This window comes from uncultured Kluyvera sp. (genome assembly GCF_902485085.1).
Taxonomy (GTDB): Bacteria; Pseudomonadota; Gammaproteobacteria; order Enterobacterales; family Enterobacteriaceae; genus Kluyvera; species Kluyvera ascorbata.
Map to the genome: position 1 here is coordinate 1 of NZ_CABTJS010000171.1, position 57,671 is coordinate 57,671.

Annotated in this window: 52 protein-coding genes and 1 other annotated feature (1 of these 53 running past the window's edge); of the genes, 40 read left to right on the top strand and 12 right to left on the bottom strand. The window is 50.5% G+C overall.

Features of this window, described 5'->3' with window-relative positions; genetic code table 11:
- Positions 1-174: 174 nt before the first annotated feature.
- On the bottom strand, positions 175-1,758 hold the full coding sequence (locus RDN66_RS20950) for a TerC family protein (protein ID WP_308538161.1): 1,584 nt from the start codon (positions 1,756-1,758) through the stop codon (positions 175-177).
- Positions 1,759-2,415: 657 nt separating this feature from the next.
- Here RDN66_RS20950 and RDN66_RS20955 point away from each other — a divergent pair.
- From RDN66_RS20955 to ugd, 35 genes are all read left to right on the top strand, one after another.
- Positions 2,416-3,549, top strand: a complete 1,134-nt coding sequence (locus RDN66_RS20955) for a polysaccharide export protein (RefSeq protein WP_035893757.1) — start codon at positions 2,416-2,418, stop codon at positions 3,547-3,549.
- Positions 3,550-3,554: 5 nt separating this feature from the next.
- Positions 3,555-3,998, top strand: coding sequence for a low molecular weight protein-tyrosine-phosphatase Wzb (gene wzb, locus RDN66_RS20960; protein ID WP_035893755.1), 444 nt, complete (start codon positions 3,555-3,557; stop codon positions 3,996-3,998).
- A gap of 2 nt (positions 3,999-4,000) precedes the next feature.
- Complete coding sequence (wzc, locus tag RDN66_RS20965) at positions 4,001-6,163, top strand: tyrosine-protein kinase Wzc (RefSeq protein WP_035893753.1); 2,163 nt, start codon at positions 4,001-4,003, stop codon at positions 6,161-6,163.
- Between the two features lie 103 nt (positions 6,164-6,266).
- Positions 6,267-7,109 carry a colanic acid biosynthesis glycosyltransferase WcaA gene (gene wcaA / locus RDN66_RS20970; RefSeq protein ID WP_308538162.1) on the top strand — a complete coding sequence of 281 codons (843 nt, stop codon included), beginning with the start codon at positions 6,267-6,269 and terminating at the stop codon, positions 7,107-7,109.
- On the top strand, positions 7,109-7,600 hold the full coding sequence (wcaB, locus tag RDN66_RS20975; protein WP_035893749.1) for a colanic acid biosynthesis acetyltransferase WcaB: 492 nt from the start codon (positions 7,109-7,111) through the stop codon (positions 7,598-7,600). Before wcaA ends, wcaB begins: the two co-directional genes overlap by 1 nt.
- Positions 7,597-8,814, top strand: coding sequence for a colanic acid biosynthesis glycosyltransferase WcaC (gene wcaC / locus RDN66_RS20980; protein ID WP_308538163.1), 1,218 nt, complete (start codon positions 7,597-7,599; stop codon positions 8,812-8,814). Before wcaB ends, wcaC begins: the two co-directional genes overlap by 4 nt.
- Positions 8,789-10,012, top strand: a complete 1,224-nt coding sequence (gene wcaD, locus RDN66_RS20985; RefSeq protein ID WP_202217631.1) for a colanic acid polymerase WcaD — start codon at positions 8,789-8,791, stop codon at positions 10,010-10,012. Before wcaC ends, wcaD begins: the two co-directional genes overlap by 26 nt.
- Positions 10,013-10,020: 8 nt before the next feature.
- The gene (gene wcaE / locus RDN66_RS20990; protein WP_202217632.1) at positions 10,021-10,767 is read left to right on the top strand and encodes a colanic acid biosynthesis glycosyltransferase WcaE; all 747 of its coding nucleotides are present in this window, start codon (positions 10,021-10,023) and stop codon (positions 10,765-10,767) included.
- Positions 10,768-10,776: 9 nt separating this feature from the next.
- On the top strand, positions 10,777-11,331 hold the full coding sequence (gene wcaF, locus RDN66_RS20995; protein ID WP_202217633.1) for a colanic acid biosynthesis acetyltransferase WcaF: 555 nt from the start codon (positions 10,777-10,779) through the stop codon (positions 11,329-11,331).
- Positions 11,332-11,355: 24 nt separating this feature from the next.
- Positions 11,356-12,477 (top strand): GDP-mannose 4,6-dehydratase, encoded by a 1,122-nt coding sequence (gmd, locus tag RDN66_RS21000; RefSeq protein ID WP_035893738.1) that lies wholly within the window; start codon positions 11,356-11,358, stop codon positions 12,475-12,477.
- A 2-nt stretch (positions 12,478-12,479) separates the two neighbouring features.
- Positions 12,480-13,445 carry a GDP-L-fucose synthase gene (locus RDN66_RS21005; protein ID WP_035893736.1) on the top strand — a complete coding sequence of 322 codons (966 nt, stop codon included), beginning with the start codon at positions 12,480-12,482 and terminating at the stop codon, positions 13,443-13,445.
- 3 nt (positions 13,446-13,448) lie between these two features.
- Positions 13,449-13,928 carry a GDP-mannose mannosyl hydrolase gene (locus RDN66_RS21010; protein WP_202217634.1) on the top strand — a complete coding sequence of 160 codons (480 nt, stop codon included), beginning with the start codon at positions 13,449-13,451 and terminating at the stop codon, positions 13,926-13,928.
- Complete coding sequence (wcaI, locus tag RDN66_RS21015; RefSeq protein WP_202217635.1) at positions 13,925-15,148, top strand: colanic acid biosynthesis fucosyltransferase WcaI; 1,224 nt, start codon at positions 13,925-13,927, stop codon at positions 15,146-15,148. Before RDN66_RS21010 ends, wcaI begins: the two co-directional genes overlap by 4 nt.
- Before the next feature lie 3 nt (positions 15,149-15,151).
- Positions 15,152-16,588 (top strand): mannose-1-phosphate guanyltransferase, encoded by a 1,437-nt coding sequence (gene cpsB, locus RDN66_RS21020; RefSeq protein WP_202217636.1) that lies wholly within the window; start codon positions 15,152-15,154, stop codon positions 16,586-16,588.
- A 103-nt stretch (positions 16,589-16,691) separates the two neighbouring features.
- Positions 16,692-18,062 carry a colanic acid biosynthesis phosphomannomutase CpsG gene (cpsG, locus tag RDN66_RS21025; protein ID WP_123651813.1) on the top strand — a complete coding sequence of 457 codons (1,371 nt, stop codon included), beginning with the start codon at positions 16,692-16,694 and terminating at the stop codon, positions 18,060-18,062.
- A gap of 102 nt (positions 18,063-18,164) precedes the next feature.
- Positions 18,165-19,559, top strand: coding sequence for an undecaprenyl-phosphate glucose phosphotransferase (wcaJ, locus tag RDN66_RS21030; RefSeq protein ID WP_202217637.1), 1,395 nt, complete (start codon positions 18,165-18,167; stop codon positions 19,557-19,559).
- A 9-nt stretch (positions 19,560-19,568) separates the two neighbouring features.
- On the top strand, positions 19,569-21,050 hold the full coding sequence (locus RDN66_RS21035) for an MOP flippase family protein (protein WP_308538164.1): 1,482 nt from the start codon (positions 19,569-19,571) through the stop codon (positions 21,048-21,050).
- Between the two features lie 30 nt (positions 21,051-21,080).
- The gene (gene wcaK / locus RDN66_RS21040; RefSeq protein WP_035897736.1) at positions 21,081-22,361 is read left to right on the top strand and encodes a colanic acid biosynthesis pyruvyl transferase WcaK; all 1,281 of its coding nucleotides are present in this window, start codon (positions 21,081-21,083) and stop codon (positions 22,359-22,361) included.
- Entirely contained in the window at positions 22,358-23,581 is a 1,224-nt protein-coding gene (wcaL, locus tag RDN66_RS21045) for a colanic acid biosynthesis glycosyltransferase WcaL (protein ID WP_202217639.1), read from the top strand. The genes wcaK and wcaL overlap by 4 nt, the downstream gene beginning before the upstream one ends.
- 9 nt (positions 23,582-23,590) lie before the next feature.
- Complete coding sequence (wcaM, locus tag RDN66_RS21050) at positions 23,591-24,985, top strand: colanic acid biosynthesis protein WcaM (RefSeq protein ID WP_202217640.1); 1,395 nt, start codon at positions 23,591-23,593, stop codon at positions 24,983-24,985.
- 133 nt (positions 24,986-25,118) lie between these two features.
- Entirely contained in the window at positions 25,119-26,009 is an 891-nt protein-coding gene (gene galF / locus RDN66_RS21055) for a UTP--glucose-1-phosphate uridylyltransferase GalF (RefSeq protein WP_202217641.1), read from the top strand.
- A gap of 966 nt (positions 26,010-26,975) precedes the next feature.
- A complete protein-coding gene (gene rfbD, locus RDN66_RS21060) occupies positions 26,976-27,875 on the top strand; it encodes a dTDP-4-dehydrorhamnose reductase (protein WP_202217642.1) in 900 nt (299 codons plus the stop codon).
- Positions 27,876-27,926: 51 nt separating this feature from the next.
- On the top strand, positions 27,927-28,805 hold the full coding sequence (gene rfbA / locus RDN66_RS21065) for a glucose-1-phosphate thymidylyltransferase RfbA (RefSeq protein WP_202217643.1): 879 nt from the start codon (positions 27,927-27,929) through the stop codon (positions 28,803-28,805).
- Between the two features lie 3 nt (positions 28,806-28,808).
- Positions 28,809-29,366 carry a dTDP-4-dehydrorhamnose 3,5-epimerase gene (rfbC, locus tag RDN66_RS21070; RefSeq protein WP_202217644.1) on the top strand — a complete coding sequence of 186 codons (558 nt, stop codon included), beginning with the start codon at positions 28,809-28,811 and terminating at the stop codon, positions 29,364-29,366.
- Positions 29,363-30,634, top strand: coding sequence for a flippase (locus tag RDN66_RS21075; RefSeq protein WP_202217645.1), 1,272 nt, complete (start codon positions 29,363-29,365; stop codon positions 30,632-30,634). The genes rfbC and RDN66_RS21075 overlap by 4 nt, the downstream gene beginning before the upstream one ends.
- 56 nt (positions 30,635-30,690) lie before the next feature.
- Positions 30,691-31,497: a hypothetical protein gene (locus tag RDN66_RS21080; RefSeq protein ID WP_202217646.1), complete on the top strand. Its 807-nt coding sequence runs from the start codon at positions 30,691-30,693 to the stop codon at positions 31,495-31,497.
- 421 nt (positions 31,498-31,918) lie between these two features.
- The gene (locus tag RDN66_RS21085; protein ID WP_202217647.1) at positions 31,919-32,833 is read left to right on the top strand and encodes a hypothetical protein; all 915 of its coding nucleotides are present in this window, start codon (positions 31,919-31,921) and stop codon (positions 32,831-32,833) included.
- A gap of 16 nt (positions 32,834-32,849) precedes the next feature.
- Positions 32,850-33,977, top strand: a complete 1,128-nt coding sequence (locus tag RDN66_RS21090; RefSeq protein ID WP_202217648.1) for a glycosyltransferase family 4 protein — start codon at positions 32,850-32,852, stop codon at positions 33,975-33,977.
- A 39-nt stretch (positions 33,978-34,016) separates the two neighbouring features.
- Complete coding sequence (locus tag RDN66_RS21095; RefSeq protein ID WP_202217649.1) at positions 34,017-35,123, top strand: glycosyltransferase; 1,107 nt, start codon at positions 34,017-34,019, stop codon at positions 35,121-35,123.
- A 1-nt stretch (position 35,124) separates the two neighbouring features.
- Positions 35,125-36,546 carry a mannose-1-phosphate guanylyltransferase/mannose-6-phosphate isomerase gene (locus RDN66_RS21100; protein WP_202217650.1) on the top strand — a complete coding sequence of 474 codons (1,422 nt, stop codon included), beginning with the start codon at positions 35,125-35,127 and terminating at the stop codon, positions 36,544-36,546.
- Positions 36,546-37,973, top strand: coding sequence for a phosphomannomutase (locus RDN66_RS21105; RefSeq protein WP_202217651.1), 1,428 nt, complete (start codon positions 36,546-36,548; stop codon positions 37,971-37,973). Before RDN66_RS21100 ends, RDN66_RS21105 begins: the two co-directional genes overlap by 1 nt.
- 80 nt (positions 37,974-38,053) lie before the next feature.
- On the top strand, positions 38,054-39,013 hold the full coding sequence (locus RDN66_RS21110) for an acyltransferase family protein (protein WP_308538165.1): 960 nt from the start codon (positions 38,054-38,056) through the stop codon (positions 39,011-39,013).
- Positions 39,014-39,263: 250 nt separating this feature from the next.
- Positions 39,264-40,670, top strand: a complete 1,407-nt coding sequence (gndA, locus tag RDN66_RS21115) for an NADP-dependent phosphogluconate dehydrogenase (RefSeq protein WP_202217653.1) — start codon at positions 39,264-39,266, stop codon at positions 40,668-40,670.
- A gap of 206 nt (positions 40,671-40,876) precedes the next feature.
- The gene (locus RDN66_RS21120) at positions 40,877-41,896 is read left to right on the top strand and encodes a Wzz/FepE/Etk N-terminal domain-containing protein (RefSeq protein WP_248538571.1); all 1,020 of its coding nucleotides are present in this window, start codon (positions 40,877-40,879) and stop codon (positions 41,894-41,896) included.
- Positions 41,897-42,198: 302 nt separating this feature from the next.
- Positions 42,199-43,365 carry a UDP-glucose 6-dehydrogenase gene (ugd, locus tag RDN66_RS21125; protein WP_202217654.1) on the top strand — a complete coding sequence of 389 codons (1,167 nt, stop codon included), beginning with the start codon at positions 42,199-42,201 and terminating at the stop codon, positions 43,363-43,365.
- Between the two features lie 52 nt (positions 43,366-43,417).
- On the opposite strand, the gene hisIE is transcribed toward ugd, so the two are convergent.
- The 9 genes from hisIE to hisL all read right to left on the bottom strand — a co-directional run bounded on the left by hisIE (position 43,418) and on the right by hisL (position 50,609).
- Positions 43,418-44,017 (bottom strand): bifunctional phosphoribosyl-AMP cyclohydrolase/phosphoribosyl-ATP diphosphatase HisIE, encoded by a 600-nt coding sequence (gene hisIE, locus RDN66_RS21130; RefSeq protein ID WP_202217655.1) that lies wholly within the window; start codon positions 44,015-44,017, stop codon positions 43,418-43,420.
- Positions 44,011-44,787 (bottom strand): imidazole glycerol phosphate synthase subunit HisF, encoded by a 777-nt coding sequence (gene hisF, locus RDN66_RS21135; RefSeq protein WP_123652586.1) that lies wholly within the window; start codon positions 44,785-44,787, stop codon positions 44,011-44,013. The genes hisIE and hisF overlap by 7 nt, the downstream gene beginning before the upstream one ends.
- The gene (gene hisA / locus RDN66_RS21140) at positions 44,769-45,506 is read right to left on the bottom strand and encodes a 1-(5-phosphoribosyl)-5-[(5-phosphoribosylamino)methylideneamino]imidazole-4-carboxamide isomerase (RefSeq protein ID WP_202217656.1); all 738 of its coding nucleotides are present in this window, start codon (positions 45,504-45,506) and stop codon (positions 44,769-44,771) included. The genes hisF and hisA overlap by 19 nt, the downstream gene beginning before the upstream one ends.
- Entirely contained in the window at positions 45,506-46,096 is a 591-nt protein-coding gene (hisH, locus tag RDN66_RS21145; protein WP_035894867.1) for an imidazole glycerol phosphate synthase subunit HisH, read from the bottom strand. Before hisH ends, hisA begins: the two co-directional genes overlap by 1 nt.
- Complete coding sequence (gene hisB, locus RDN66_RS21150) at positions 46,096-47,163, bottom strand: bifunctional histidinol-phosphatase/imidazoleglycerol-phosphate dehydratase HisB (protein WP_202217657.1); 1,068 nt, start codon at positions 47,161-47,163, stop codon at positions 46,096-46,098. Before hisB ends, hisH begins: the two co-directional genes overlap by 1 nt.
- The gene (gene hisC / locus RDN66_RS21155) at positions 47,160-48,221 is read right to left on the bottom strand and encodes a histidinol-phosphate transaminase (protein ID WP_202217658.1); all 1,062 of its coding nucleotides are present in this window, start codon (positions 48,219-48,221) and stop codon (positions 47,160-47,162) included. Before hisC ends, hisB begins: the two co-directional genes overlap by 4 nt.
- Positions 48,218-49,522: a histidinol dehydrogenase gene (gene hisD, locus RDN66_RS21160; RefSeq protein WP_202217659.1), complete on the bottom strand. Its 1,305-nt coding sequence runs from the start codon at positions 49,520-49,522 to the stop codon at positions 48,218-48,220. The genes hisC and hisD overlap by 4 nt, the downstream gene beginning before the upstream one ends.
- 5 nt (positions 49,523-49,527) lie before the next feature.
- Complete coding sequence (hisG, locus tag RDN66_RS21165; protein WP_035894861.1) at positions 49,528-50,427, bottom strand: ATP phosphoribosyltransferase; 900 nt, start codon at positions 50,425-50,427, stop codon at positions 49,528-49,530.
- A gap of 35 nt (positions 50,428-50,462) precedes the next feature.
- Positions 50,463-50,583 (bottom strand) — a sequence feature (His leader region).
- Positions 50,559-50,609, bottom strand: coding sequence for a his operon leader peptide (gene hisL / locus RDN66_RS21170; RefSeq protein WP_071594744.1), 51 nt, complete (start codon positions 50,607-50,609; stop codon positions 50,559-50,561). It overlaps the preceding feature by 25 nt.
- Positions 50,610-50,787: 178 nt before the next feature.
- Between hisL and RDN66_RS21175 the strand changes: the two genes are divergently transcribed.
- The 4 genes from RDN66_RS21175 to tsuB all read left to right on the top strand — a co-directional run bounded on the left by RDN66_RS21175 (position 50,788) and on the right by tsuB (position 54,848).
- Complete coding sequence (locus tag RDN66_RS21175; protein ID WP_035894860.1) at positions 50,788-51,609, top strand: SDR family oxidoreductase; 822 nt, start codon at positions 50,788-50,790, stop codon at positions 51,607-51,609.
- A 418-nt stretch (positions 51,610-52,027) separates the two neighbouring features.
- Positions 52,028-53,386 (top strand): APC family permease, encoded by a 1,359-nt coding sequence (locus tag RDN66_RS21180; RefSeq protein ID WP_035894859.1) that lies wholly within the window; start codon positions 52,028-52,030, stop codon positions 53,384-53,386.
- Positions 53,387-53,557: 171 nt separating this feature from the next.
- The gene (gene tsuA / locus RDN66_RS21185; protein ID WP_202217660.1) at positions 53,558-54,613 is read left to right on the top strand and encodes a thiosulfate utilization transporter TsuA/YeeE; all 1,056 of its coding nucleotides are present in this window, start codon (positions 53,558-53,560) and stop codon (positions 54,611-54,613) included.
- Between the two features lie 10 nt (positions 54,614-54,623).
- Positions 54,624-54,848, top strand: a complete 225-nt coding sequence (tsuB, locus tag RDN66_RS21190; RefSeq protein WP_035894857.1) for a thiosulfate utilization sulfurtransferase TsuB/YeeD — start codon at positions 54,624-54,626, stop codon at positions 54,846-54,848.
- An 84-nt stretch (positions 54,849-54,932) separates the two neighbouring features.
- Here tsuB and sbcB read toward each other — a convergent pair whose 3' ends face one another.
- Together sbcB and RDN66_RS21200 are read right to left on the bottom strand one after the other, a co-directional pair.
- Entirely contained in the window at positions 54,933-56,357 is a 1,425-nt protein-coding gene (sbcB, locus tag RDN66_RS21195; RefSeq protein ID WP_202217661.1) for an exodeoxyribonuclease I, read from the bottom strand.
- A 47-nt stretch (positions 56,358-56,404) separates the two neighbouring features.
- A complete protein-coding gene (locus RDN66_RS21200) occupies positions 56,405-56,659 on the bottom strand; it encodes a hypothetical protein (protein ID WP_167540418.1) in 255 nt (84 codons plus the stop codon).
- Between RDN66_RS21200 and dacD the strand changes: the two genes are divergently transcribed.
- Positions 56,571-57,671 carry the 5' portion of a serine-type D-Ala-D-Ala carboxypeptidase DacD gene (gene dacD, locus RDN66_RS21205; RefSeq protein ID WP_035894855.1) on the top strand. 66 nt of this gene lie beyond the right edge of the window, so the window shows 1,101 of its 1,167 coding nt (coding positions 1-1,101); its start codon is at positions 56,571-56,573; its stop codon lies off the right edge, out of view. The two genes, RDN66_RS21200 and dacD, sit on opposite strands and share 89 nt — an antisense overlap.

Genomic DNA, 57,671 nt, shown 5'->3' on the forward strand with positions numbered 1-57,671 from the left:
ACGGAACAAACACATGAACAACAGATGGAATTGCTAGAGTAGTAAGCGGAAGGTGAAAGTAGCCCCCCTTACAGGGGGCATTCTCAAAAGCCACCTTCTAAGAAGGTGGTCTTTTACTTATTCATGATATTCAGTAGCCCGGCTAAGCGAAGCGCCGCCGGGACAGACTTCTCACTACACCTCGTAATCCCACTCATCATTCTGCGGCGGCGGAATGATCTGCACTTTCTGCACGCGGTGGCTTTCTACCTGCAGCGTTTTGAGTGCCCACAAACCAATCTGCACTTCCTCACCGGCTTTAGGAATACGCTGCAGATGTTCCATCAACAGCCCGGCGATGGTGTGGTATTCGCGCTTCTCGTCCAGCGGCAGCGGGATGTACTGCACCAAATCTTCCAGCGGCATATGCCCATTCGCGGTCCACGTACCGTCGGCATTCTTCTGAATGTCGTGGCGCGCATCAATCTCTTCTGCTTCATTAGGCAGGTTACCGGCGATGGTCTCCGTCACGTCACTCAGCGTCACAATCCCCTCAACCGAACCAAACTCATCCACCACGAAGGCGAAGTGGGTTCGTGCGTTGCGGAACTGTTCCAGCGCCGACAACAGCGGCAGCGCTTCCGGGAAGACCAATGGCTGGCGGATTAACACGCGCAGATCCAGCGGCTCACCGCGCAGCGACTGCTGCAGCAGGTCGATAACGTGTACGACGCCGAGTAAATCCTCTTCATCATTACCGCCGGTCACCACCAGGCGGGTATGCTGGTTTTTCTCCAGCAGCGCGCGCACTTCGCTTTCCGGCGCGCTGAGATCGATGTGCTCGATATCATGACGGGAAGTCATGATGCTGCTTACCGTACGCTGATTGAGATTCAGCACGCGCTCGATCATCCGCCGTTCCTGCGGGTCGAAGATTTGCTGACTGTCCTGGTCTACCAGCAATGAAGCTGTGCCGGCATCAAGTTCTGCATCCTCTTTTTTACCGCTCAGCAGGCGCATCACCGCCTCGGTGGTACGGCTTCTCAGCGACTGATTAGCGGTGAGGAAGCGACGACGGTTGAAGATAGCCAGCTGGTTCAGGAACTCAATCATCACCGAGAAGCCAATAGCGGCGTACAGATAACCTTTCGGAATGACGAGGCCAAAGCCTTCCGCCACCAGGCTGAAGCCAATCATCAGCAGGAAGCTCAGACACAGAATGACAATCGTTGGGTGACTGTTCACAAAACGGGTGAGCGCCCGGCTGGCCATTAGCATCAGGCTGATGGCAATAATAACCGCCGCCATCATGACGGCGAGATGGTCGACCATGCCGACCGCGGTGATGACCGAGTCGAGCGAGAAGACGGCATCCAGCACCACGATTTGCGCCACAACGCCCCAGAAACGCGCGCCGCGCCGTTGTGTTGGGTTGTCGTTATCTTTTCCTTCTAACCGCTCGTTGAGCTCTACCGTCGCTTTAAACAGCAGGAAGAAGCCGCCGACCAGCATAATCAGGTCGCGAGCGCTGAAGGTAAAATCACGAATGCTAAACAGCGGTTTCGTCAGGGTGACCAGCCACGAGATAGAGGCCAGCAGAAGCAGACGCATAAGCATCGCCAGAATCAGGCCGGTGACGCGCGCGCGGTCACGTTGGGCTGGTGGCAGCTTTTCTGCGAGGATGGCGATAAACACCAGATTATCAATTCCGAGAACCAGCTCGATGACGACCAGCGTCACGAGTCCCGCCCAAATAGACGGATCGGCAATCCATTCCATACGTTGGTTAAAACCTTATGTTACTTGACGAATTGATCATGGATAAAGCGACGGCAAATTGCAACGTTTGGCTGCGATTTCTCGCGGCAAAAAACCAATGTACGTCAGGAAATAATAGCGAGAAATGGCCTTAGGTTTATTATTGAGAATATATTTTCAGTGGCGCGGTACTAAAGTTGTCAATATAAAGAAAATCCTAAAAAGTCATACGATATTGATCTTAATCTTATTCTTAAAATTATTTTTTAAGCGGGGCTAACCTTGCCTGCTATTCGCTTAGCTGCAACAATTCTCCCGGTACTGAATGGAATAGCCATTGAGGTACGTCATGAAATAGTCATGCAGGAATGAAAAATCTCTGCATTATATATCCAGGAATATTCTCCATGTTTATTTTTAGCGTGGCTGAATTCCTCATAACAACATGATTTTTAGGTGAATTGGTAGCTGATAGCCAAGGGCGGTAGCGTGCCTGAAAGCGTGAAGCAAAGCCTCGATTATTCTGTCAATAGCCTGCGGACGAATCCAAACTTTTTTCAGATATATGCCAGTTATATTCACCGGAAAATAAATGCATGGTGAGTGTTAGGGTAATCAAATGGTACGGATTAATTTAATTCGCACAGGATAATTTTCTGCCAAAGTGATAAATAATCAATGATGAAATCCAAACTAAAATTGATGCCATTATTGGTGTCGGTAACCTTGATGAGTGGTTGCACCATACTTCCAGGCAGCAATATGTCTACCTACGGAAAAGATGTGATTAAGCAGCAGGATGCTGATTATGACATTGGCCGAATGGTGAATGTTTATCCGCTGACCCCGCGACTGATTGAACAATTACGCCCGCGTCCTAACGTCGCGCAGCCCAACATGTCGCTGGATCAGGAGTTAAGCAATTACCAGTACCGCGTGGGCTCGGGCGATGTTCTGAACGTCACCGTCTGGGACCACCCGGAGCTGACGACTCCGGCGGGGCAATATCGTAGCTCCAGCGATACCGGCAACTGGGTCCAGCCTGACGGCACCATTTTTTATCCCTACATCGGCAAAGTGCAGGTTAAAGGCCGCACGCTGGCGGAAATCCGCCAGACCATCACCCAGCGGCTGGCAGCCTATATTACCGACCCGCAGGTTGACGTGAACGTCGCCGCCTTCCGCTCGCAGAAAGTCTATGTCTCCGGCCAGGTGAATAAATCTGGCCAGCAGGCGATCACCAACGTACCGCTGACCGTACTGGATGCGATTAACGCTGCCGGTGGGCTGGGCGAACTGGCCGACTGGCGCAACGTGGTGCTGACGCACGATGGCCGCGAACAGCGTATTTCCGTTCAGGCGTTGATGCAGAACGGCGATCTGAGCCAGAACCGTCTGCTTTATCCGGGCGACATTCTGTTTGTGCCGCGCAACGACGACCTGAAAGTGTTCGTGATGGGCGAAGTGAAGAAACAGAGTACGCTCAAAATGGACTTCAGCGGCATGACGCTGACCGAAGCGCTCGGCCAGGCGGAAGGTATCGACCTGACCACCTCGGATGCGAGCGGTATCTTCGTGATTCGTCCGACCAAAGAGGGCAACAACGGCAAGATGGCTAACATTTACCAGTTGGATATGTCCGATGCGACCTCGCTGGTGATGGCGACCAACTTTGTTCTGCAGCCTTACGACGTTGTCTACGTCACTACCGCACCGGTTGCCCGCTGGAACCGTCTGATCAACCAACTGTTGCCGACCATCAGTGGCGTTCGCTACATGACCGATACGGCAAAAGACATTCACGACTGGTAACCGACATGTTTAACAAAATTCTCGTGGTATGCGTGGGGAACATCTGCCGTTCCCCGACGGCGGAACGTCTGTTACGCCGTCATCTCCCGGCGGTCACCGTCGAGTCGGCAGGGCTGGGGGCGTTGGTCGGGAAAGCGGCGGATGAGCGCGCCGCCAGCGTCGCAGCGGTGCATGACATTTCCCTTGAAGGGCACTGCGCACGGCAAATCTCCGGACGTATGTGCCGGGAGTACGATCTGATTCTGGCGATGGAGAGGCGACACGTTGCCACCCTGCATGAAATGGCGCCGGAGATGCGCGGCAAAGTGATGCTTTTTGGGCATTGGGATAACGAACGAGAAATCCCCGATCCGTATCGCAAAAGCCGCGAAGCATTTGAAGCGGTGTACCAGTTACTCGACAGGTCTGCCAGCCAGTGGGCGCAGGCATTGAAAGCTCAGCAGGGATAACCATGACTGATAAAGTAAAACAAATAAGCCCGGCGGCCTCGGGCGGTGATGAGATTGATATTGGCCGCCTAGTGGGGACCGTTATTGAAGCGAAGTGGTGGGTGGTTGGCATTACCGCGCTGTTCGCCGCCGCCGCGATTGTCTACGCCATCTTTGCTACACCGATTTATAGCGCCGATGCGCTGGTACGTATTGAGCAGAATCAGGGCAGTGCGCTGGTGCAGGACATCAGCAACGCATTAACCAGCAAGCCACCTGCCTCTGAGGCAGAGATCCAGATGATCACTTCGCGTCTGGTACTGGGCAAAACCGTCGATGACCTGGACCTCGATATTGCGGTCAGCAAAAACACCTTCCCGATCCTCGGGGCAGGCTGGGATCGCTTAATGGGGCGTCAGAACCAGACCGTCAAAGTCACCACCTTCGAGCGTCCGGCCTCGATGGCCGATAGCACCTTTACGCTTGATGTCCTGAGTCCAACCACCTTCCGTTTTAGCAACGATAGCGGTTTCAGCGTTGATGGCAAAGTGGGTGAGCCTGTCAACAAAGGCGGCGTATCGCTAATGGTTGCGGGGATTGCCGCCGATGAAGGGGCCAGCTTTACGGTCACCAAATACTCGACCCTGGGGATGATCAATACCCTGCAAAATAGCCTGAGCGTTACCGAAGATGGTAAAGACTCCGGCGTGCTGACGCTGACCATGGTGGGGGAAGACAAAGACCAGATCCGCGAAATCCTCAACAGCATTGCCCGCAACTACGTGGCGCAGAACGTGGCGCGTAAATCCGAAGAGGCGGCAAAGAGCCTGGAGTTTCTTGAGGTTCAGCTCCCGCAGGTACGTAGCCAGCTTGATATCGCTGAAAACAAACTGAACGCCTACCGTCAACAGAAAGACTCCGTCGACCTGCCGCTGGAAGCAAAATCGGTACTCGACTCGATGGTGAACATCGATGCCCAGTTGAATGAACTGACCTTCCGCGAAGCTGAAATCTCCAAGCTCTACACCAAAATTCACCCGGCGTACCGCACGCTGCTGGAGAAACGTCGTGCGCTGGAAGAAGAGAAGGCGAAGCTGAGCCAACGCGTCACCGCGATGCCAAAAACCCAGCAGGAAATTGTGCGCCTGACCCGTGACGTGGAGTCCGGCCAGCAGGTGTATATGCAGCTGCTGAACAAACAGCAGGAGCTGAAAATCACCAAGGCTAGCACCGTGGGCGACGTGCGTATCGTTGACCCGGCGATTACCCAGCCGGGCGTGGTAAAACCGAAGAAAGCGCTAATTGTGCTTGGCAGCATTATTCTTGGCCTGATGTTGTCGATTGTCGGCGTACTGCTGCGCTCGCTGTTTAATCGCGGTATCGAAAGCCCGCAGGTGCTGGAAGAACATGGTATTAACGTTTACGCCAGCATTCCACTTTCTGAATGGCAGAAATCCCGCGATAGCGTGAAGAGCGTCAACGGCGTGAAGCGCTATAAGCAAAGTCAGCTGCTGGCGGTGGGTAACCCTACTGACCTCGCCATTGAGGCGATTCGTAGCCTGCGCACCAGTCTGCACTTCGCCATGATGCAGGCGCAAAACAACGTGCTGATGATGACCGGCGTGAGTCCTTCTATCGGTAAAACCTTCGTCTGCGCCAACCTCGCGGCGGTGATTAGCCAGACCAACAAGCGCGTGCTGATGATTGACTGCGATATGCGTAAGGGCTACTCCCACGAACTGCTCGGCACCACCAACGATAACGGCCTGTCGGATGTGCTGGTGGGCAAAACGCCGATTGAACAGTGTGCGAAGAAAACGTCGGTTGCCAACTTTGACCTCGTTCCTCGCGGACAAATCCCGCCGAACCCGTCTGAACTGCTGATGGGGGAGCGCTTTAGCGAACTGCTGAAGTGGGGGAGTGCGAACTACGACCTGGTGTTGATCGATACGCCGCCAATTCTTGCGGTGACCGATGCCGCGATTGTGGGACGCCATGCCGGTACCACGCTGATGGTCACACGCTATGCGGTGAACACGCTCAAAGAAGTAGAGACCAGCTTGAGCCGCTTCGAACAGAACGGCATCGCGGTGAAAGGGGTGATCCTCAACTCTATCTTCCGTCGTGCCACCGGTTATCAGGATTACGGCTACTACGAATACGAGTATCAGTCGGACTCAAAATAATTTTTGCACCTCACCTGTAACCCGGACGAGGCGCGCGAGCGCCGACTCCGGGGCATTCCCGGCGTCGTTTCGCTCGGCCGGGCTACTCCATAAGGGATATCGTATGACAACAGACTACCCGTTGATCTCCATCTATATGCCGACCTGGAACCGACAGCAGTTGGCGATTCGCGCCATCAAGTCGGTTCTGCGCCAGGACTATCCCCATTGGGAAATGATTATCGTCGATGATTGTTCCCGCAGCTTCGAGCAGCTCCAGCAGTACATCGACGAACTGAACGATAGCCGCGTGCAGTATACCCGCAACGATTTTAATTCCGGCGCCTGTGCAGTGCGCAATCAGGCGATTTTACAGGCCAAAGGCGAGTTTATTACCGGCATCGACGACGACGACGAGTGGACGCCAACGCGGCTCTCGACCTTTTTGGCGGATAAACAGCAGCTCACTAGCCACGCGTTTCTCTACGCCAACGACTACGTCTGTGAAGGGGAGGTGTATTCGCAGCCAGCGAGCCTGCCGCTGTACCCGAAATCACCGTTCTCTCGCGAGCTGTTCTACAAACGCAACATCATTGGCAACCAGGTCTTTAGCTGGGCGTGGCGTTTTAAAGAGAGCCTGTTTGATACCGAACTAAAGGCGGCGCAGGACTACGACATCTTCCTGCGTATGGTGATGGCCTACGGTGAACCGTGGAAAATTGAGGCGGCGACGCAAATCCTGCACATCAACCACGGGGAAATGCAGATAACCTCCTCGCCGAAAAAATTCTCCGGCAATTTCAGCTTCTATCGCAAGCATAAAGAGAAGTTTGACCGTGCCAGCAAGAAGTACCAGCTGTTCACCCTGTACCAGATCCGCAATAAGCGTATGACCTGGAAGACGTTTCTGACCCTGCTGTCAGTGCGCAACGGCAAGCGTTGGGTTGATGGATTACGGAGCAAATAATGCTACTGGAAGATTTACGTGCCAATAGCTGGAGCCTGCGTCCGTGCTGCATGGTGACTGCCTATCGTATTGCCCATTTCTGTTCGGTGTGGCGCAAAAAAAACGTCCTCAATAATCTGTGGGCCGCGCCGGTGCTGGTGCTCTATCGCATTATCACCGAATGCTTCTTTGGCTATGAAATTCAGGCGGCGGCAACCATTGGCCGACGCTTCACCATTCACCACGGTTATGCGGTGGTCATCAATAAAAACGTCGTCGCGGGGGATGATTTAACCATCCGCCACGGGATTACGCTCGGCAACCGCGGCCCGAATAGCCTGGCGTGCCCAACGCTTGGCAACGGCGTGGAACTAGGGGCGAATGTGGTGATTATTGGCGGCATCACCATCGGCAACCATGTGACTATCGGCGCGGGCAGCGTGGTGCTGGACGATATTCCCGACCACGCGCTTGTCGTGGGGGAGAAGGCGAGAGTGAAGGTCATTAAATGAATATTATGCAATTTAACGTGCGCCTGGCCGAAGGCGGCGCGGCGGGCGTTGCGCTGGACCTGCATCAGCGTGCGCTGCGTCAGGGATTGTCATCGCAGTTTGTCTATGGCTACGGTAAAGGTGGCAAAAAAAGCGTCAGCCACGACAGCTACCCGCAGGTGATGAAGCAGACCACACGCCTGACCTCGATGGCGAATCTTGCGCTGTTCCGTCTGTTTAACCGCGACCTGTTTGGCAATCTGAATAACCTCTACCGTCAGGTGACCCGCACCGAGGGTCCGGTGGTACTGCATTTTCATGTGATGCACAGCTACTGGCTGAATCTCACCGAGGTGATTGATTTTTGCGAGCGCGTCAAAGCGCACAAAGCGGACGTCACGTTGGTCTGGACGCTGCACGACCACTGGAGCGTGACCGGACGCTGTGCGTTTCTCGACGGTTGCGATGGTTGGAAAAGTGGCTGCCAGAAGTGCCCGACGCTGGAGAACTATCCGCCGGTAAAGGTAGACCGCGCGCATCAGCAGGTGGAAGAAAAGCGCCAACTCTTCCGTCGCATGCTGGCACTTGGCTGCCAGTTTATCTCCCCCAGCCAGCACGTGGCAGACGCCTTTAATAGCCTTTATGGCCCGGGGCGCTGCCTGATTATCAATAACGGTATTGATGTGGCGACGGAGGCAATTCTGGCGGATCTGAAGCCGATGACGATGACTACGCCTCGACCAAAAATTGCCGTGGTTGCGCACGACCTGCGCTACGACGGCAAAACCAACCAGCGCCTGGTGCGCGAGATGATGGCGCTTGGCGATAACGTGGAAATTCATACCTTCGGTAAGTTTTCGCCGTTTGAAGGCACCAACGTGGTGAACCACGGTTTTCTGACCGATAAGCGCCAACTGATGAGCGAGCTAAACCAGCTTGACGCGCTGCTGTTTAGCTCCCGCGTTGATAACTATCCGCTCATTCTCTGTGAAGCGCTGTCGATTGGTGTCCCGGTCATTGCTACCCATAGCGATGCGGCAAAAGAGGTGCTGGAAAAATCCGGCGGCCATACGGTGGATGAAAGTGCGGTCATTTCGCTGGTGCAGCGAACGAAAGCGGAGATAGCCCAGGCGGTGTTTGGCACCACGCTTGGTGAATTTAGCGCCCGCAGCCGCAAGGCCTATAGCGGACAACAGATGCTGGAGGAATATGTCTCGTTCTATCAGAGTCTGTAGCTATTTGCTGCTACCGTTAATCTACCTGCTGGTAAACGTCAAACTGGCGCAGCTTGGCGAGAGTTTTCCCATCACCATCGTGACCTTTCTCCCGCTCCTGCTGCTGCTGTTCGTTGAACGCATTAACCTGAAAAAGCTGATGATCGCCCTTGGGGTGGGCGTAGGGCTGACGCTGTTTAACTACGTGTTCGGCCAGTCGCTGGACCCGAGTAAATACGTCACCTCGACGATGCTGTTTGTTTACATCGTTATCATCATTGGCATGGTGTGGAGCATTCGTTTTAAAACGATTTCTCCGCATAACCATCGTAAGATCCTGCGCTTCTTTTACGTGGTCATCGGCATCGTGGTGACGATTGCCGCGCTGGAAATGATGCAAATTATTCTCTCGGGCAGCAGTAGCCTGATTGAGATGATTTCGAAATATCTTATATACAGCAATAGCTATGTTCTGAACTTTATCAAGTTCGGCGGTAAGCGTACTACGGCCCTCTATTTTGAACCGGCATTCTTCGCTCTGGCATTAATCTCAATTTGGCTCTGCATCAAACAGTTTGGTATCAAAACCCCAAAATCTGATGCTATGATTCTCGCAGGGATAATTCTTTCAGGGTCGTTCTCCGGGGTAATGACATTTATCTTGTTTTACCTGCTGGAGTGGGCATTTCAGTATCTGAATAAAGAGGCGATCAAGAAGAAATTGCCCTTGGCAATTATTTCATTAGGCGCATTCTTTGTCGGGTTGATATTTGCCGGTCCGTATATTGCGGAACGTCTTGGCGACCTGGGAACGGAAGGGTCATCCTCATATTATCGTATTATCGGCCCGCTGGTGATGGTTGGTTATTCATTGGCCAGCATTGATGGAGTGGTGCGATTCGGTTCTCTTTACGAATATGTTGCATCATTCGGAATATTTAACGGTGCGGATGTCGGAAAAACAATAGACAATGGTCTGTACCTGTTAATGATTTATTTTTCATGGTTTGCCGTAATATTAACGGCTGGCTATCTGTATTATGTTTTCAAAATGTTCATTAACGCTTTTGGGAATAATCGCAATTTCGCCGTGCAGTTGTATCTTTTTACGCCGGTGTCATTATTTTTTACCGGTTCGATATTTAGCCCGGAATATGCATTTTTAATTGTGTGTCCTTTTATTCTGCGTAAAGCGCTGAATATTGCCGACAGCAGATGAGGTGAAACATGTTGTTAAGTGTGATTACCGTGGCGTTTCGCAACTACGATGGTGTGATGAAAACCTGGCGCTCGCTGGCGCATCTGGCTAACGATCCCAGCCTCGATTTTGAGTGGATTGTGGTCGATGGCGGCTCTGAAGATGGCACCGCGGAATTTCTCGAAAAACGTAATGGACAGTACAAGTTACGCTATGTCAGCGAGCCGGATAAAGGGCTGTATGACGCGATGAATAAAGGCATCCGCATGGCGCAGGGGAAGTTTGTTCTGTTCCTCAATTCTGGTGACAGCTTTCACCCTGACGTCTCGCAATTTGTCCGTCAGTTGCGCGGTAAGCCTGATGATGCCATGTACCTCGGCGATGCCATGCTCGACTTCGGCGACGGCACCCAGGTTCGCCGCAGTGCGAAGCAGGGCTGGTATATTTACCACAGTCTACCGGCCAGCCATCAGGCTATTTTCTTCCCGCTGCGTGGGCTGAGAAATTATCCTTACGATGTGCAGTATCGTGTTTCATCAGATTATGCACTTGCCGCCAGAATGTATAAGTCAGGCTATGCCTTTAAGCGAATTAAAGGACTGGTGTCGGAATTTTCGATGGGCGGCGTGTCAACCACTAACAATCTGCAACTGTGTCAGGATGCTAAAAAAGTTCAGCGTGAAATATTACGCATGCCAGCTGTGCTGACGGAATTATCTTATTTATTACGCCTGCGGACGACCGGGAAAACGAAAGCCTTATATCACAAAGCATAAGGAAGCAGAATGCAGGATTTATCTGGCTTTACGGTACCCAAAGGTTTTCGCGGTGCCGGAGGCATTAAAGTTCAAATTTGGTGGGCGGTGCAGGCAACATTATTTGCCTGGTCTCCGCAGATACTCTACCGCTGGCGTGCATTTTTATTGCGTTTGTTTGGCGCAAAAATAGGAAAAAACGTAGTGATTCGCCCCTCGGTGAAAATCACCTATCCGTGGAAATTAACCATTGGTGATTATGCGTGGGTCGGCGATGACACAGTGTTATATACCCTTGGTGATATTACTCTTGGGGCAAATTCAGTCGTTTCACAGAAATGTTATTTGTGCACCGGCAGCCACGATTATCAGAGCGCGCATTTTGATATTAACGCCGCACCTATTGTGGTCGGTGAGAAATGCTGGCTGGCAACGGATGTGTTTGTTGCACCCGGTGTAACGATTGGCGACGGCACCATCGTTGGTGCGCGAAGCAGCGTTTTTAAATCGTTACCGGCAAATGTGATTTGCCGTGGCAATCCCGCAGTGGTCACGCGTCAACGCGTTGAGAAAGTTACTCCCTAAACGGGACTATTTGAGGAAAATATAATGTCGAAAGTCGCACTTATTACCGGCGTAACCGGGCAGGATGGTTCTTATCTGGCGGAGCTGCTGCTGGAAAAAGGGTATGAAGTTCACGGGATCAAGCGTCGTGCTTCCTCTTTTAACACCGAACGTGTCGATCACATCTATCAGGATCCACACAGCAGCAACCCGAAATTTCACCTGCACTACGGCGATTTGACCGACAGCTCCAACCTGACGCGCATCCTGCAAGAAGTGCAGCCGGATGAAGTATATAACCTGGGGGCGATGAGCCACGTGGCCGTATCCTTTGAATCCCCGGAATATACCGCTGACGTGGATGCGATGGGCACGCTGCGTCTGCTGGAAGCCATTCGCTTCCTGGGCCTGGAGAAGAAAACCCGTTTCTATCAGGCGTCTACCTCTGAACTGTACGGCCTGGTACAAGAGATCCCGCAGAAAGAAACCACCCCGTTCTATCCGCGCTCGCCGTATGCCGTCGCCAAACTGTATGCCTACTGGATCACCGTTAACTACCGTGAGTCCTATGGTATGTACGCCTGTAACGGCATCCTGTTCAACCACGAATCCCCGCGCCGCGGCGAAACCTTCGTGACCCGCAAAATCACCCGCGCGATTGCCAACATTGCCCAGGGTCTGGAGAAGTGCCTGTACCTCGGCAACATGGACTCCCTGCGTGACTGGGGCCATGCCAAAGACTACGTCAAAATGCAGTGGATGATGCTGCAGCAGGAACAGCCGGACGATTTCGTTATCGCCACCGGCGTGCAGTATTCCGTGCGTCAGTTCGTCGAAATGGCCGCAGCACAGCTCGGTATTAAACTGCGCTTTGAAGGCAAAGGCGTGGAAGAGAAGGGGATTGTGGTCTCCGTGACCGGTCATGATGCGCCGGGTGTGAAGCCGGGCGATGTGATGGTAGCCGTTGACCCACGTTACTTCCGTCCTGCTGAAGTGGAAACCCTGCTCGGCGACCCAACCAAAGCGCACGAAAAACTGGGCTGGAAACCAGAAATCACCCTGCAGGAGATGGTCTCTGAAATGGTCGCCAAAGACCTCGAAGCGGCGAAAAAACACTCCCTGCTGAAATCCCACGGTTACGAAGTGGCGATCGCGCTGGAGTCTTAAGTATGACCAGACAACGTATTTTTGTGGCGGGCCACCGGGGAATGGTGGGCTCTGCCATCGTCCGACAGCTTGAGCAGCGCGGCGACGTGGATCTGGTTCTGCGCAGCCGCGACGAACTCAACCTGCTGGATAGCCGCGAGGTGAACGATTTCTTCGCCCGCGAAAATATCACTCAGGTGTATCTGGCGGCGGCGAAGGTGGGCGGTATTGTCGCCAACAACACCTTCCCGGCGGACTTCATCTACGAAAACATGATGATTGAAAGCAACATCATTCACGCGGCGCATACGCACAACGTGAACAAGCTGTTGTTTCTCGGTTCATCCTGTATTTATCCGAAGATGGCCAACCAGCCGATGCACGAAAGCGAACTGCTGCAGGGCACGCTTGAAGCCACTAACGAACCGTACGCGATTGCCAAAATCGCCGGTATCAAGCTGTGCGAATCCTACAACCGTCAGCATAACCGCGACTACCGCTCGGTGATGCCGACCAACCTGTACGGGCCGAACGACAACTTCCACCCGAGTAACTCCCACGTGATCCCGGCGCTGCTGCGCCGCTTCCACGAGGCGGTGCAGAAGAACGACGCCGACGTGGTGGTGTGGGGCAGCGGCACGCCAATGCGCGAGTTCCTTCATGTCGATGATATGGCGGCTGCCAGCATTCACGTGATGGAGCTGGACCGCAGCGTGTGGCTTGAAAACACGCAGCCAATGCTGTCGCACATCAACGTCGGTACCGGCGTTGACTGTACCATCCGTGAGCTGGCGCAGACGCTGGCGAAAGTGGTGGGCTTTAAAGGCCGCGTGGTGTTTGACGCCACCAAGCCGGATGGGACGCCGCGAAAGCTGCTCGACGTATCGCGCCTGCATCAACTGGGTTGGTATCATGAGATTTCGCTGGAGGCTGGTCTTGCCAGTACCTACCAGTGGTTCCTTGAAAACCAGCACCGCTTCCGGGGGTAACGCATGTTTCTGAACGAGGAGGCGTTTGCCACCGTGGTGCAGTCTACGCCGCTCATTTCTATCGATTTGATCGTCGAGAACGCGCAGGGCGAGTTTCTGTTGGGTAAACGCACCAACCGTCCAGCGCAGGGATTCTGGTTTGTCCCTGGCGGCCGGGTACAGAAAGATGAACCGCTGGCCGAGGCCTTTGCCCGCCTCACTCAGGCGGAACTGGGACTGAGCCTGCCGATGACGGCAGGCCGCTTCTACGGCGTCTGGCAGCATTTCTACGATGACAACTTTTCGGGGACGGATTTTTCCACCCATTACATCGTGCTGGGGTTCCGCCTACAGGTGGACGCTGATGCGCTCACGCTGCCAGAAGCTCAGCATAACGACTATCGCTGGATGAGCCCTAAGGCGCTACTGGCGGCGGATAACGTCCACGAAAACAGCCGTGCCTACTTCAGGGTCGACAAAATGGCCGAGGTACCGGGCTTATGAAGATTCTGGTGTATGGCATCAACTACTCGCCTGAACTGACCGGCATCGGCAAATATACCGGCGAAATGGTGGAATGGATGGCGCGACAGGGCCACGAAGTGCGGGTGATTACCGCACCGCCGTACTACCCGGAATGGCAGGTTGGAGTGAACTACTCAAGCTGGCGCTACCGCCGGGAAGAGGGCGAGGCCACGGTGTGGCGCTGCCCGCTGTACGTGCCAAAGCAGCCCTCGACGCTCAAGCGCCTGCTGCATCTTGGCAGCTTCGCGCTCAGCAGCTTCTTCCCGCTGATGGCCCAGCGTCGCTGGAAGCCGGACCGCATTATCGGCGTAGTGCCGACCCTGTTCTGCACGCCGGGTATGCGCCTGCTGGCAAAACTCTCCGGGGCGCGCACGCTGCTGCATATTCAGGATTACGAAGTTGACGCGATGTTGGGGCTGGGCATGGCCGGTAACGGCAAATCCGGCAAAGTGGCCAGGCTTGCCAGCGCCTTTGAGCGCAGCGGGCTGCACAACGTTGACAACGTGTCGACTATCTCGCGTTCGATGATGAACAAAGCCTGCGAGAAGGGCGTTCCGGCGGAGAAGGTGATCTTCTTCCCTAACTGGTCTGAAGTATCGCGTTTTCGCGAGGTGCCTGAGACGCTGGTTATCGCGCTGCGTCAGCGGCTGGGGCTGCCCGATGACCGCAAAATAGTGCTTTATTCCGGCAACATCGGCGAAAAACAGGGGCTGGAAAGCGTGATTAGCGCAGCTGTTCAGCTTCGCGAACAGCCGCTGCTGTTTGTGATTGTCGGTCAGGGCGGCGGCAAAGCGCGGCTGGAAAAAATGGCCGCTGAATGCGGGCTGGATAACGTGAAGTTCCTGCCGCTGCAATCCTATGAAGATTTACCCGCCCTGCTGGCGATGGGCGACTGCCATCTGGTCATTCAGAAGCGTGGCGCGGCGGATGCTGTACTGCCGTCCAAACTGACCAATATTCTGGCGGTGGGCGGCAACGCGGTGATTACCGCAGAAGCGGACACCGAGCTCGGACAGCTGTGTCTCGACAACCCAGGCATCGCGGTGTGCGTTATGCCTGAATCGGTTCCGTCGCTGGTGGAAGGGATTGAACAGGCGCTGAGCATGCCAAAACGCAATGCGATTGCCCGCGCCTGGGCAGAACGCTCGCTCGAAAAAGAGCACGTTCTTAACCAATTTATTGCTGATATTCGGGGTTAAACGATGAGTCAATCTACGCTTTTCCCGGTCGTGATGGCCGGTGGCTCGGGCAGCCGCCTGTGGCCGTTGTCCCGAGTGCTGTACCCCAAGCAGTTCCTGTGCCTGAAAGGGGACATGACGATGCTGCAGGCCACGGTGAATCGACTGGATGGGGTCAAGTGCGCAAGTCCGGTGGTTATCTGCAACGAGCAGCATCGCTTTATTGTGGCTGAACAACTGCGCCAACTGAACAAGCTGACTGAGAACATTATTCTTGAACCGGCCGGGCGTAATACCGCGCCGGCCATTGCTCTGGCGGCGCTGGCGGCCAGGCGTCGTGAACCGGAAAACGATCCGCTGATGCTGGTGCTGGCGGCAGACCACGTTATCCAGAATGAAGACGCTTTTCGTGCCGCAGTACGTGAAGCCACGCCTTATGCTGAAAGCGGCAAGCTGGTGACCTTCGGTATTGTCCCTAACGTGCCGGAAACCGGCTATGGCTATATTCGTCGCGGTGAGGTTACCCCAGGCGAGGGTGACGCGCTGGCGTTTGAAGTCGCGCAGTTTGTCGAAAAACCGAATCTTGAAACCGCTCAGGCCTACGTTGCCTGCGGCGAATATTACTGGAACAGCGGCATGTTCCTGTTCCGCGCCGGGCGTTACCTGGAAGAGCTTGGCAAATACCGCCCGGATATTCTCAGCGCCTGTGAAAAAGCGATGGATGTGACCGACCCGGACCTCGATTTTATTCGCGTTGATGAAGAGGCGTTCCTGGGTTGCCCTGACGAATCCATTGACTATGCCGTCATGGAGCGGACCAACGACGCGGTGGTGGTGCCGATGGACGCAGGCTGGAGCGACGTGGGCTCCTGGTCATCGCTGTGGGAAATCAGCAACCATACGCCGGAAGGCAACGTGCACCACGGCGATGTGATAAGCCATAAAACCGAAAACAGCTACGTGTACGCGGAATCTGGCCTGGTGACGACCGTCGGGGTAAAGGATTTGGTGGTGGTGCAGACCAAAGACGCGGTGCTTATCGCCGATCGCAACGCGGTGCAGGACGTGAAAAAGGTGGTCGAGAAAATTAAGGCCGATGGCCGTCACGAACACCATATCCATCGCGAAGTCTATCGCCCATGGGGCAAATACGACTCTATCGACTCTGGCGACCGCTACCAGGTGAAGCGCATCACCGTGAAGCCGGGCGAGGGACTCTCTCTGCAGATGCATCACCACCGGGCTGAACACTGGATTGTGGTAGCTGGCACCGCCAAAGTGACCCTCAATGATGAAATCACCTTGCTGGGTGAAAACGAGTCAATTTACATCCCGCTGGGCGTCACCCACTGCCTGGAAAACCCGGGGAAAATTCCGCTCGACCTGATTGAAGTGCGCTCCGGCGCCTATCTCGAAGAGGACGACGTGGTGCGATTCGCCGACCGCTACGGGCGCGTCTAACTCTTGTAGGCCGGGTGAGCGAAGCGCCATCCGGCAATTCACGATACGAAAATGATGACCCTCACCGGTCAGGGCTAACTGCTGCCTGAAGAAAGGTAAAAACATGAAAAAACTGACCTGTTTTAAAGCCTACGACATCCGCGGCAAGCTGGGTGAAGAGCTCAACGAAGAGATTGCCTGCCGCATTGGCCGCGCCTATGGCGAGTACCTGAAACCCAAAACCGTGGTGCTGGGCGGGGACGTACGCCTGACCAGCGAAGCGCTGAAATTAGCGCTGGCGCGCGGTCTGCGCGATGCGGGCGTGGACGTACTGGATATCGGCCTCGCCGGTACCGAAGAGATCTATTTCGCCACCTTCCATTTAGGCGTGGACGGCGGGATTGAAGTGACCGCCAGCCACAATCCGATGGACTACAACGGCATGAAGCTGGTACGCGAAGGCGCGCGCCCTATCAGCGGTGACACCGGGCTTCGCGATATTCAGCGCCTGGCGGAAGAGAACTTCTTCCCGCCGGTTGATGAGGCTAAACGCGGTAGCTATCAGCAGATTAACCTGCGCGATGCCTACGTTGACCATCTGCTTGGCTATATCGACGTGAAAAATCTCACCCCGCTTAAGCTGGTTATCAACTCCGGTAACGGTGCGGCTGGCCCGGTGGTTGACGCACTGGAAGCCCGCTTTAAAGCGCTGAACGTACCGGTCAGCCTGATTAAGGTACACAACGAGCCGGACGGTAACTTCCCGCACGGTATTCCTAACCCGCTGCTGCCGGAGTGCCGCGACGACACCCGCGATGCGGTGTTGAAGTACGGCGCGGATATGGGCATCGCCTTTGACGGCGACTTCGACCGCTGCTTCCTGTTCGACGAGCAAGGGCAGTTTATCGAGGGCTATTACATCGTCGGCCTGCTGGCGGAAGCCTTCCTTGAGAAAAACCCGGGCGCGCGCATTATTCACGACCCGCGCCTGTCCTGGAACACTGTTGACGTGGTGACCGCCGCAGGCGGCACGCCGGTGATGTCGAAAACCGGCCACGCGTTTATCAAAGAGCGCATGCGTAAGGACGACGCGGTATACGGCGGCGAGATGAGCGCTCACCACTACTTCCGCGATTTTGCCTACTGCGACAGCGGCATGATCCCGTGGCTGCTGGTGAGCGAGCTGCTGTGCCTGAAGGGTAAAACGCTGGGGCAACTGGTGCACGACCGCATGGCGGCGTTCCCGGCAAGCGGCGAAATCAACAGCCAGTTGAAAGCGCCGTCGGAGGCGATTGCTCGCGTGGAAGCGCATTTCGCCAGCAGCGCGCTGGAAATTGACCGCACGGATGGCATCAGCCTGGCGTTTGCCGACTGGCGTTTCAACCTGCGTTCGTCAAATACCGAGCCAGTGGTGCGTCTGAACGTAGAGTCTCGCGGCAATACGCCGCTGATGCAGGCGCGAACGCAGGACATTCTGGCGCTGCTTAATCAGTAACAACTGCCCTTCGTCCTCTCGAAGAGAGGACGTACCCGGTTTTCTCTCGCCCCTTTTGGGAGAGGGTCGGGGCGAGGGGAAAACGACGAAATAGGACCGACGATGACGACTCTAAAAAAGCGCGAACGAGCCAAAACGAATGCATCGTTAATCTCCATGGTGCAACGTTTTTCAGATATCACCATCATGATAGGTGGGCTGTGGCTGGTGTGTCAGGCGGTCGCGTTGCCGTTTTTGTACCTGCATCTGTTGATGGCACTGGTCACGCTGGTGGTGTTCCAGATGATTGGTGGGATCACTGATTTTTATCGTTCATGGCGTGGCGTCCGTATTACCACTGAGCTGCTACTGCTGCTGCAAAACTGGACGCTGAGCTTAGTCTTTACCGCTGGGCTGCTGGCGTTTAACGACGACTTTAATACCAACTTCTCCATGTGGCTGGCCTGGTATCTGCTGAGCACCATTGGCATGCTGGCGAGCCGGGCGTTCATCCGCTACGGCGCGGGTGTGTTGCGCCATCGTGGTTATAACACCCGCTATGTGGCGGTGGCCGGTGATATGCCGGAAGGGCAGGCGCTGCTGGAAAGCTTCCGCAATCAGCCATGGCTCGGCTATGCGGTTGTCGGCTGCTATCACGATGCGAAACCAGGCGGCGTTAACACCGACTGGATGGGCAACTTTGAACAGCTGCTGGAGGATGCGCGTAACGGCAAAATCCACAACGTCTATATCTCCATGGCGATGCAGGACGAAATCCAGATTAAAAATCTGGTGCGCGACTTAGCGGACACCACCTGCACCGTGCTGCTGATCCCTGACGTCTTCACCTTCAACATTCTGCATTCCCGCGTCGAAGTGGTGAACGGTATTCCCGTTGTTCCGCTGTACGACACGCCGCTCTCTGGCGTGAACCGCATCCTGAAACGGCTGGAGGATATCGTGCTGGCCAGCGGCATTCTGCTGCTTATCTCACCGGCGCTGTGCTGCATCGCGTTGGCGGTGAAGCTGAGTTCGCCGGGGCCAGTCATCTTCCGTCAGACCCGCTATGGCATGGACGGCAAACCTATCAAGGTATGGAAATTCCGCTCCATGAAGGTGATGGAGAACGACAAAGTGGTGACACAGGCGACGCAGAACGACCCGCGTGTGACACGCGTGGGCAACTTCCTGCGCCGTACTTCTCTCGATGAACTGCCGCAGTTTATCAACGTTCTTACCGGCGGAATGTCTATCGTCGGCCCGCGTCCGCACGCGGTGGCGCACAACGAACAGTACCGTCAGTTGATTGAGGGCTACATGCTGCGCCACAAAGTGAAGCCCGGTATTACCGGCTGGGCGCAGATCAACGGCTGGCGCGGCGAGACCGACACCCTGGAAAAAATGGAAAAACGCGTGGAGTTCGACCTCGAATACATCCGTGAGTGGAGCCTGTGGCTCGATATCAAAATTGTTTTCCTGACGGTGTTTAAAGGCTTCGTCAATAAAGCAGCCTATTGAGGACGTAACATGGGCTTACGAGAAAAAACCATTAACGGCGCGAAATGGTCGGCGATGGCAACGGTGGTGATTATTGGCCTCGGGCTGGCGCAGATGACCGTGCTGGCGCGGCTGTTTGACGGCCATCAGTTTGGTCTGCTGACCGTGTCGCTGGTGATAATCGCGCTGGCGGACACGCTGTCGGATTTCGGCATCGCCAACTCGATTATCCAGCGTAAAGCAATCAGCCACCTGGAACTGACCACGCTCTACTGGCTGAATGTGGGCCTTGGAGTGGTGGTCTTTGCGGCGGTCTATCTGCTGAGCGATACCATCGCCACTCTGCTTAACAACCCGGACTTAGCGCCGCTGATTAAAACCTTGTCGCTGGCGTTCGTGGTGATTCCCCACGGCCAGCAGTTCCGCGCGCTGATGCAAAAGGAGCTGGAGTTCAACAAGATTGGTTCCATTGAGACCGCCGCCGTGCTGTCGGGCTTCACCTTTACGGTGGTGAGCGCCTGCTTCTGGCCGCTGGCGATGACGGCCATTCTCGGCTATCTGGTGAACAGCGCGGTGCGTACGCTGCTGTTCGGCTACTTTGGCCGCAAAATTTACCGTCCGGGTCTGCATTTTTCGCTAGCTACCGTGATGCCCAACCTGCGTTTTGGCGCGTGGCTAACGGCGGACAGCATCGTTAACTATATCAACACCAATCTCTCTACCCTGACGCTTGCACGCATTCTTGGAGCGAGCGTAGCGGGTGGCTACAACCTGGCCTATAACGTGGCGGTGGTGCCACCAATGAAGCTCAACCCGATTATCACCCGCGTGCTGTTCCCGGCGTTTGCCAAAATTCAGGACGATAACGACAAGCTGCGGGTGAACTTCTACAAGCTGCTGTCGGTGGTGGGGATTATCAACTTCCCGGCGCTGCTGGGGCTGATGGTGGTGAGCAATAACTTTGTACCGCTGGTGTTTGGCGAGAAGTGGATGCACATCGTACCTATCCTGCAATTGCTGTGCGTGGTGGGGCTGCTGCGCTCGGTGGGTAACCCGATTGGCTCGCTGCTGATGGCCAAAGCGCGCGTGGATATCAGCTTTAAATTCAACGTGTTTAAAACCTTTCTGTTTATTCCCGCGGTGATTGTCGGCGGAGAGATGGGCGGCGCGATTGGCGTCACGCTCGGCTTCCTGCTGGTGCAAATCATCAACACCATTCTCAGCTACTTCGTGATGATAAAACCGGTGCTGGGGCAGGGCTACCGTGACTACCTGCTGAGCCTGTGGCTGCCGTTCAGGCTTTCACTACCAACGCTTATCACCAGCTATGCGGTCGGCCGGCTGCTGGCGGGCAGCGTGTCGCTGCCGATGCTGCTGGTGTTACAGGTGCTGGTTGGCGTGCTCAGCTTTGCGCTGGTGATTGTGCTGTCGCGCAATAGCCTGCTGATTGAACTTAAAAAACCGCTCTGTCGGAGCCAGAAACTGAAGACGCTGCTACGCGTCCCTAATTGATTTGCTTGAAACCCCTTTGATGAGGCCATGATGAAATTATTAATTTTGGGAAACCACACCTGCGGCAACCGCGGCGATAGCGCCATTATGCGTGGCCTGCTCGATGCCATCGTCCGCCAACAGCCGGACGTTGAAATGGACGTGATGAGCCGTTTCCCTGTCAGTTCTTCCTGGTTGCAGGGGCGTGAGATTATCGCCGATCCGCTGTATCAGCTGAGCCAGAAGCAGCAGGCGGCAGGGGGCATGAGCGGGCGCGTGAAGAAAGTGCTGCGCCGCCGCTTCCAGCACAAGATCCTGCTGGCGAAGGTGACCGGCGAGGGCAAACTGCGTAACTTTGAAATTGCGCCGGAGTTCCATGAGTTTGTGCGCTTTCTCGGCAATTACGATGCGATTATCCAGGTTGGCGGCTCGAACTACGTCGATCTTTACGGCTTGACCCACTTTGAATACCCGCTGTGCGCTTTTATGGCCAATAAGCCGATCTACATGATTGGCCACAGCGTAGGGCCGTTCCAGAATCCGGACTTTAACCAGCTAGCGAATTACACCTTTGGCCGCACCAATGCGCTGATCCTGCGTGAGACGGTGAGCCGCGAGCTGATGGCGAAAGCGGAGATTGATACCTCGAAAGTGGAGCAGGGGGTGGACACCGCCTGGCTGGTTGAGCACCGTAACGACAGCTTTGAACCGAGCTACGCGGTGCAGCACTGGCTGAACCTGACCGCACAGCGCAAAACCGTGGCGATTACCCTGCGCGAGCTGGAGCCGTTCGATAAACGCCTTGGCACCACCCAGCAGGCGTACGAAAAAGCCTTTGCCGAGGTGGTGAACCGCATGATTGCTGATGGTTATCAGGTGCTGGCGCTCTCAACCTGTACCAGTATCGACCGTTATAACCGCGATGACCGCATGGTCGCGCTGCGTATGGCGCAGTTTGTGGAAAACCGCGAGCATTTCCATATCGCCATGGATGAACTGAACGACGTGGAGATTGGCAAGATCCTCGCCTCCTGCGAGCTGACCATCGGCACACGTCTGCATTCGGCGATTATCTCCATGAACTTTGGCACCCCGGCGATTGCCATTAACTACGAGCACAAGTCCGCAGGCATCATGCAGCAATTGGGGATGCCGGAGATGGCTATCGACATTCGCCACCTGTTGGATGGTTCGATGCAGAGCGTCGTTGGCGATATCCTTAATCAGCTTCCGGCGCTGGGTGAGCGCGTTGCCGCCGCAGTAGAAGGGGAACGCCAGAAGGGCTTCACCATGATCGAATCGGTGCTTAGCCGCATCCGGGAGGGCCGATGAAAGTCAGCTTCTTTCTGCTGAAATTCCCGTTATCGTCAGAGACCTTCGTCCTGAACCAGATTGTGGCGTTTATTGAGATGGGCTATGAGGTGGAGATTGTCGCGCTGCAAAAGGGCGACCTTACTAACACCCATGCTGCCTACACCCAGTACCAGCTGGCGGAGAAGGTCCACTGGCTGCAGGATGAACCCGCCAGCACGCTGGAAAAGCTGCGCTACCGTGCCTTCAGCACGCTGCGCGGCCTGCATTGTCCCGCCGTCTGGCGGGCGTTGAATACCCGGCGATACGGGCAGGAGGCGCGTAATCTGATCCTCTCCTCGATTTGCAGCCGCACGCCGCAAGCAATCACCGCCGACATCTTCATCGCGCACTTTGGCCCTGCGGGCGTGACGGCGGCGAAGCTGCGCGAGCTGGGCGTTATATCAGGCAAGATTGCTACCGTTTTCCACGGCATTGATATCTCCAGCCGGGAAGTACTGAACCACTATACCGGTGAGTATCAGCAGTTGTTCCGCCGCGGTGACATGATGCTGCCCATCAGCCAACTATGGGCGGAACGCCTACAGGCAATGGGCTGCCCGGCGGATAAAATTACCGTCTCACGCATGGGCGTGAATATGGACCGATTTTCGCTGCGCCCGTTAAAAGCGCCAGATGCCTGCCTACAGATTATTTCCGTCGCCCGACTGACCGAGAAAAAGGGGCTGCACGTGGCGATTGAAGCCTGCCGTCAGCTCAAAGAGCAGGGCGTTAATTTTCGCTATCGCATTCTCGGCATTGGCCCCTGGGAGCGCCGTTTACGTACACTGATCGAGCAGTATCAACTGGAAGACCGCGTGGAGATGCCGGGATTTAAACCCAGCCATGAGGTGAAAGCGATGCTCGATGACGCCGACGTGTTCTTGCTGCCGTCCATCACCGGCGCTGATGGTGACATGGAGGGTATCCCGGTGGCGCTGATGGAGGCGATGGCGGTAGGCATTCCGGTGCTTTCTACCGTACACAGCGGAATTCCCGAGCTGATTGCCTCCGGTGATTCTGGCTGGCTGGTGGCTGAAAATGACGCGCAGGCGCTGGCCGAGAAACTCAAGTTCGTCGGGCGGATGGATGAACGGAGCCTTCAGCCCGTGCTTCAGCGCGCCCGTACTAAGGTAGAAACTGATTTTAATCAGCAGGTTATCAACCGACAGCTTGCTAACCTGCTGCACACGCTTTGCTGAGGAGGTGCCATGCGTACTTTGACTCGACGACACTTTCTGACGGCAGGCGCAACGCTTGCAGTCCTGCCATTACTGCCCGCCGTTTCCGCACGCGCAGCGGGGCAACCCGGCACCGTTGATATTCGGGACTACTACCGTGATGGCGACTGGATCCGTGCCTTCAACGAGGCTTTCAGTCATGGTGATACGGTCTCCGTTCCTGCCGGCGTCGTTTGCGACAATATTAATGCTGCCATCACGCTGCCGCCGGGTAAAACGCTGGCGGTTGCTGGCGCGTTGAAAGGCAACGGGCGCGGGCGGTTTATCCTGCAAGAGGGATGTAAGGTTAGCGGCAGCGGTGAGGCCAGTCTCTATAACATCACGCTCGATGTTCGCGGTAGTGACAGTACGATTGAAGGGCTGACACTCAGCGGCTATGGCCCGGTGGCGCAGATCTTTATCGGTGGAAAAGACAAACGCCAGATGAAGAACCTGAATATAACTCGTCTCACCATCACCAAAGCCAACTACGGCATCCTGCGACAGGGCTACCATAATCAGTGGGATGATGTCAGCATTACCCACTGTCATTTCAGCTACTTGCAAGGCGATGCCATTGAGTGGAACGTGGCGATTAACGACAACAATATCCTCATTTCTGACCACGTCATCGACCACATCGATTGTACCAACGGCAAAGTGAACTGGGGGATTGGCATTGGGCTAGCGGGTAGCACCTATAATAACGGCTACCCGGAGGACCAGGCGGTGAAGAACTTCGTTGTGGCGAATATTACGGGAAGCAACTGCCGTCAGTTGGTTCATGTTGAGAATGGGAAGCATTTCATTATTCGTAATGTTCAGGCAAAAAATATTACACCGGAATTCAGCAAGAAGGCGGGAATAGACAACGCCACCGTGGCAATCTACGGATGTGATAATTTCGTGATAGATGGTGTGGATATGGTTAATAGCGCGGGAATGCTTATTGGCTATGGTGTTATTAAAGGTAACTATTTGTCTATACCGCAAAATTTTCGGTTGAATAATATACAGCTTAATAATGAGAAAGCAGGTTCAAACCTGCGGGGGATACAGATCTCCTCAGGTAATGCCCAGTCCTTCGTCTCTATCACCAACCTGAATCTGCACTACGCCTCGCTGGCGCTGCACAACAAGCCACAGCATATTTTTATGCGTAATATCAATGTTATGCAGGTGGCTTCGCGTGAGCCCGCTCTGTCGCTAAACTTCGATTTGCGCAAGGATGTCCGTGGAAAATTTATGGCCAAACAGGACACGCTGCTATCGCTTGCACACATCAATGCCGTCAACGAAAAAGGGCAGCCCTCGGTGGATATCGACCTTATTGATCAACATGTTGTCAATTCTGAACGGCTTAATTTCTCACTGCCGCGCCGCTAGCGGCGATTCCCTCTTCATTCTCGGACTATATCCAGAGATTTCGCTGAGCCCAAAGGGATACTATGAGAAAACAGAGTGGATTAAACATGTTTAATCGCTATAATTCATCAACCGAATATAGGTGGACAAGATAATGGTTAATTTGAAAGCAGTCATTCCGGTAGCGGGCCTGGGCATGAATATGCTCCCAGCCACTAAGGCGATTCCAAAAGAGATGCTGCCGATCGTCGACAAGCCAATGGTTCAGTATATCGTTGACGAAGTGGTTGCTGCAGGGATCAAAGAAATCGTTCTGGTGACGCACGCTTCGAAGAACTCGGTGGAAAACCACTTTGACACCTCGTATGAACTGGAAGCGCTGCTGGAACAACGTGTTAAACGTCAGCTGCTGGCTGAAGTTCAGTCTATCTGTCCTCCTGGTGTCACCATTATGAACGTTCGTCAGGCTCAGCCGCTGGGCCTGGGACACTCTATTCTTTGCGCGCACCCGATCGTTGGCGATAACCCATTTGTGGTTGTGTTGCCAGACATCGTACTGGACAGCGCAAGCGCCGACCCACTGCGTTATAACCTTGCTGCAATGGTGGCGCGTTTCAATGAAACCGGGCGTAGTCAGGTGTTGGCGAAACGTATGCCGGGCGATCTGTCTGAGTACTCTGTCATAAAGACAAAAGAGCCTTTGGATGTGGAAGGCAAGGTGAGCCGTATCATCGACTTCATTGAAAAACCGGATCAACCACAAACGTTGGATTCCGACCTGATGGCTGTAGGTCGTTATGTTCTTTCTGCTGATATCTGGGCTGAACTCGCTAAGACCGTGCCGGGTGCATGGGGACGTATTCAACTGACCGATGCTATTGCTGAACTGGCTCAGAAGCAGTCTGTTGACGCGATGCTGATGACCGGTGAGAGCTATGATTGTGGGAAGAAGATGGGGTACATGCAGGCGTTTGTACAGTATGGGTTACGGAATCTGAAGGATGGGGCTAAGTTCAGGAAAGGAATTGAGAAGCTACTGGGCTAGTTAATTTTTAGAAAATTGTTACAAAATATTAGGAAGGCGACAGTAAACATCCCACTATTTATGCTTCGCGCAATGGAATGTTACTGTCGTTTTTTATTTGAAAAACAATGAATAAAGACGGCTCGGTCTGTATGGAGTACCGTAAACCCCATTAGATTTTCACTTGTTTCTGGATAGATTTGGTAAGACAATTGGTTACTAAATTTCAGATTACTTTGGAATAGCGGACGGGCTGGCTACATCTCAGATATTAAGCAAGTGCACTGGTAGCTTCTGAGCCAGGGGCGGTAGCATGCGTAAATATCAGAATGACTATATCTTACTGCCAGTAAGAAATGGCTTCTGCTTACAATATTCGGAATTAAAACGTGAAAATACTTGTGATCAGCGGACCTAGTTTCAATGGTGCTGCAGTCATTATCAACCTTATAAGAAATACATAAGGTTCTGTTGCGAATGTTGATAAATTGAAGTGAGCGGGTAACTTTTAATCACTTGCGGAAGTTACAGATAGCGAGTGCATAGCGTTGAACGTGTGGATATTTGTGATGCTACTAAGGTTACGTGCACATATTGGTCATTGGTGGATGACGAAGTGAAAAAATCTTTCGTTTTCATCATCTATCCATCGAGAAACGGCTTACGCCCCAAGTTCCCCTTATTCAACTGCTTAGGTACATAGTGATCGCCAGGTACATATTTACGACCTGCTTGATAAGATCGGGCAAACAGTTGCCTCATGCCGTGAGTTGGTAACGTGCGGTTCTGACCGATGGGGATATGATCGCCGTTATGCTATTGATCTTAACAAAATCAGTCGTGAACTGAGATGGAAGCTCGAGGAGACCTTTGGGTTGAGTATTCGTATGATAGTTCATTGGTATCTTGAAAACCCAATGTGGGTGGATAATATAAAAACGGTAACTATAAAATCTGGGTTGAGCAGAATTATGGAGAATGATAATAATGAATATTCTGCTGTTTGGTAAAACTGGACAGGTAGGCTGGGAATTACAGCGAGCACTTGCACCTCTCGGTACAGTGACCGCGGTTGATGTTAAATCAACCGTCTACTGTGGGGATTTTAGTAATCCAGAGGGGGTGGCAGAAACGGTTCGTGTAGTGCGCCCGAATATAATTGTTAACGCTGCAGCACATACAGCGGTTGATAAAGCTGAGTCAGAACGTGAGTTTGCCGAACTTCTCAACGCGACAAGCGTTGAAGCTATTGCTGTTGAAGCAGAAAAGCTTGGGGCGTGGCTAATCCATTACTCGACAGATTATGTCTTTCCTGGTTCGGGAGAAAAACCGTGGCTTGAAACCGATATTGCTGCGCCGATTAATGTATACGGTGAAACTAAACTGGCGGGGGAAAAGGCAATACAGAAAAACTGTAAAAAGCACCTAATTTTCCGCACCAGTTGGGTTTATGCAAGTAAGGGAAATAATTTTGCTAAGACCATGCTGCGTTTGGCTAAAGAACGCGCTGAACTATCGGTAATTAATGATCAATATGGCGCTCCTACCGGTGCGGAACTTCTGGCCGATTGTACTGCTCATGCCATTCGAGTTGCACAGCAAAATCCAGAGGTTTCAGGGTTATACCATCTGGTCGCTTCTGGCACTACCACATGGCATGACTATGCAAAGTTAGTTTTTGCTGAGGCAAAAAAAGCGGGCATTGAACTGGCGATTGAGAGAGTTAACGCAGTTGCGACTTCTGCCTATCCTACCCCAGCACGTAGACCAACAAATTCTCGTCTAAACACTGAAAAGTTTCAGCATCAATTTAACTTAGTTCTTCCTGACTGGGAGCTAGGTGTTAAACGTATGCTGGCGGAGTTGTTCACCACAACGACATTTTGAATTGACATGACTAATGCCTGAAAGCGGCATATTCAGTATATAGAGAAAATAATGACAACACGCAAAGGTATTATTCTGGCCGGAGGTTCCGGTACGCGCCTCTACCCGGTTACCATGGCCGTGAGCAAGCAACTGCTGCCCATTTACGATAAGCCAATGATTTATTACCCACTTTCAACACTGATGCTTGCTGGTATTCGTGATATTTTGATTATTAGTACGCCTCAAGATACACCACGTTTTGAGCAATTATTGGGTGACGGTAGTCAATGGGGTTTAAACTTGCACTATAAAGTTCAAGCTAGCCCTGATGGTTTAGCCCAGGCGTTTATCATTGGCGAAGAGTTTATTGGTAACGACAACTGTGCACTGGTTCTTGGCGATAATATTTTCTACGGTCATGATTTACCGAAGCAACTAGAGACCGCAGTCAATAAAGAGAGTGGTTCAACTGTCTTTGCATACCATGTTAACGATCCTAAACGTTATGGTGTTGTCGAATTTGACCGTAGCGGCACTGCGATATCGCTAGAAGAAAAACCGCTGGAGCCAAAAAGCAACTATGCGGTAACAGGGCTTTATTTCTATGATAATCGTGTAGTGGAGATGGCCAAGAGTCTAAAACCATCGCACCGCGGTGAACTGGAAATTACAGATATCAATCGTCTCTATCTGGAACAGGGTGATCTTTCTGTCGCTATGATGGGCCGTGGCTATGCTTGGCTCGATACCGGCACACATCAGAGCCTAATCGAAGCTAGTAACTTTATCCAAACCATTGAAGAGCGTCAGGGGCTAAAAGTTTCTTGTCCGGAAGAAATTGCTTTTCGGAAAGGGTTTATTGATGCCGCACAGGTTAAAAAATTGGCTACGCCACTTGCTAAAAATGCCTATGGTCAGTATCTGTTGAAAATAATTCAGGGTTATTAAGTAATGAATGTGAATGAAACCGTTATTCCCGACGTACTGATTTTTGAACCGAAGGTATTTGGTGATGACCGCGGGTTCTTTTTTGAAAGTTTTAACAAGCGTATATTTGAAGATACCATTGGTCGTCAGGTCGAGTTTGTTCAGGATAATCACTCAAAATCAAGCAAGGGTGTATTTCGAGGTCTACACTACCAATTAGATCCCCACGCGCAGGGCAAATTAGTTCGTTGTATTGCTGGTGAAGTTTTCGATATTGCTGTTGATATTCGAAAAACATCGGCCACATTTGGTCAATGGGTTGGTGTCAATCTTTCAGCTAGCAATAATCGTCAACTATGGATACCGGAGGGGTTTGCACATGGTTTTCTGGTCTTGAGTGAGACAGCTGAATTCGTCTATAAAACAACCAACTATTATCATCCTCTATCAGAACGTGCAATCAGGTATGATGATCCACAGCTCGACATCCAATTACCTTTTAACGCCAATTTAAAATTATCTCCTAAGGATGAAGCAGCTCTATATCTGAGTATGGTACCAGCAAATGAGCTTTTTGAATGAGCATAATAAAAAATAGTATCTGGAATCTCATCGGTTATGTGATTCCATCATTAATTGCTATACCTGCTCTAGGATATATGGCCAGAAAACTCGGGCCTGAGCTCTTTGGCATTTACACCATTGCAATAGCTGTCGTAGGTTACGCCGGTATCTTCGATATGGGATTAACCAGAGCAATCACTCGAGAGATTGCAATATATAGAACCAACTGGGATGAGAGAAAAAAAATAGTAGCTAGCGCAACTTTATTTCTACTCACCTTAAGTATCCTGGGTGGTTTTATTGTATTAATATTTTCCTCATCGATTGTTCACTTCCTGAATATATCAGCAACTGATTTCTCCGACATTAATAACTCGTTTAAATTGCTGGCCTTTTCCATTCCGCTTTTTTTACTCAATCAATTGTGGATAGCTATTCTGGAGGGGGATGAAAAATTCAAAGTAGTGAATATTCAGAAGTCATTCAGCAGTACTTTTATCGCAGGAATGCCGGCGCTATTTGTAATATATAATGGAACCTTACTTTCAGCAGTTGCTGGATTAGTTGTTTCGCGGATTATTTCGCTACTAATAGCCTTTGTGCTAGTTCGTAAAGAAATCATGCAGTCTGGCATGCAACCAGATGTAAAAACACTTAAGCGGCTTATTTTCTTCGGTGGTTGGATCACTGTCAGTAATATTATTAGTCCTGCTATGGTCTATTTTGACCGATTTATCATTTCGAATATGTTAGGCGCGAAGCATGTCGCGTTTTATTCGGGTCCGTCGGAAGCTATTTCTAGATTAGCTATCTTCCCCGCTGCTGTCGGAAGGGCCATCTTCCCAAAATTAAGCAGTGTTAAGCATCGTGATGAATTAAAAAAGAGCATTACTCTCTCTTGGTTGTTGATGTTTGCTGTCTGTGCTCCTGTTGTTATCATTGGCATAGTATTTTCGGAGAATATATTAAATTTGTGGTTAGGTGCAAATTATGCACTTCACTCAAAAAATATATTGATTATTTTATTGGTAGGTTTTCTTTTTAATGCCCTTGCACAAGTGCCTTTTGCGGCCATTCAATCAGCAGGTAAAGCTAAAATTACTGCTTTGCTGCACTGTGTTGAGATTATACCTTATTTCATCATGCTCTACTTTTTTGTACAACATTATGGATTGACGGGAGTTGCTTTTGCCTGGAGTATTAGAGTTATCGCGGATTGCGCTATTTTGACGTTTATTAACCAGCGGCTGTTGAATCGACAAGTAAGTGTAGTTGAACCTACATAAATGTTGATACTAACAGCGTTATTACTAAATATTTCATTAAAAGCAATAAGATAACCATGAAAGTTAATATTATAGTTGCACTATACTATCCGCATTATTATGGAAAAGTCAGAAAAGAAATATTTGCAATATTCAAAAACACTGATTTAAATATTGTTTTCGTTGATAATAGTAGCAAAATTTTACCTGAGAATGAACCAGCGCCTAACGTCCAATGGCTCAAAGGTAGCAACACCGCGGGCGAGTTCTCTGCGTGGGATGAAGGCTATTCGCTACTTGAGCAGGGCAATACAATAGATAACGATGATATCGTTATATTTATGAACGATACATTCTGCCATCATCGTTTCTTTACCATCTATGATAGGATTTTGTACCGCAGGGCTGTTAAACATTGTAGCCTTAAGGGCGTTTATGGTGAATTAAATAGTACTGGGAAAATATTTGCGATACATCAAGTACCATTTGCGGCCTGGATGTCATCTTATGTTTTTCTGGGGCGTAGAGAAAACATTATAAAATTACTTCCATTAAATAGCACGTCGACCATTAGTGAAGAATCGTTTTCTGAGATTGGACATGATTTAACAAATAAGAAGGTGAACATTCCATTCTTCTCAGATGATCTTAATCAGCATCTTAGTAATTGGTTATTCCCAACTAATGAGAACGGTTGGTATAATGCGGGTAAAATATCTGGAAACCAGCTGTTATTTAAATTAAAAGCTATTATCAATGAAAAGCTATTAACTTATAATGCAATAAATAACAATCTGGATGTGAATGATATATATCAGGGTAAAATAAACAGAATTTATAATTCGGTGCGAAATAAACTCTTTATTTATTTTAATAAAAAATAATTAAATATAAGAGGGATTATTTATGGACGTAAATAGTAGTTTAATAAGCACTCGGGCAAGAGAATGTTATAGGTTTTCGTCACTGTGTTTACTATGCATCTTACTGTCGATGGTCTTTAATGATCTATCTACGCAGAATACATTAGGTACCCTTGGCGCAAGTCCAATGTGGGCTGTATCAATAGTCATTTTCGTGCTTATTCTTACTAGAAGCCAATTTCGCCTCTACTTAGATAAGTATAGTCGTTACTTTCTGTCGTTTTATATAGCGACGTTTCTCATTTCTATCATTCAGTGCATTTATTATTTCTTTATTAAGGGTGAAGCATTAAATCAATACGGCGTATCCGTATTCAATAAGCATATATTTGCTTCGTCTTATTATCTTTTTTATTTTTTAGTTATTTATTGTTCAAACTTTGTGATGCGTACAGTATCCGGGAGTTTTTTAAGAAAATCGATCATTTCAATCTCGGTTCTTCTAAGTTGTGTAATTGCAATTGAGAGCATTGCCCCTGAGCTATTATCACCTTTCCATCTGAGTATGGACGGGTACATTTTTGGTCCTCGTTTACGTTTGCTTTCACCAGAGCCTTCGATTGCCGCTTTTACGTTTAATATATTCTTGCTGCTTGCAATTATGCTAAGCAACCTTAACCCTGTCAGGTATTTATTTTGGGGGTTGTTGCTTATTGGAAATATATTGATTGGTTCCAAGGCTTCTCTGATGTTGATAATGGTTAGTGGTATTTTAGTTTTCTATTTTAATATGACATTAATGCAGAAACTTAAATCACTTATTGGACTTATTCCTATCATTGGCTTAGTAATATATATTTTTATTCACAATGTAATGCCTGCGTTAATTGTTGATATAGATAGATACACCAGTGTCAGCACCCGATTGATTACATCACTTTGGGCCTTGTGTAGTTTATTCTATTTTCCGTTAGGTGAGGGGTATGGTACCTATACGGTATGGTTTGCTCAACCATTAAAGATGGCAACTAATCTGGCTAATAACTTAGTGTCGTTTCCACTTAATATGTCCGAAATTAATGACATGGTCAGTAGTGGGGATTATCTATCTGCAAAGTCTGGGATTCTTTTTTCAGTTATTCACAGTGGTTTTTTAGCTATTATTTTCTACTATATTATTTTTAGAAATTCGTTCCGAGATGTGCAAGTTATTGATATCAGCTATTATCAAAAAACATTGTTGAGAGTGGTGCTTTGGTATTCTCTGCTATCGATTTTATTAGCTGTCAACATGGAGGTTCTATATTCATTTTTATTACCTTTTATTGTCGTAAACTATCTAAAATCAAACTCATAAAGAATAAGTGATAATAATGGAAAAATTGTTATATATATCAATGTCTCTGGAAAATTCTAATTATGGTGGAAGCATTGTTTCGCGAGCAAATTTAAAAGCATTACAAGCTATTGAATATCTGCAAATAAAAGAAATTGCAATTGTTAGAAGAAAAGAAGGTACATATAGTTGGGAATTACTAGCTAAGAATTCAAAAATCCAGACTGCTTTAAACAATTTTCGAGGATATGCTGGTAGGTTAAATACTGGAATCTATAGTAGGATCAAAGAGATTGTGAAAGAGTATAAACCAACAATCCTTTATCTTGATTCTAGCTTGCTCGGCAGCATAGCTGAATGGTGTAAAGAGCTATACCCAACTATCAGAATAGTGACTTTTTTTCATAATACAGAAGTCGATTTTGAAAAAGGTCGTCTTAAGAGTGGAAAAATCCATTTCCTACCATCTTTATTCTCAACTGCACGTGCGGAAAAAAAAGCAGTCAAATACAGTGATGTGTTGATAGCACTGCACCAGACTGATTCAAATCGACTTTATGAGCTTTATCAGAGGAAAGCTGACTTTTGTGTACCCGTTTGTATTGTAGATGACCCGATTGCTGATGAGTCTTTTTATACCGAGCCTAATATTTTAACAAAGCCGTTTGTCGTTGGGTTTATCGGTACTGCATTCTACGCCAATATAGAAGCTGCAGAATATATTTCACAAAACATTGCACCTGCATTTATCGATGATAATCAGGTCCAGTTTGCTGTTGCTGGATCTGGTTTTGATGCATATGCACATAAACTGAATAAGCCTAATCTTATAACATCTGGTTATATCGAGTCACTACAAGAGTTTTATCAGAATGTTGATGTAATAATATCACCGATCTCGATAGGGGGAGGCATGAAAGTTAAAATCGCCGAAGCATTAAGATATAATAAGAAAGTTATTGCTTCTCCATTTACTTTGATTGGTTACGAACAGACCCTGTCTTGCCCAGATGTAATCAGCTGTAACAGTCTGGATGAATATGTTTCAGCAATTAAAAAATTAAAAAACCTTCGCACTATAGAATCATCAACAAGAGAGCTATTTAAAAAATATTACTCAGATTCCGCATGTGTAGAACATTTTAAGAATCTATTTAAGAGATAGTTTTTTACAACGGTTATTTTATGTTTTAAAGAGGTTTAAGTGCGAATTCTCGAAGTCAGTAAGTTATATCCTCCATTTTGGGGTGGGATCGAGACCGTTGTTTACGATATATCAACGGTTTTAAGACAAAAAGAACATAACGTTGATGTGTTGTGTGTATCTGATAAAAACAAATCGACTAAAGAAATTGTAGATGGTGTCAATGTTTATCGCTGTGGTAGTTTTGCCCATCTCGCAAGTACCTATCTTTCTTTCAAATTCATCAAGGTCTGGAGGAAAATTAGAAATAATTATGATGTTATTCATGTTCATTTGCCGAATCCACTTGCAGTCCTTGCTATTGTCTTATTCAAACCACAGAAGGGTTGCAAAATAATTGTTCATTGGCATAGCGATATTGTAAAACAAAAATATCTTAAAATACCGTTTATTCCTTTGGAGCGGTGGTTACTGAATCGGTCATCCAAAATTATCGCGACTAGTCAGATTTATGCAGATGCTTCACAAGACCTTAAAAAATTTCTTAGCAAAGTTGAAATTATTCCGATTGGTATTGATGAAGAGAGAATGGTAGCAGCACCTGAAGCGATTGAACGGATTAGACAACGTTATACAGATAAGTTTGTTATCTTTGCTTTGGGTCGCCATGTCTACTATAAAGGGTTTGAATATCTTCTCGATGCGGCAAAATATCTTGATGATAAATATATTATACTGCTTGGTGGTCAGGGAGAGTTAACCCCGAGGTTGCAAGAGAAGATCAAACAGCATAATCTTGATGAAAAAGTGAAATTGCTAGGGAAGATATCGGCTGAAGAATTACCGGCCTACTTCAGTGCAGCAGATGTATTCTGTCTTCCTTCCGTCGAACGTTCTGAAGCTTATGGTGTAGTACAGCTAGAAGCGATGGCTTGCGGTACGCCTGTTATATCAACTAACATCAAGGGCTCAGGGGTATCTTGGGTAAATAAGCACGGTATTACAGGGATAGTTGTACCCGTTAAAGATTCCAAAGCTCTTGCAGATAGCTTTAATTATCTGTACGAACATCCCATCAACAGAAATCAAGTTCAAGAATTTTTTATACAACATTATACTAGATCAAAAATGGTTGATTATTTTATCAAGGTAGTTGTGAGAGCTTAATATGAAAATATTACCAGTTGTTATGGCCGGTGGTTCGGGTACGCGGCTATGGCCGCTTTCACGCTCTTTCTACCCCAAGCAGTTTTTATCGTTGGTTGATGATACGACTCTATTACAGGCCACGTTACTTCGTCTCAATAGTCTGGAATGCGCACCTCCTCTCATTATCAGTAATAACCAGCATCGGTTTATTGTGGCTGAGCAGCTTTGTCAGGCTGGAATTGCGGATTTTGACATAATATTGGAACCTGTTGGTCGTAATACCGCACCAGCTATCGCTCTTGCCGCTTTCCATGCACTAAAAAATGGTGACGATCCGATTATGCTGATATTGGCCGCCGACCATGTTATCCAGAACACTAAAGCATTCTGTAGCAGTATAACCTTGGCCCAGACTCAGGCAGAAAAGGGCAAAATGGTAACCTTTGGTATCGTACCATCCCGAGCAGAAACAGGTTATGGTTACATTCGACAGGGAGAGGCTGTTGCTAAATCTGTCTATAAGGTTAATGAGTTCGTTGAAAAACCTGATCTAGTGACAGCGGAGACCTATTTGCGTGATGGCCATTATTTGTGGAATAGTGGCATGTTCATGTTTAGAGCCAGTGTTTATCTAGCTGAACTGGAAAGATTCCGTCCAGATATTTTTAACGCTTGTAAGCTAGCGATGGCGGGGGCAACGGTAGATCTTGATTTTATCCGTCTCGAAAAAGATGTATTTTCTGCTTGTCCAGACGATTCCGTTGATTATGCCGTAATGGAGAAAACGAAACACAGTGTTGTCGTTCCTATGGATGCCCAGTGGTGTGACGTTGGTTCATGGAATTCACTGTGGGAAATTTCCAGTAAAGATTGTAACGGTAACGTGACACATGGTGATGTGATCAACCACAACGGCAGCAATAACTATATTTATGCCGAAAACTCATTAGTTGCAACCATCGGTGTTGATGATCTTGTGGTTATCCAGACAAAAGATGCGTTATTGATTGCAAAGCAAGATAGTGTTCAGGATATCAAAAAGATTGTTGATGTCCTCAAGCATGAAAATCGTATTGAACATCTCCGCCATCGCGAGGAATATCGCCCATGGGGACGGTATGATTCTGTTGACCAAGGGGGACGCTACCAGGTTAAACGCATCACCGTGAAGCCGGGCGAACGAATATCAACACAAATGCATTATCACCGTGCCGAACATTGGGTAGTGGTATCAGGTACTGCGAGGGTTACACGTGGTGATGATATTTTCCTTGTTTCTGAGAATGAGTCGACTTTTATTCCAGTTGGCGTTGTGCATACGCTGGAAAACCCGGGTAAAGTTCCGCTCGAGGTTATTGAAATTCAATCAGGAACGTATCTTGGCAGTGACGATATTGTGCGGTTTGATGATAAATATGGCCGAGTGAAGGACAATAAATAATGTTAAATTCTAGACATGTCATTGAAAATAGCGATATTGAGTTTGGTACTAGTGGGGCGAGAGGATTAGTTGTTGATTTTAAGCCTGAGGTATGTGCCGCGTTTGCGCATTCATTCATTGATGTAATGGCAAAGGATTTCACTTTTGATACCATTGCCCTGGCCATTGATAACCGACCAAGCAGCTACGCTATGGCACAAGCCTGTGCTCAGGCCATTATCGATAAGGGCATCAAAGTTGCTTACTATGGTGTAATTCCTACGCCGGCATTGGCTAATCAATCCTTGCAAGACAAGATCCCCGCCATTATGGTCACGGGGAGTCACATTCCTTTCGATCGTAATGGACTGAAATTTTACCGTCCTGATGGTGAAATAACGAAGGCCGATGAACTCAGTATTTTACAATGCGAGTCTGCTTTTAGCTTTGTGCCATCGCCGCCTGACTTGATTACGTCTCCGGGTGCAGCAGATAATTATATCAAGCGCTATACGTCATTGTTCCCGCTTAATATGTTTGTAGGAAAGCGAGTGGGAATTTATGAGCACTCCAGCGCTGGACGTGATCTCTATGCTAGGATTTTCACTCAACTTGGTGCTGAAGTAATTAGTATTGGTAGAAGTGATAAATTCGTGCCAATAGATACTGAAGCTGTAGCTGAGGAAGATAGAGTAAAAGCGCGCCAATGGTCGGTAGAGTTCGAACTTGATGCAATATTTTCAACCGATGGCGACGGCGATCGCCCGTTGGTTGCTGACGAAAAGGGCGAATGGTTGCGTGGCGATATCCTAGGACTGCTTTGTGCCAAAGTCCTTCGTATCGAAGGATTGGCTATTCCAGTCAGTTGCAATACAGCGATTGAAAAATCACGGTTTTTCAAGTATATAGAATTAACAAAAATTGGTTCACCATATGTTATCGAAGCTTTTAATTTTCTTAAAGCGAGTTTTTCTCGTGTTGCTGGCTTTGAAGCTAATGGTGGCTTTTTGTTGGGCAGTGACGTCTCTTTTGGCGGAAATACAATTACAGCATTGCCGACGCGCGACGCCGTCCTACCGTTTCTTATGGTATTTGCCGGTGCGGTGACAGCAAATACTTCAGTTTCAAGTTTGTTAATTTCTTTACCGCAACGCTTCACATATTCAAACCGTATACAGAGTTTTTCAAAAGCACTCAGTAACCAAATTATTGCTGGCGCGCAGCAAGACCCTCTTGCATTTGTACATTCTCTTGGTGTTAACAAAAGCGTTAAAAGCGTGGATTTAACTGATGGTATGCGTATCTTGCTAAGCGATGATGACGTGATTCATCTGCGCCCATCGGGAAATGCACCAGAATTACGTTGTTATGCAGAAAGCAGTAGTGTTTCAAATGCTACCAAACTGGTTGAAATCGCACTGGATAAATTAACAAAACTATCGCTGTAGTGTGTATTCTGCAATGCATCTAAACAGGATGATAGTATTTGTTGTCCTGTCTACTGTCACCTTGTTGATATAAAATTATTATGATTGCAAAAAGAATGCAGGGTATTGAGATTCTGAGAGTCTTTGCTATATTCATGGTGGTTTTAATTCATTCGACACCAGAGTATAAGGTCGATGCTAATTCCAATGCCGCAGCATTGATGTGGCAATCAGTATCACGTGCGGGATTTATTTCATTTTTTTTAATTAGTGGGTATTTTGCGCTTAATGAGAAAATTACTAACCTGAAAATTTACTATTACAATAGATTAATCACTATAGTTATACCGTTTTTAATTTATGCATATATCCATTATTTTATGGTGCATTTTAACTTTGGACGAGCGGAACATGCACTGTCAGGTTTTTTTTCATTAGCTACCATCACTGACTTCTTGCATGCGGTTATGATTGGCCCTATTCATAATAGCTCAATGTTCGTTTCTCTGCATTACTGGTTCGTATACTGGATCATTGGTGCTTATGCCGTTGCTCCCTTCGTCGGTTATATTACACAGAGAATAGAACCAGATAACCGCCTCAAAGCAATCTCATTCTTACTTGTGATTAGTTGGATTCCACTTTACTTGAATCGCTACTTCCCTGAGTGGAATGTTATTCCCACACCTTATATTACTGATGGTTGGTTTGTCTATTTTCTCATTGGTGGTTTGCTTAACGGTTTGGAACTTTCTAGATATAGGAAAAATGCTTACATATTGGCTATCGTCGGATATTTTATGACAATCACATTTACATTAGTTAATTTTAATGTATTGGGAAATAATCAGACGCCTTATGGTATTGATATAAACATGGTGTTTTGTGCTGGTGGTTTGTTTATTCTATTTCAAACTCTTCGGGAGTCGATGATAACGCGATGGGTTGCAAAGGTATCTAAACATACATACGGAATTTATCTAACTCATGTTTTTATAATGTATGCAGTTAGTGGGGTCACAAAAAAATTATCCACAGTGATATTATTAACTCTGTATTAACCGCGGTCGTTGCTTTTACGTTGGCATTAATATTTACCCTAATCATTGATAATCTATTTGTCCTAAAGTTATTAACGAAAATGAAACTAAACAAAAAATGATGGTTGTATTTATTTTATCACGTTTGACGATATTTTGAACATTCGAAACATAGAATCATGCTATTCAAATGTGCCTAAGATAGGTTAACATCACATGAGTATTTGCCTGCGTAATGATCCGCAGTAACCACACCTGACAGGAGTATGTAATGTCCAAGCAACAAATCGGCGTCGTCGGTATGGCAGTGATGGGGCGTAATCTGGCGCTCAACATCGAAAGCCGTGGTTATACCGTCTCTGTTTTCAACCGCTCCCGTGAAAAGACTGAAGAAGTGATTGCCCAGAACCCTGGCAAGAAGCTGGTGCCTTATTATACGGTGAAAGAGTTTGTTGAATCCCTCGAGACGCCTCGTCGCATCCTGTTAATGGTGAAAGCAGGAGCGGGTACCGACGCTGCTATCGATTCCCTGAAGCCGTACCTTGATAAAGGCGACATCATCATTGATGGCGGCAACACCTTCTTCCAGGACACCATTCGTCGTAACCGTGAACTGTCTGCTGAAGGCTTCAACTTCATCGGTACCGGTGTTTCCGGTGGTGAAGAGGGCGCGCTGAAAGGCCCATCTATCATGCCTGGCGGCCAGAAAGAAGCTTACGAGCTGGTTGCGCCAATTCTGACTAAGATTGCTGCAGTCGCTGAAGATGGCGAACCTTGCGTAACTTACATCGGCGCTGACGGTGCGGGTCACTACGTGAAAATGGTTCACAACGGTATCGAGTACGGCGACATGCAGCTGATTGCTGAAGCTTACTCCCTGCTGAAAGGTGGCCTGAATCTGTCTAACGAAGAGCTGGCAACCACCTTCACCGAGTGGAACGAAGGTGAGCTGAGCAGCTATCTGATCGACATCACCAAAGATATCTTCACCAAGAAAGACGAAGAAGGTAAATACCTGGTTGATGTGATTCTGGACGAAGCGGCAAACAAAGGTACCGGCAAATGGACCAGCCAGAGCTCTCTGGATCTGGGTGAGCCGCTGTCTCTTATCACCGAATCCGTGTTCGCACGTTACATCTCCTCCCTGAAAGACCAGCGCGTTGCGGCAGCTAAAGTGCTGTCTGGCCCGCAGGCGAAACTGGCTGGCGATAAAGCAGAATTCGTTGAGAAAGTGCGTCGCGCACTGTACCTGGGCAAAATCGTCTCCTATGCACAGGGATTCTCTCAGCTGCGTGCCGCGTCTGACGAATACAATTGGGATCTGAACTACGGCGAAATCGCGAAGATCTTCCGTGCGGGTTGCATCATTCGTGCACAGTTCCTGCAGAAAATTACCGATGCGTATGCTGAAAACAAAGGTATTGCAAACCTGCTACTGGCACCGTATTTCAAAAATATCGCTGATGAATACCAGCAGGCGCTGCGTGACGTTGTTGCTTATGCGGTTCAGAACGGTATTCCGGTTCCAACCTTCTCTGCAGCCGTCGCGTACTACGACAGCTACCGTTCTGCGGTGCTGCCTGCGAACCTGATTCAGGCTCAGCGTGACTACTTCGGTGCGCATACTTATAAACGCACTGATAAAGAAGGTGTATTCCATACTGAATGGTTGGATTAATAAATAAATAAACATAGCCTGGGGTTTACCCAGGCTATACTCAAGATGAGCAAATGTATCCATATAAATTATTTATTCATTATTTGTTGATATTCTATTATTCTTTGACGTAACGCTTTATTTATAGTGTTTACTATAAAGAGTGGCGTATTTTCATTACACATTAATATACTGAAAGCACTTGATAACATATAGGTTGATGCAACATGAATCAAAAATCAGTGAAAGACATTTCGAATGATGAAAAACAGAGTGAAGTGGATCTGATTAAAGTTGCGATGAGACTATGGCGTGGAAAATGGACTGTTCTTTTTTGCGTTATTATATCATTGGCTACTTGTATGATATATTTGAAACATTCAAAAGAAAAATGGGTCTCAAGTGCATTAATAACTAGGCCAGCAGTAGGAGAAATATCTCCATATATTGATATTTTAGGTATTATATATGGTGAGGATGCGCCTAAAATTAGTGATAGTCAGAAGTTGTTTTTGGAACAATTCAAATCATCATTATATACATTGTCGTTGGATTATATGGGGAGGACTAGTGATGTTATTAGCTTTGATACGCTAGATATCGACCAGGCTAAAAATGCTGCATTGTCCCCCCTTGCTCCAACATTGCCTTTTAGAATTTCATACATGGTGCAGAGAGGCTCTGCAGAAGAGGCTCAAAGATCTCTAATTAGTTTGATTCATAATGCCAATGACGTTGCAACTGAGCGGCTAAAGAAAGATTTGGTGGCCTCATTAAATCACAAACTCTTCTTGCTAAAGAATGAGTTGTTAATTCAAAAGAATTTGGCCGCAGAAAAAAAACTACAGCGTGTGTCTGATGTCGAACAATCTTTAAAATTAGCAAATGAATTAAATATTAAAAAATCGAAAGCTGGCTTTGCTGAATACGTTAGCAACGATAAGCTTTTTATGCTTGGTAGCGATAATTTAGAACTTCTTTTGCAAAATTATAAAAATAGCCCTGTGGTACTTTCTGATAAATATTACGCTGTAGACAATAAAATAAAAATATTGGAGTCAGTCGACATTAAAAATATCAACATTGGTTCTTATGACTATTTAATGAGGCCTTTCTTGCCAACTGTAAGTATGGGCCCTAAAAAAATACCACTAATAGCTTTTTCCATTCTATTTGGTTGCATGCTGGGTGCTATAGTTGTATTAGGCTACGGTGCATTCAGAAAATATTGGTTAGAAAAAGCCTAAGAAAAACTGAGTCGCTTAGTTAATGCTCTTATGTTTAGTCGGTTTATTTTAGGGGGTTAGAGAAACTGAGACTCTGTTACAGAGTGTTTATAATTGAATAATTATATAATTCAGCATTGTGGTCGTGCTCACTAGCGTTTCTCCTAAAAATGTCAATACTAGGCTAACTCTTATCGGCCCAAGTTCAATTCAGTTTATACTTGCAGGGTTATTACTGAATGATCACTATATTTGGTGACAAATCAAGTAATATCGATGATGCATTCACCCTAAATGTTTAACCGGAAGAAGTTACACAACGAATGAAGATAACTATTTCAGGAACAGGTTACGTAGGTTTATCGAACGGTATTCTGATTGCCCAGCACCATGAAGTGGTGGCGCTGGATATCGTGCAGGCCAAAGTCGATATGCTGAATCAGAAGAAATCGCCGATTGTCGATAAAGAGATTGAAGAGTATCTGGCGACGAAATCGCTGAATTTCCGCGCGACGACCGATAAGCATGATGCTTACCGCGACGCCGATTTCGTGATTATTGCCACGCCGACCGACTACGATCCGAAAACCAACTACTTCAACACCGCAAGCGTTGAATCAGTTATCCGTGACGTAACGGAAATCAACCCGAAAGCGGTGATGATCATCAAGTCGACCATTCCTGTTGGTTTTACAAACTCTATTAAAAAGCAGCTCGGTATTGATAACGTCTTCTTCTCGCCTGAGTTTTTGCGCGAAGGCCGTGCGCTGTACGACAACCTGCATCCGTCCCGCATCGTTATCGGTGAGCGTTCAGAGCGTGCCGAGCGTTTTGCGGCACTGCTGCAGGAAGGGGCGATTAAGAAAGACATCCCGACGCTGTTTACTGATTCGACCGAAGCCGAAGCTATTAAGCTGTTTGCGAATACCTATCTGGCAATGCGCGTGGCCTACTTCAACGAACTGGATAGCTATGCGGAAAGCCTGGGTCTGAACTCCCGCCAGATTATCGAAGGGGTCTGCCTGGATCCCCGTATTGGCAACCATTACAACAACCCATCGTTTGGCTACGGCGGCTACTGCCTGCCGAAAGATACCAAACAGCTGCTGGCCAACTACGCTGCGGTCCCCAATAACATTGTGGGCGCGATTGTGGATGCTAACCGTACCCGTAAAGATTTCATCGCTGATTCTATTCTGGCACGTAAGCCGAAAGTGGTCGGTGTATATCGCCTGGTCATGAAGTCAGGCTCGGACAACTTCCGTGCCTCCTCGATTCAGGGGATCATGAAGCGCATTAAAGCGAAAGGTATCCCGGTTATCGTGTACGAGCCGGTGATGGAAGAGGATGAATTCTTTAATTCTCGCGTTGTTCGCGACCTGGATGCGTTTAAACAGGAAGCTGATGTCATCATTTCTAACCGTATGGCGGAAGAATTGTCAGACGTCGCGGAGAAGGTATATACCCGCGATCTGTTTGGGAATGATTGATTGTTGATCTAAGAAATAAAAAGCCCGGTTCTGATACCGGGCTTTTTATTGTTTACTGATGCCGTTCCCGCAAATTATCGATAACGGTCGTCAAATCTAACTCCTGATCCTGCAGCAGCACCAGCAGGTGATACATCAAATCTGAAGCTTCATTCTTCAACTCAAACTTATCGTGCACGGTAGCCGCCAGCGCGGTTTCCACGCCTTCTTCGCCCACTTTCTGCGCAATACGCTTGGTGCCGCTGGCATACAGCTTCGCCGTGTAGGAGCTAGCCGGGTCGGCGGTCTTACGCTCGGCCAGCAGCTGTTCAAGCTGATACAGGAACAGCCATTTGTGGCTGGTGTCACCGAAGCAGCTCGACGTGCCTTTGTGGCAGGTAGGGCCGATAGGGTTTACCAGAATCAGCAGCGTGTCGTTATCGCAGTCGGGCGCAATGCTAACCACGTTCAGATAGTTGCCGGAGGTTTCACCTTTGGTCCACAGGCGCTGCTTAGTGCGCGAGAAAAAGGTGACTTTGCCCGTTTCTTGCGTTTTTGCCAGCGCTTCCTGGTTCATGTAGCCCAGCATTAACACTTCGCCGGATACCGCGTGTTGGATAACGGCGGGCATCAGTCCGTCGGTTTTTTCCCAGTCCAGTTGTTCAGTTAACATACCCGTATCTCCACGCCCTGTGCTGCCAGGTACGCTTTTAGTTCACCAATATTAATAATCTGTTTGTGGAACACCGACGCGGCCAGCGCACCGTCGACGTTGGCGTCGCGGAATGCTTCCAGGAAGTGCTCCATGGTGCCAGCACCGCCGGAGGCGATCAGCGGCACGTGGCAGACTTCGCGTACTTTTTTCAGCTGTTCCAGGTCGTAGCCGTTACGCACGCCGTCCTGGTTCATCATGTTGAGGACGATTTCGCCTGCGCCGCGCTTTTGAACTTCCTGTACCCAGTCCAGCGTTTCCCACTGGGTCACGCGGGTGCGGCTCTCATCGCCGGTATACTGATTGACATGATACTTGCCAGTGTCGGCATCAAACCAGGTATCAATACCTACCACGATGCACTGCACGCCGAAGCGATCCGCCAGGCGGGTAATCAGTTCCGGGTCAGCGAGCGCCGGGGAGTTGATAGAAATTTTGTCCGCGCCGAAGGAGAGGATGCGCGCGGCGTCATCGATGGACTTGATACCACCGGCAACGCAGAACGGGATATCAATGACTTCGGCAACGCGGGAGACCCAGCTTTTGTCGACTACGCGGCCATCGCTGGAGGCGGTGATATCGTAGAACACCAGCTCGTCTGCGCCTTCGTCAGCGTAGCGTTTTGCCAGCGGAACAATATCGCCGATGATTTCGTGGTTGCGGAACTGCACGCCTTTAACGACCTGACCATCACGCACATCGAGACAAGGGATTATCCGTTTTGCCAGCATTGGATGGCCTCCGTTACGTTAAATTTACCTTCCAGCAGAGCACGCCCGACAATCACGCCGCGCACACCGGTACCGCTCAGCGCGGCGATATCGTTAAGGTCGCCAATACCGCCGGAAGACTGGAATGCCACCTGCGGATAGCGAGCGCAGACTTCTTCGTACAGCGAGACGTTAGAGCCCGCCAGCGTGCCGTCGCGGGAGATATCGGTGCACAGCACGTGCTGCAGGCCAACCGGCAGATAGGTTTCGACCAGCTCTTCCAGCGTGACGCCGGAGTTTTCCTGCCAGCCGCTGACTGCCACCTGCTTGGTGCCGTTCTCATCAATGCGCACGTCAAGCGCCAGCACTAAATGCTCGGCGCCAAAACGTTTGAACCAGCCTTTGACCACTTCCGGTGATTTTACCGCCGTTGAGCCCACGACCACGCGAGCTACGCCTGCGTCGAGCAGGGCGGCAACATCTTCTTCAGTACGCACGCCACCGCCAACCTGAACCGGCACCTTTACACCGGCAACCAGCGTTTTCAGCAGTGGGATCTGCCGCTGCGCCGGGTCTTTCGCGCCGGTTAAGTCGACCAGGTGCAGCACTTCTGCGCCCTGAGCCGCGTAATCTTGCAACCGCGGCAACGGGTCATTGCCGTAGTCGCGCTGTTGTCCGTAATCTCCCTGATGGAGACGCACCACGGTGCCATTAATCAAATCTAAAGCAGGAATGATCATCACATCTCCAGGAAGTTTTTCAGCAGCTGTGCGCCTGCGGCACCCGACCGTTCAGGGTGGAACTGCACGCCGTAAAAGTTATCTTTCTGCACGGCGGCGGTGAACGGTTCGCCATAGTTGCACTGGGCGATGGTGTACTCGTTGACCGGCATGGCGTAGCTGTGGACGAAGTAGAAGTAGGCGCCGTCTTCAATGCCGCGGAACAGACGATCGCCTGCTTTCGGATAGACACGGTTCCAGCCCATGTGCGGCAGCGGCAGGCCAAAATCGGTCATCTTCGGCACATCTTGTTCGATGATGCCGAGCAGGTCTACGCCGTTTGTCTCTTCGCTACGGCGGCCGAGCAGCTGCATACCGAGGCAGATTCCCAGCACCGGCTGAGTACAGGCTTTGATTAAATCGACCAGCTCGCGCTCGCGAATTTGGTCCATGGCGGCTTGCGCCGTGCCTACGCCCGGTAGAAATAGCTTATCGGCGCGCAGCACCACCTCCGGGTCGCGGCTCACCACTGGCTCGTAGCCGTGGCGAGCAATCGCTGACTTCACCGAGTTAAGGTTCGCGCAGCCGGTATCAAGGACGACCACATTCATCACAGCACTCCTTTCGAAGAAGGAAGGGTGTTGCCGTCTACGCGAATCGCCTGGCGCAGAGTACGGCCGAAGACTTTGAACAGACTTTCTACGCGGTGATGATCGTTTTTGCCCTTGGTTTTCAGGTGCAAGGTGATGCCCATGGCGTAGGAGAGCGAGCGGAAGAAGTGCTCGATCATCTCGGTGCTGAGATCGCCTACGCGCTGGTAGGTGAACTCGGCTTTATATTCCAGGTGCGGGCGGCCGGAGATATCCAGCGCGCAGCGCGCCAGACATTCGTCCATTGGCAGTACAAAACCAAAGCGGTTGATACCGCGTTTGTCGCCGAGCGCCACCTTCAGCGCCTCGCCGAGCGCCAGGCCGGTATCTTCCACCGTATGGTGATCGTCGATATACAGGTCGCCCTTCACGGTGATGTTCATGCGGAATCCGCCGTGGGTGGCAATCTGATCCAGCATGTGGTCAAAGAAGCCAACGCCGGTATTGATTTTGCTGCCGCCTTCGCGATCCAGCCACACTTCCACGTCAATCTGCGTTTCGCGGGTGTTGCGCTCGATGTGCGCGTAGCGGTCGCGGCGGGTCAGCCGTTCGCCAATCATTGCCCAGTTCAGCGTGTCGCGGTTATAGCGCAGGCCGGTAATGCCCATGTTGACCGCCAGCTCAACGTCGGTGGCGCGGTCGCCAATCACGTAGCTGTTGGCCGTGTCCATTACTTCATTCGCCAGCCATGCGGTCACCAGCTGCGTTTTTGGCTTGCGGCACTCGCAGTTATCGGCCGGCAGGTGCGGACAGATCAGCACATCGTCAAAGAGCACGCCCTGAGAGGTGAAGATCTGCATCATCAGGTTGTGCGGGCCGTCGAAGTCCGCCTGTGGGAAGCTGTCGGTGCCCAGTCCGTCCTGGTTAGTGATCATCACCAGCTTATAACCGGCTTTTTGCAGTTGAAGCAGCACCGGAATAGCGTCGGGTTCGAAGGCCAGTTTGTCAAAACGGTCTACCTGATAGTCGCTTGGTGGTTCGGAAATCAGGGTGCCATCGCGATCGATAAAGAGAAACTTCTGGGTCATACGGTCTCCGCTTTCAAAGCGTCAATCACGCGCTGGCTTTCAGCACGAGTGCCAATAGTGATGCGCAAACAGCCGCTTAATGAAGGTTGTTTATTCTGGTCTCGTAAGATAATGCCCTGATCCCACAAAGATTTAAATACGATACTTGAGGCTTTGATTCGGGCCAGTACGTAGTTGGTCTCGGAATCAAAAACCTGTTCAACGCAGTCAATGGTGCGGAGCGCCTCTACCAGATACTCGCGCTCGCTTAAAATCTGCGCCACGCGCTCGCGCATCGCGGCAATCCCCTGCGCGCTAAGCGCCTGGGCCGCGATATCAGCAACCGGGGTGGAAAGCGGATAAGGCGCGATCACTTTCATTAATAAGGCAATCACTTCCTCATTGGCGAGCGTGAAGCCGCAGCGCAGACCTGCCAGGGCAAAGGCTTTGGAGAGGGTGCGCAGAATGACCAGGTGCGGGTATTCAGCCAGCCAGCCTGCCAGCGTCGCCTGCGGGCAGAATTCAATATAGGCTTCATCGGCAACCACCAGCGCTTTATCGCGGGTCATCTCCAGCAGGGTACGGAAATCCTGCGGGTTAATAACCTGCCCGGTTGGGTTGTTCGGGCTACAGACGTAGACCACTTTCACGTTGCTAAGGCTATCGGCGATGGCCGGCAGGTCGAGCTGCCAGTCGGCTTTGGCCGGCACGGTGCGGCACTCTACGCCGATGGTTTCGGCGCTAACGCTGTACATACCGTAGGTTGGAGGGCAGAACAGTACCGCATCGCGGCCCGGCTCACAGAAGGCGCGTACCAGCAGTTCAATACCTTCATCCGCGCCGCGGCTAACCAGCACCTGCGTGGGTTTCACGCCCGCATAGGCGGCATAGTTTTCAATCACCGCTTTTGGCTGACACTCCGGGTAGCGGTTCAGCGTTTGCTGGCTCAGCTCGAATGGCACCGCCGTCGGGTATTCATTGGCATTCAGCCAGACGTCACCTTTGCCACCAAGACGGCGGGCAGACTGGTACGGGGTTAAAGCGCGAACGTTGTCGCGGGCTAACTGTTCAATGCTCATGCTTGCTCCTTCAGGGCGTTAACGCGCAGGGTGACGGCATTTTTGTGGGCGGTCAGCAGCTCGGCGGCGGCCAGCGTTTCAATCGTGGCGGCGATAGCACTAAAGCCATCGCGGGACAGTTCCTGAACGGTCATCCGTTTCTGGAAATCGGCCAGCCCCAGGCTTGAACAGGTTGACGTGTAGCCGTAGGTCGGCAGCACGTGGTTAGTACCGGAAGCGTAGTCGCCTGCGGACTCCGGCGACCAGTCACCGAGGAACACGGAACCGGCGCTGGTGATATCGTCAACCAGCTCACGGGCGTTGCGGGTCTGGATGATTAAGTGTTCCGGGCCATAAGCATTGGAAATCGCCACGCATTGCGCCAGGTCTTTTGCCACGATAAGGCGGCTGGCGGAGAGCGCCTGTCGCGCGGTATCTGCGCGGGAGAGTTCGGCAAGCTGGCGTTCAACGGCTTCGGCGACGCCTTCGGCAATCTTCGCATCTGGCGTCAGCAGGATAACCTGTGAGTCCGGGCCGTGTTCCGCCTGAGAAAGCAGGTCAGAGGCGATAAAATCTGGCGTAGCACCGCTGTCGGCGATCACCAGCACTTCAGAAGGGCCGGCAGGCATATCAATTGCCGCACCGTCGAGGCGCTGGCTGACCTGGCGCTTCGCTTCGGTGACATAGGCATTACCTGGCCCGAAGATTTTATCGACCTTCGGAATCGATTCGGTGCCCAGCGCCAGCGCGGCAATCGCCTGCGCGCCGCCGACTTTATAGACGTTCTCTACGCCGCAAAGCTGCGCGGCATACAGGATCTCATCGGCAATCGGCGGTGGTGAACAAAGCACCACTTTTTTGCAGCCGGCGATACGCGCCGGGGTCGCCAGCATTAATACGGTAGAGAACAGCGGGGCGGAACCGCCTGGAATATAAAGGCCAACTGAGGCGATAGGGCGGGTTACCTGCTGGCAACGCACGCCCGGCTGAGTTTCAATATCCACTGGCGGCAGAATCTGCGCCGTGTGGAAGGTATCGATATTACACACTGCCGCCTGCATCGCCTGCTTAAGTTCATCGCTCAGACGATTGCTGGCCTGCTGAATTTCGTCTGCGGTAACTTTCATCGCGCCGACTTCGGTTTTATCAAACTTCGCGCTGTATTCACGCAGCGCGCTGTCACCGTTGGCTTTGACGTTATCCAGAATCTCGGCCACCGTGCGGGTAATGCTGTCGGAGGCGGAAATGGCCGGGCGCATCAGCAGCGCTTGCTGTTGTTCGGGGCTACAGCTATTCCAGTCAATCAGGGTATTGAAGCTCATGGTTATTACTCCATCATCTTCTCAATTGGCAGCACCAGAATAGAGCTGGCACCCAGGGCCTTCAGTTTTTCCATGGTTTCCCAGAACAGAGTTTCGCTGCTCACCATGTGCATCGCCACGCGCTGCTTATCGCCCGCCAGCGGCAGAATGGTTGGGCGTTCAGCGCCAGGCAGCAAGGCGATAACTTCATCCAGACGCTCGGTTGGCGCGTGCATCATGATGTACTTCGATTCGCGAGCCTGAATCACGCCCTGAATACGGGTTAACAGACGGTCGATCAGCTGCTGTTTGGCTTCGCTCATCTCGCCGTCGCGCTGGATAAGGCAGGCTTTAGAGCGGAACATCACTTCGACTTCGCGCAGGCCGTTGGCCTCAAGCGTTGCGCCAGTCGATACCAGGTCGCAAATGGCGTCAGCAAGGCCAGCGCGTGGGGCAACTTCGACGGAACCGTTCAGCAGACAGGATTTAAAGCTGATGCCTTTCTGATCGAGGTAACGCTTCAGCAGGTGTGGGTAAGAGGTGGCGATGCGTTTGCCGTCGAGCGCAGCAGGGCCGTTCCACGCTTCATCCGCTGGGGTAGCCAGCGACAGGCGGCAGCCGCCGAAGTCCAGGCGACGCAGGGTAAAGTAGCGCGGGTCTTCGCCCTGAGCGCGGCGGCTCAGCAGCTCTTCTTCCAGCACGTTCTCGCCAATGATACCGAGATCAACGACGCCATCCATAATCAGGCCAGGGATATCGTCATCGCGAACGCGCAGGATGTCGATAGGCATGTTCTCCGCCATCGCAATCAGGCGCTGGGTGTGGAGATTGATTTTGATGCCACAACGGGCCAGTAATTCGCGTGAATCATCGCTCAGGCGACCTGATTTCTGCATAGCTATGCGTAAACGGCTGTTATCTAACATTCTGTATTCCTCATTACCCTGCTGAATTTTGTTCAAAAAAAAAGCCCCCGGAAGATATCTTCCGGGGGCTCTCTTGCGTTCATGCACCACTGGAAGATCTGAATGTCTCCCAGCACACATCGCCTGAAAGACTAGTCAGGGTGATGGTGATGATGGTGGTGTTTAAATTGAACGCGGCTCATAAATTTCTCGTTGAATGACTATTCACTTGATGTCTTTTAACCTAAACCACTTTTGTCATTGAACGCAAGCGCTTTTTACATTCATTAAATCAATTCATGTAGCGACTATAAATTGTCAGTTTTATCGTGGTGGCGTAGCCTTATTAAGGTAGTTCGGCAAGAACCAGGAGATAGCGCAATGAAGAAAGTGGCAATCGTCGGTTTAGGGTGGCTGGGTATGCCGCTGGCGCTGTCGTTGATGGCGCGTGGCTGGCAGGTGACCGGCAGTAAAACGACTGAGGACGGCGTGGAAGCAGCACGGATGTGCGGGATTGATAGCTATCCGTTGCGGCTCGATCCACAGCTGGTGTGCGAGGCCGATGACCTCGATGCTTTAATGAACGTCGACGCATTAGTGATTACATTACCGGCGCGTCGTAGTGGCCCGGGTGAAGATTTTTACCATCAGGCGGTGCAGGAGATTGTGGACTCGGCGCTGGCGCATCATATTCCGCGCATCCTCTTTACCAGTTCGACGTCGGTGTACGGTAATGAAGAGGGGACGGTAAAAGAAATCTCTCCCCGCAATCCTGTGACGGCGAGCGGACGAGTACTAAAAGAGCTTGAAGATTGGCTGCATCAGCTGCCGGGAACGTCGGTCGATATTCTGCGCCTCGCAGGGCTGGTGGGGCCGGAACGTCATCCCGGCCGTTTCTTTGCTGGAAAATCGGCTTCTGACGGCCAGCAGGGCGTAAACCTGGTGCATCTGGACGATGTGATTGCAGCTATTACGTTATTGCTGCAGGCACCGAAAGGCGGTCACATCTACAATATTTGTGCGCCAGGGCATCCCGCCCGCGGTGTGTTTTATCCGCAGATGGCCCGTGAGCTTGGGCTGCCGGTGCCCGTTTTTAGTGACAGCGGTAAAGGGCAGGGGAAAATCATCGACGGTAGTCGAATCTGTCGTGAATTAGGCTTTGAATATCAATTCCCAGACCCCCTGCGGATGCCTCTGGAGTAGCAGTCTGGAATAACCACTCATTTATGTAACATATATATAGATACAAAATTTGTAGGGTTATTGATTGTTGTTGGCTTAGCTGTTTTAGCAAATCGTGCTATAAATCTGAGTCACACTTTATAGATTGCTGGTTAATCAGCCAGTTGGATGAGAACTCGCATTATTCCTTCTCTCACTGGCTTGTGTTTTTGCATTCGTTTGGTGCAAAATATGTCGAATGTAAAAAATGAGACTAACCGACGTGATTGCCACGTCGGTTATTTTTTTACATCAAAACAACCATCCAATAAAAGAGGCCGGGCTTCGTACCGGATAGATATTTACTTAAAAAACGACAGTTGTTGTCGCTGAGGAAACAGAAAAAAAATGGGGCAATTTTTCTTTTTTGCACCGGCAGTCGCCGAACAGGGGGCTCACCGTGTCAAATAACGTTACTCCAAACACCTCTCGCGTGGAATTGCGTAAAACGCTTACGCTGATTCCGGTTGTCATGATGGGCCTGGCCTATATGCAGCCAATGACGCTGTTCGATACGTTCGGTATCGTATCTGGCCTTACAGACGGTCACGTTGCAACGGCGTATGCCTTTGCGCTGATCGCTATTCTCTTTACAGCGCTAAGCTACGGTAAGCTGGTTCGCCGGTTCCCGTCCGCTGGCTCTGCGTACACCTATGCTCAGAAATCCATTAGCCCGGTCGTTGGCTTTATGGTGGGCTGGTCATCACTGCTGGACTATCTGTTCATGCCGATGATCAACATTCTGCTGGCTAAAATTTACTTTGAAGCGCTGATGCCTTCTGTACCATCGTGGATCTTTGTTGTCGCGCTGGTGGCCTTTATGACCATCTCTAACCTGCGCAGCATCAAAGCCGTGGCGAACTTCAACACGCTGATTGTGGTTCTGCAGATGGGTATCGTGGCGGTTATCGTCGGCCTTATCATTTACGGTGTGATGCACGGTGAAGGCGCAGGTACGCTGACCAGCACCCGTCCGTTCTGGTCTGAAGGCGCGCACGTTGTGCCGATGATTACCGGTGCGACCATTCTGTGCTTCTCGTTCCTGGGCTTCGACGGTATCTCTTCTCTGTCTGAAGAGACTAAAGATGCAGAACGTGTGATCCCGAAAGCGATTTTCCTGACCGCGCTGATTGGCGGGATGATCTTTATCGGTGCATCTTACTTCCTGCAGCTGTACTTCCCGGACATCTCTCGCTTTAAAGATCCGGATGCGTCTCAGCCAGAAATCATGCTGTACGTAGCGGGCAAAACCTTCCAGTGGGGCGTACTGATCTTCTCCAGCGTCACCGTACTGGCATCCGGTATGGCGGCACATGCAGGCGTATCGCGTCTGATGTACGTTATGGGCCGTGACGGCGTGTTCCCGAACAGCTTCTTCGGTTACGTGCATCCGAAATGGCGTACCCCGGCGTTCAACGTGCTGCTGGTTGGCGCGATTGCGCTGCTGGCGATTAAATTCGACCTGGTAACCGCAACGGCGCTGATCAACTTCGGTGCGCTGGTGGCATTCACCTTCGTTAACCTCTCCGTGATCTCTCAGTTCTGGATCCGTGAGAAGCGTAACAAGACGTTGAAAGACCACTTCCAGTACCTGGTGCTGCCAGTGTGTGGCGCGCTAACCGTTGGCGCACTGTGGATTAACCTGGAACAGAGCTCAATGATTCTGGGTCTGATCTGGGGTTCTATCGGCCTGCTGTACCTGGCATGCGTGACCAAGCGTTTCCGCAACCCGGTACCACAGTACGAAGACGTCGCATAATTTGCGAGTGCTGAAAAGCGGAACCGGAGGCCATGTGCCTCCGGTTTTTTTTCGTCTGAATAACAGAGAATTAATAACCATCAGGAATAACATAGAGTTTTTGGTTATTGGAGACCAAAGACACGGTCGGGAATAATTTTACGACTGATAATATTGGGTTAATTAATTCTTATGTTGCACATGATAATAAGCGGAATACTCTGCGGCGCCTTATTGGGATTCGTTATGCAGCGCGGTCGCTTCTGCCTGACCGGCGGTTTCCGCGATATGTATATCACTAAAAATAACCGCATGTTTTACGCGTTATTAATCGCCATCTGTATTCAAAGCGTGGGCGTTTTTGCGCTGATTCAGACCGGTCTGGTGCAGTATGACGCAGGTGCGTTTCCGTGGTTGGGCACCGTCGTCGGCGGCTTCGTCTTTGGTATCGGTATTGTCTATGCAGGTGGATGTGCCACCGGGACCTGGTATCGCGCCGGGGAAGGGCTTATCGGTAGCTGGATTGCGCTGATAACCTACATGGTGATGAGTGCTGTGATGCGCTCGCCTCACGCTGCGGGTCTGAATAAGTTTCTTGGTGAACATACCACCGCGCACAACGGCATCGCGGAAACCCTCAATATCTCCGTCTGGCCGATTATTGCGCTGCTGGTGGTGGTCACGCTCTGGTTTGTACGCAAAGAGCTGCGTAAACCAAAGCTGAAAGTGGCTTCGTTGCCGCCACGCCGTACCGGTCTGTCTCATCTGCTGTTTGAAAAACGCTGGCATCCGTTTTTCACCGCGGTGTTGATTGGTCTGATTGCGCTGCTGGCGTGGCCGATGAGTGAAGCGACGGGCCGTATGTTCGGTCTGGGTATCACATCGCCTACCGCCAATATTTTGCAGTTCCTGGTGGGCGGTGACAGCAAATACCTTAACTGGGGCGTGTTCCTGGTGCTGGGCATTTTCATCGGTTCCTTTATTGCTGCCAAAGCCAGCCGTGAATTCCGCGTGCGTGCCGCCGATGCGAGCACAACGCTGCGCAGCGCCGGTGGTGGTGTGTTGATGGGCTTTGGCGCTAGCATTGCCGGTGGGTGTTCTATCGGTAATGGCCTGGTCATGACCGCGATGATGACCTGGCAGGGCTGGATTGGCCTGGTATTTATGATCCTTGGCGTGTGGTGTGCGTCCTGGATGTTATATGTTCGCCCGCAGCGGAAAGCCAAACTGAAATCCGCGACGGCATAAGGAGCTAAACATGGTTGTGAAGAAACTGGATGTGGTCACCCAGGTGTGCCCGTTCCCATTAATTGAAGCGAAAGCGGCGATGGCTGAACTCGCCAACGGCGACCAGCTGGTGATTGAGTTTGACTGTACCCAGGCGACGGAAGCGATTCCACAGTGGGCGGCAGAAGAGGGTTATACGGTGACGGATTACCAGCAGTCCGGCGATGCGGCCTGGACCATCACCGTACAGAAGTAAACATGTTGCCCAGATGGGCAAAGCGACGTCGGGTTCTGGTTGCGAGCAATCCCGGCGTCGTTTCACTCGGCCGGGCTACAAGGGTTACACAATCTCCTGCGCGTACTGATACAGCGCCTTCAGCAGTGACAGCTTTTCCGCATTCCCTTCATATTGCCCATAGAGCATTTCGAGCTCCTGCGCGTAAGCCTGTAAAAACTCCGGAGTAAAGATCTGCCGACGGTGCTCTAACCAGCGCTGCTGCTCGTGTTCATCGAGCGTGCCGGGGAAATTTCGCGCCCGATAGTTAAATAGCAGTTTCTCAATACGTTTATCCGCGAAGGTAATATCCAGCGCGGGAAGGTTGCGTGGCTCGGTCTCCAGCACGATTTTCATCGCTGCTCTGTCGGCATCGCTAAAGAAGCCGTTATAGAGCTGGGCATCGACATTCTCCGACGGTACAAACGGCTCGGCTTCGGCAAAAATCGCCACGGCTTTCTCGCGTACCTGCGGATTTTCACGCAGCGTTTTCAGATTATCCAGACAGTGTTGACGGTTGATTCCCAGGCGGTCGGCATCTTCCGGGCGCAGGGTGTTGGCCTGGGCCAGCACCGGGCACTTATTCAGATGAACCAGCTTAATCGGAACCGGAGCATTATCGCCAAGATCAGCTTTTGCCGTATAAAGGCGCTCGCGCAAGGAATCAACATCAAGCTCCAGCAGTGGGCTGATATCACCAGCAAGATCCACCATGATAACCGCGTTGCGGTTATCCGGATGCCATGCCAGCGGTGCGACCCAACTGGTGTTACCGCGCCACGCGCCGAACATCCCGGAGACGTGCACCAGCGGCTTCATCTGCGGCACATCGATCAGCGTCATCAGCTTGTTTTTACCGCGATAGGCATAGAGATAATCAAATAGCTTAGGCTGCTGCGTTTTCACCAGTTTCGCCATGGCGATGGTGGCATAAACGTCGGCCATCGCATCGTGGGCGTTACTGTGCTCAATGCCGTTGGCTTTGGTTAAATGCTCGAGGCGGAAGCTTGGCAGGCGGTCGTCGTTTTCTGGCCAGTTGATTCCTTCTGGGCGCAGAGCGTAACAGGCGCGCATTACGTCGAGCAGATCCCAACGTGAGTTGTGGTTTTGCCAGCTCCAGGCATACGGGTCATAGAAGTTGCGATAGAAGATATTGCGCGTCACTTCATCGTCGAAACGAACGTTGTTATAGCCCACTACGCAGGTATCCGGGACGGTGAAAATATCGTGGATACGCTTAGCAAATGCGGCTTCGTTATCGCCTTTCGCGCGTGCTTCCTGCGGTGTGATACCGGTTATTAACACCGCTTCGGGCTGCGGCAGATAATCCTCAGCAGGCTTACAGTAAAAAACCTCAGGCTCACCGATTATCGTAAAATCTTTATCGGTACGAATGGCGGCGAATTGCGCAGGGCGGTCGAGGGAAGGGCTTGTTCCGAAGGTCTCGTAGTCGTGAAACAGGAATCCCGGCGCGCTTGAAGTTTCTTGCATGGCGTTAACAGTGTCCGTCTATGGCTTTGCTGCTCATGGTAAACGATTTAGCGGTGCATCAGAAGGGCGTTAACCGAATCAGGAAGCGGGCGCGCAGGGTATTTTTTCACGCCCGAGACGAGGAATGTCATATTTTCTTGCAATTTAAGCCTGTCACAAAGCACGAACTTCCGTAAAAAGGACGACGAATTTGTGAATGTTGAGGATTTACCGTTGAAAGCCCGTTTTCTTATTGCCGTTTCTTTGCTCGCTTCGAGCGTTTCCTGTGCCTTTGCTGGCGAATCCGCGATACCTTCCGTCACCCCTCCGCCGATTAAAGCTGGAGCCTGGGTCCTGATGGATTACACCACTGGGCAAGTTCTGACGGCCGGTAATGAGCACCAGCAGCGTAACCCCGCGAGCCTGACCAAGCTGATGACCGGCTATGTAGTGGACCGTGCCATCGACAGCCATCGTATTACGGCCGATGACATGGTGACCGTGGGCCGCGATGCCTGGGCGGCGGGTAACCCGGTGTTTAACGGCTCTTCACTGATGTTTCTTAAGCAGGGCGACCGCCTGAGCGTTCGCGATCTCAGCCGAGGGCTGATCGTCGACTCCGGTAACGATGCCTGCGTGGCGCTTGCTGATTATGTCGCGGGCGGACAGCCGCAGTTCGTCAAAATGATGAACGACTACGTGCAGAAACTGAATCTGCGTGATACCCACTTTGAAACCGTACATGGCCTGGATGCGCCGGGGCAGCACAGCTCTGCCTACGACCTGGCGGTGCTCTCCCGCGCGATTATTCACGGCGAGCCAGATTTCTATCATATGTACAGTGAAAAGAGCCTGACGTGGAACGGTATTACCCAGCAGAACCGTAACGGCCTGCTGTGGGAAAAATCGATGAACATCGATGGCTTGAAAACCGGTCATACTTCCGGTGCGGGCTTTAACCTGATTGCTTCCGCGGTTGACGGCCAGCGTCGTCTGATTGCCGTGGTGATGGGTGCCGACAGCGCGAAAGGGCGCGAAGACCAGGCGCGCACGCTGCTGCACTGGGGCCAGCAGAATTTTGATACCGTACAGATTTTGCAAAACGGTAAGAAAGTGGGCACCGAGCGTATCTGGTACGGCGATAAAGAAAACATTAACCTGGGCACAGATCAGGATTTCTGGCTGGCGTTACCAAAAGCCGAAGTGCCGAATATCAAAGCCAAATACGTGCTGGATACCAAAGAACTCGATGCACCGATCGCCGCGCACCAGCGTGTAGGCGAGATACAGCTGCTCGATCGCGATAAGGTTGTCGCACAGTGGCCGCTGGTTACG

Bases quoted from the DNA above. Each gene is read 5' to 3' on its own strand.
- sbcB (WP_202217661.1), bottom strand. From the start codon at position 56,357: ATGCAAGAAACTTCAAGCGCGCCGGGATTCCTGTTTCACGACTACGAG.
- RDN66_RS21110 (WP_308538165.1), top strand. From the start codon at position 38,054: ATGATTGCAAAAAGAATGCAGGGTATTGAGATTCTGAGAGTCTTTGCT.
- rfbC (WP_202217644.1), top strand. From the start codon at position 28,809: ATGAATGTGAATGAAACCGTTATTCCCGACGTACTGATTTTTGAACCG.
- RDN66_RS21105 (WP_202217651.1), top strand. From the start codon at position 36,546: ATGTTAAATTCTAGACATGTCATTGAAAATAGCGATATTGAGTTTGGT.
- rfbD (WP_202217642.1), top strand. From the start codon at position 26,976: ATGAATATTCTGCTGTTTGGTAAAACTGGACAGGTAGGCTGGGAATTA.
- hisH (WP_035894867.1), bottom strand. From the start codon at position 46,096: ATGAATGTGGTCGTCCTTGATACCGGCTGCGCGAACCTTAACTCGGTG.
- hisD (WP_202217659.1), bottom strand. From the start codon at position 49,522: ATGAGCTTCAATACCCTGATTGACTGGAATAGCTGTAGCCCCGAACAA.
- wcaM (WP_202217640.1), top strand. From the start codon at position 23,591: ATGCGTACTTTGACTCGACGACACTTTCTGACGGCAGGCGCAACGCTT.
- RDN66_RS21090 (WP_202217648.1), top strand. From the start codon at position 32,850: ATGGAAAAATTGTTATATATATCAATGTCTCTGGAAAATTCTAATTAT.
- wcaL (WP_202217639.1), top strand. From the start codon at position 22,358: ATGAAAGTCAGCTTCTTTCTGCTGAAATTCCCGTTATCGTCAGAGACC.
- wcaA (WP_308538162.1), top strand. From the start codon at position 6,267: ATGACAACAGACTACCCGTTGATCTCCATCTATATGCCGACCTGGAAC.
- ugd (WP_202217654.1), top strand. From the start codon at position 42,199: ATGAAGATAACTATTTCAGGAACAGGTTACGTAGGTTTATCGAACGGT.
- hisF (WP_123652586.1), bottom strand. From the start codon at position 44,787: ATGCTGGCAAAACGGATAATCCCTTGTCTCGATGTGCGTGATGGTCAG.
- wcaC (WP_308538163.1), top strand. From the start codon at position 7,597: ATGAATATTATGCAATTTAACGTGCGCCTGGCCGAAGGCGGCGCGGCG.
- rfbA (WP_202217643.1), top strand. From the start codon at position 27,927: ATGACAACACGCAAAGGTATTATTCTGGCCGGAGGTTCCGGTACGCGC.
- wcaB (WP_035893749.1), top strand. From the start codon at position 7,109: ATGCTACTGGAAGATTTACGTGCCAATAGCTGGAGCCTGCGTCCGTGC.
- galF (WP_202217641.1), top strand. From the start codon at position 25,119: ATGGTTAATTTGAAAGCAGTCATTCCGGTAGCGGGCCTGGGCATGAAT.
- wcaK (WP_035897736.1), top strand. From the start codon at position 21,081: ATGAAATTATTAATTTTGGGAAACCACACCTGCGGCAACCGCGGCGAT.
- hisA (WP_202217656.1), bottom strand. From the start codon at position 45,506: ATGATCATTCCTGCTTTAGATTTGATTAATGGCACCGTGGTGCGTCTC.
- tsuA (WP_202217660.1), top strand. From the start codon at position 53,558: ATGTTGCACATGATAATAAGCGGAATACTCTGCGGCGCCTTATTGGGA.
- hisG (WP_035894861.1), bottom strand. From the start codon at position 50,427: ATGTTAGATAACAGCCGTTTACGCATAGCTATGCAGAAATCAGGTCGC.
- RDN66_RS21080 (WP_202217646.1), top strand. From the start codon at position 30,691: ATGAAAGTTAATATTATAGTTGCACTATACTATCCGCATTATTATGGA.
- RDN66_RS21010 (WP_202217634.1), top strand. From the start codon at position 13,449: ATGTTTCTGAACGAGGAGGCGTTTGCCACCGTGGTGCAGTCTACGCCG.
- RDN66_RS21005 (WP_035893736.1), top strand. From the start codon at position 12,480: ATGACCAGACAACGTATTTTTGTGGCGGGCCACCGGGGAATGGTGGGC.
- cpsB (WP_202217636.1), top strand. From the start codon at position 15,152: ATGAGTCAATCTACGCTTTTCCCGGTCGTGATGGCCGGTGGCTCGGGC.
- tsuB (WP_035894857.1), top strand. From the start codon at position 54,624: ATGGTTGTGAAGAAACTGGATGTGGTCACCCAGGTGTGCCCGTTCCCA.
- wzb (WP_035893755.1), top strand. From the start codon at position 3,555: ATGTTTAACAAAATTCTCGTGGTATGCGTGGGGAACATCTGCCGTTCC.
- RDN66_RS20955 (WP_035893757.1), top strand. From the start codon at position 2,416: ATGATGAAATCCAAACTAAAATTGATGCCATTATTGGTGTCGGTAACC.
- wzc (WP_035893753.1), top strand. From the start codon at position 4,001: ATGACTGATAAAGTAAAACAAATAAGCCCGGCGGCCTCGGGCGGTGAT.
- RDN66_RS21075 (WP_202217645.1), top strand. From the start codon at position 29,363: ATGAGCATAATAAAAAATAGTATCTGGAATCTCATCGGTTATGTGATT.
- RDN66_RS21100 (WP_202217650.1), top strand. From the start codon at position 35,125: ATGAAAATATTACCAGTTGTTATGGCCGGTGGTTCGGGTACGCGGCTA.
- hisB (WP_202217657.1), bottom strand. From the start codon at position 47,163: ATGACCCAGAAGTTTCTCTTTATCGATCGCGATGGCACCCTGATTTCC.
- RDN66_RS21175 (WP_035894860.1), top strand. From the start codon at position 50,788: ATGAAGAAAGTGGCAATCGTCGGTTTAGGGTGGCTGGGTATGCCGCTG.
- gndA (WP_202217653.1), top strand. From the start codon at position 39,264: ATGTCCAAGCAACAAATCGGCGTCGTCGGTATGGCAGTGATGGGGCGT.
- RDN66_RS21120 (WP_248538571.1), top strand. From the start codon at position 40,877: ATGAATCAAAAATCAGTGAAAGACATTTCGAATGATGAAAAACAGAGT.
- wcaE (WP_202217632.1), top strand. From the start codon at position 10,021: ATGTTGTTAAGTGTGATTACCGTGGCGTTTCGCAACTACGATGGTGTG.
- RDN66_RS20950 (WP_308538161.1), bottom strand. From the start codon at position 1,758: ATGGAATGGATTGCCGATCCGTCTATTTGGGCGGGACTCGTGACGCTG.
- wcaD (WP_202217631.1), top strand. From the start codon at position 8,789: ATGTCTCGTTCTATCAGAGTCTGTAGCTATTTGCTGCTACCGTTAATC.
- wcaJ (WP_202217637.1), top strand. From the start codon at position 18,165: ATGACGACTCTAAAAAAGCGCGAACGAGCCAAAACGAATGCATCGTTA.
- wcaI (WP_202217635.1), top strand. From the start codon at position 13,925: ATGAAGATTCTGGTGTATGGCATCAACTACTCGCCTGAACTGACCGGC.
- hisC (WP_202217658.1), bottom strand. From the start codon at position 48,221: ATGAGCATTGAACAGTTAGCCCGCGACAACGTTCGCGCTTTAACCCCG.
- wcaF (WP_202217633.1), top strand. From the start codon at position 10,777: ATGCAGGATTTATCTGGCTTTACGGTACCCAAAGGTTTTCGCGGTGCC.
- gmd (WP_035893738.1), top strand. From the start codon at position 11,356: ATGTCGAAAGTCGCACTTATTACCGGCGTAACCGGGCAGGATGGTTCT.
- cpsG (WP_123651813.1), top strand. From the start codon at position 16,692: ATGAAAAAACTGACCTGTTTTAAAGCCTACGACATCCGCGGCAAGCTG.
- RDN66_RS21035 (WP_308538164.1), top strand. From the start codon at position 19,569: ATGGGCTTACGAGAAAAAACCATTAACGGCGCGAAATGGTCGGCGATG.
- hisIE (WP_202217655.1), bottom strand. From the start codon at position 44,017: ATGTTAACTGAACAACTGGACTGGGAAAAAACCGACGGACTGATGCCC.